The organism is uncultured Psychroserpens sp., assembly GCF_947501425.1.
Taxonomy (GTDB): Bacteria; Bacteroidota; Bacteroidia; order Flavobacteriales; family Flavobacteriaceae; genus Psychroserpens.
The window spans coordinates 57,672-115,342 of sequence record NZ_CANMVN010000005.1 but is presented as its reverse complement, the minus strand read 5'-3'; the positions used below and the strand labels follow the sequence as shown (position 1 = coordinate 115,342).

The window sequence follows — 57,671 nt, the reverse complement described above, 5'->3', positions numbered from 1 at the left end:
GTAGCTCTTTATCATCAAAAGGTTTTGTCATAAAAGCATCGGCTCCTTGTGTAAGGCCTTCAATTCTATTCGATTGACCAGCTTTAGCAGTGAGCATAATAATTGGAATGTGACTTGTTTTTGTGTTTGTTTTTAAAATATGACAGAGTTCATATCCATCTTTTTTGGGCATCATGACATCACTAATTATAATATCAGGAACATGTTCAAATGCCATACGTTCACCTTGAAGGCCGTCTTTTGCTATGATAACAGTATAGGATTTAGAGATAATTTCAGAAATGTAGTGTTGTAAATCATTATTATCTTCAACAATAAGAGCAATAGGTAATTCTCGAATAGTTTTAGTGATTACTTCAGATTGCTCATCTAATTCATTTACAGTGACATCCAGTTCTTTTGTATCAATCAATTCTGATTTTGAAATTACTGAAATGGCTTCAGGTAAATTACTTAAGGTGATAGGTAATCTAATTTTAAAAGTAGTTCCTTTGCCTTTAGTACTGTCTACACTGATAGAGCCATTATGCAAGTCCACTAATTCTTTTGTTAAAGCCAGTCCGATTCCAGAACCTTTCTTTTCACTACCTTCAACTCTATAAAACCTGTCAAATATTCTAGGTAATTCTTCTTTGGCAATACCTTTCCCTGTATCTGAGACTTTGATAGTTATATGAGTATCATTATATGCTACAGTTACTGTTACAGATCCATTTTCAGATGTATATTTGATAGCATTAGATAGTATATTAGTGACTATTTTTTCTAGCTTGTCTTTATCGTAAAATGCACGCTCAAATTCTTCTGGGAAACTGGTGTTTAAGCTTATGTTTTCTCGTTCTGACATGCTCTCAAATGAAAAAACAATAGATCTCAAAAATTGTATAATCTCTCCTTGTTTTAAAGACAAATGTACTTGTCCACTTTCAATTTTTGACAAATCCAGTAGTTGATCAACCAAATTATGCAATCGAGAGGTGTTATTCTTTATAATCTCATAATTTTTCTTGCTCAGAATAATGTCATCGTCATCGTTGTTCTTATTTTGTGCACGATTAATCGGTCCTGAAATTAGCGACAATGGAGTTCTAAATTCATGACTAATATTAGCAAAAAACCGTGTTTTAATATCATCAAGATCTTTTATACGTTGCATTTCTGCATAAGTTTTTTGAGCTTTCAATTTTTCCTCTTGATTTTTCAATGATAATTGTTGCTGCCTGTAAGCGATTCCGAAAGAGTAAATTACAATTTGTAGAAACATTCCAGTAACATAAGGATCAATGACGATTTTACTAAGTCCAAAAACACCCATTGACCATAATGAACCAATGATCATGCATCCTGATGCTATTATAGATCCAAATCCAAAATACTTGGTTAATGTATCTTTTTTGAACAAAATTATAACTGACAATATGAAACTACAAAACGAAAAGACAGCTATAACAATAGAATGAATTCCAATACTTAGAAATAGTGGTTTTGCATCATATGATAAAACATAAATTGTAGTTATTAAAATTTCAACAATTAGTAAAACAGAAAGTCCTAGAATGAATTTGTCTAGAGTTGGATATTTATTTTTGGAATCAATAAATGAACGTCCGAAAAACCAGAACATATAGAACATGCCATTGGCAATTAAATACCATAGAATAAATCTAAAATTGGTAATTGAACCAATTATTATACCAATTGTCATGGCTTGGGTAAGCGTACAAAACATTAACCAAATTGAAAACCATAAAAAGACACGTTCTTTTAAATAAAAATATTGCAGTAGGTGGTATAAAAGAATAATAAAAGTCACACCAAACATAAAAATATTAAAGCTGTTGTTGAATTGGAATATATGATGGTAATAGGGTTGTTTAGGACTTCTTAGTGTCGCATTAAAATAAGCAGGATAACCCAATTGATTCCCTTTAACTCTAATAATTAGAGTAACTGGCTTTTGTACAGGAAGATCATCAAGACCCACTTGATTTAAGACCCAATTGGCTTTGGTGTCGCGATCTTTTTTGGGGTACTCAACACCAGATTTCTTATGAAAAATCAATTTCTCATTGACATAGCCATAGATATCAACTGTGCCGTTACTCTTAATCCACGCTGGAGGTCCAATGAAGCGATCCTCAAGATGAAGTTTCCATCCATTTAAATGCTTATTAGTGATAAGCTCCAATTTGCCCCAGTAAGCTGTATTCGATTTAAGAATTTTTTCAAACTGGGCTCGGTTTTTAAAAGATAAAGTCGAATCCTTCAATATGTCATTTGCTGTAATTGCATCAGTGTTATCCTCTATAATTTTTAAATCACTCATTAAATCATTAACAGGAAAAGTTGTGTCTACCTCATAGTAGTTCTGACCATAACTACAGCATGATATGAGAACAGCAAATAAAAAGATGTTTTTGATCATTAGATACAATTTACAAGTATAATCTTTGAAAAGATACAAAAATGTATACGCTCTATAAATGAGTAACAAATATCTAAATAGTCACGATGAGAAGTTAGCAATAGTATTGCATCTCTTAACACTCATGTTGCATATCTGATATTATGAAACAAAAATGTTAATAATCAGTAAGTCTGTATTAACCAGATTTGGAACCTTACTGTAGATTTACGCTATCAATAATTTAGTGAAGAATTAAAAATTTCTCTTATGAAGCGAACAGAATTTATTAAATCATCGATAGCAGGATTAAGTATGTTTTCAATTTCTAAACTTGGAGCTTACAGTCGGTTGTCCTCAGATAAGAGTATATCTCAAGAACCTAAACTTATTAGAAACAAGGATGGTATAAAGCAAATTGTATTAGGAGATCATCAAACAATTAAACTTGAAAGCACAGATACAAATGGACTATATACCCTAATTGAACAACATAATAATCCAGGAATGAGTATACCAAAACATGTTCATGAAGATGAAGATGAAGTGTTTCATGTATTAGAAGGACGCTTGGAAATAAGTATTGGAGAAAAAGTAAAAGTATTGTCTGCTGGAGATGTTGTTTTTTGTCCGAGAAAGGTGCCTCATTCATGGAAAGTAGTAGGTGATAAAAAAACCAAAGTTATGCTGAGTATATTTCCAGCGGGATTAGAAAATATGTTTTATGAAATGGCACAATTGCCTGAAGGTCCACCCGATCTTAAAGTTGTATCACAGATATGTGAAAAATATAATATTCGATTTGTTTAATACTAAAAATTTAAAAATTATGAATTACAGAAAAGAGTGTTTAAAAGTCTTATTACTAGGTATTGGGTTAAGTGTTTTAGTTGCTTGTAGTAGTGACGACGATAATAATACGCCACAATTAGAAGCATGGGAAATTGAAGTAAATCAGATGAAAGCCATGACGTCTCAGTATGTAGATTTTAATCAAGCTGTAGATGAAGGTCGTATTGATGTGTCAGGTTATGTACCCAATATGGGACATCACTATCTAAATCCTGCACTTTCAGATGGTGTTTTTGAAATCAACAAACCTGAAATCATCTTGTATGTGCCAGATAGTAATGGTGATATGCAAATGGTTGCTGTAGAGTATTCAATTATACCTGATGATCCTGATAATCCAGGAAATCCACCAGAAGGATTTACAGGAGATCAAGATGTTTGGCATTTTAATGAAATGATAGGGCAATGGCAATTGCATGTTTGGACTGTTTTGGATAATCCAGATGGTATTTTTGCACCACATAATCCTGTAATTGGAGATTAAAATTAAGTTAGTCAACGTATAGCCATATACAATTGTTGTTATGTTTAATTTGAGAGCTGTTGATTTACAACGGCTTTCTTTTAAATAAATTAGGAATGAATCATAAAAGTAAAATGACTATAATTATCATAGTTATTGGTTGGCTGATGTTCAGCGTCAGTTTATATGCTCAAGTCGGCATTGGAAACACAGATCCTAAAGCATCTCTTGATATTTCTGCATCAGATATTTCTGTTCCAACGCAAACAGATGGTATTTTAATCCCTCGGGTATCAAATTTAGCCAATAGCTCTTTAATGACATCAGATCAAGATGGTATATTGGTTTTTTATACAGGTAATGCGAACTCTGGAAAAGGATTTTACTATTGGGATCATAATTCAACCTCATGGATTATTCTCAAAGGTGGTAATACGCTAGATGAAGCCTATAATCAAGGCGGAAATGGTAATGGAAAGGAGATTTTTGCAGACAATGGAGCCTTAAGTGTTAGGAGTTCTGGTGGCCTTATGGTCTCTGGTAGCCTAGGTTCAGGTTCTGTTATAGAGGACGCTTCAATTGGAAATCATTCAAGAATGTTTTTTAATCCTAGAAAAGGAGCTTTTAGGGCAGGAAACACTTATTCTATAAGTTGGAATGATGCTAATGTTGGCAATAATTCATCTGCCTTTGGAAATAATACATTAGCTATAGGTGAAAACTCGTCTTCCTTTGGTTTGAATTCATCAGCATTAGCATGGAACGCTTCAGCATTTGGTAGAAACACAGAGGCTTCAGGTGCACAATCGACATCATTTGGTAGAAACACAACTGCTCCTTCTTACGCCGAATTTGTTGTTGGTTCCTATAACACGACATATACGCCTCAAAGTGCAAGTTCCTTTTGGCAATCAGATAGAGTTTTTGTGGTAGGAAATGGTACAGGTACAGGATCTAATGCTAGTAATGCCTTAACAGTATATAAAAGTGGACGGATAGAAATTAACGATGCCTATAGTTTACCTGTGAATGATGGACTAGCTGGTCAGGTATTAACAACTGATGGAATGGGAACATTGAGTTTTGAGAGTAAAAATGAATTGGCAAAAGTTTTTGTTGGTCCTAATATTACGCAACCACCTGGATACGATAAAATTAATTTCTCAAATGAATATTTTGATTTAGGCAATAATTTTAATTTAACTTCAGATCGATTTACTGTTAGTCAAGTTGGTTACTATAGAATCAATAGTGTTATGAAAGTTACTATGAGTAGTAGTACTGCTTTAAGTACTTTTGGTCTTGCAGTTTATGTAAACGGCACTTTGCGATATGAGAGATTACTTAGAGCAAATGGTGTGTCAGGTAGTGATTTTAGTATCACTTTAGATACAATTCTTCAACTAAATCTTGGTGATTATATAGAGTTGTATTCCTATAAATCTGGAGGTGTATTTTCTTCTGACTTTTTTATCAATGGCTCAGGAAACACCTTTTTAGAAATTGAGCGTATTAGATAGAATTATAAAAACACTAAATGAGCTTATTATTTATCTTTTAAGCACATTTACCAGTTTTCTAACACCTTTGTAGATAAACGCATTGGTTTTTACATAATGAAATGAGATCACACACACTACAAACATAAATACGATGGCTCCAATAATGGCCTGAATTGGATTGAGATCATGATACAAGAAATGCTTTAGTCCTATACCTGTAAAACTCCCAAAAATGATGATAAAATGAATAACGTAGATCGATAAAGTTTTTTGTCCAACCTTTCCAATGAGTGATCCTTTTAAAAACGGTTCAGCAGCATAGAAGACGCCAAAGAGCAGTAGCACATTTCCGAAGCGTGTAAATAAATAATTATAGTAAGCTGAGGATTTAAATAATTCTATATCTGTCCAGAAATATAATTTCATTAAAAACCATGATGAATATTCAACAAGTAAGCCTCCAAAAATAAAAAACGCAATAACGGTCAACAATCTAAACCTGTTTCTATGTACATGAGAAAAGAATATTGTAGCTAGAAATCCGCCAAATGCAGTAAAGCCAAACCACGGTAAAATAGTAAAAATAGAGCCATTAGTTTTGGTCATATAATTTGCTACAACCAATGGAATATGACTTAAGTCTAAATGTCGATATAAGGGTTCAGTCAAAAAACATAAACAGCCAACACTAAATAGTACAAGAGATAGCATTCTTAAATGCTGTCTTAATAGTACGTAGAAAATGATGAGTAGAATAATTGAAAGTCCGATACATTGCAGAACATCTACCACAAAAACATAATTACTAAATTCACCCCTAAACCATCCCCAAATATCAATTCTTAAAGCGTAACCAATTGCTAATAACAATAAGCCGCGATACAATCCTTTCTTTATTCTTGGGTTGTCTTCGCATTTAGCTTTAGCTCTTAAGAGTAGGTATAAAAACACCAGACCGGAAATAGTGAAAAAAGTTGGTGCAGTGATACCTCTAAAATAAGACCATACATTAAAAATAATATTTGATTCGTCTCTGTAGATCGGATTTAGAAGTGTGTCTATAAAATGGCCTTGGAGCATCATTAGTATAGCAAATGCTCGCACAGCATCAATAAAAAAGATACGATTGGTTTTCAATAGTTGCTAATTTCTGGAGATAAATATACTTTTAATTTTTATGCTTCACTAAGTTTAATATCTTAGTTACATCAATCAATACCCTTATATGGAGCAACTCGAATCGATTTCTGGAAAATTTTCTGACTTGGCTTGGGGAATTCCTCTGTTAGTATTACTTATTGGAGGCGGACTCTATTTACTTATCCTCTCCAGGTTTTTGCCATTTCGATTTTTTGGTCATGCTATCCAGGTTCTGAGAGGTAAATATGATGATCCTGATGATCCTGGAGAAATTAGTCATTTTAAAGCCTTAACCACAGCGTTGTCTTCAACCATTGGTATGGGAAATATTGCTGGTGTCGCTTTAGCGATTTCAATTGGAGGGCCAGGAGCTATGTTTTGGATGTGGATTAGTGCTATTGTTGGAATGTCAACAAAATTTTTCACCTCGACATTAGCTATCATGTACAGAGGAAAAGACAGCAATGGCGAATTACAAGGTGGTCCGATGTATTTTATAAGAGAAGGGCTAGGAAAAAACTGGAAGTTCTTGGCTATTATGTTTTCTGTCTTTGGTATGTTAGGAGCACTTCCGGTAGTTAATGTTAATCAGTTAAAGCAAGCCATAAATGATATTATTTTAATTCCAAATGGCGTTGAGGTAAGTCTGTCTTCAAATCTTGTAATTGCAGCGGTATTAGTTGTTGTTACTACTTTGGTGATTCTTGGAGGATTAAAACGAATTAGTAACATTGCTTCTAAAATGGTACCATCTATGGTGATTCTATATTTTGTTTTGGTATTGATTATTCTGGTTATAAACTACTCAGAAGTCCCTAAATATTTTGTGATGATCTTCACAGATGCTTTTGAAGGAAACTATCTCAGTGAAGAGAAATATAAAGATGTAGTTGGAGGTGTTTTGGGAGCTCTTGTTCTCTTAGGAATAAAACGTGGAGCTTTTTCTAACGAGGCTGGAATTGGAACAGCACCAATGGCTCACGGCGCAGCTAAAACAGATGAACCAGTACGTGAGGGACTTGTGGCAATGCTCGGACCAGTAATTGATACCTTGATTGTATGTACATTGACCGCTTTAGCTATTTTAGTTACAGGTGTTTGGCAAACTACAAGCGACAATGGTGTGAGCTTAACAGCATCTGCATTTCAAAATGCAATGCCAGGTTTTGGGCAATACTTATTAATGATTTGTGTATTTATATTCAGCATTTCGTCGTTGTTTTCCTATGCTTACTACGGAAAAAAATGCATGTCTTTTCTCGCTGGTGCACATAATAAGAAGTATTACAATTACCTCTATATTTTAAGTATTGTATTAGCTGCAACTACTGAATTTGAAGTCATGATCAATTTCATTGATGGAATCTTTGCGTTTATGGCGATTCCAACAATGTTGGCTACTATTGTTTTAGCGCCTAAAGTGGTTAAAGAAACCAAATCATATCTTAAACGGTTTCAGGAAAATCGTTGACAAGAATCGTTTCTTGTAATCCATTACTTACCTAAATATACTCGTTTTGTATATATCGTGCTAATTTGATATATTTATGCTAAATTAATATATATGACAGTAGATTTATGTCCAAATTGTGGTTCTGATCATTACATTAAGAGCGGAATAGTTAATGGTAGACAGCGTTATAAATGCAAAAAATGTAATTATTTTTTTTCGGTAAATAAGATCGGAAAAAAAATTGACGATTATTATGTAAACAAGTCGCTTCAACTGTACTTAGAAGGATTAACCTATCGTGAAATTGAACGTATTTTAGGGATTTCTCATGTGAGTATCATGAATTGGGTTAAGAAGTATAATATCAAGAGACCATACAATTCAAATTACCATCCAACATATAAAATATTGAATGCTACAGAGCTAGGTATATATTTTCAAAATTCTGAAAACATAAAGGGAGCTGGCGTCGTTGTGACAGAGTTAGGAGATAAGTTTATGCTTATAAAATGGGAGCGTTTTAAAGATTAGTATAATAAATTAACAAATAGATATAGTCATTTTTTCTTCAAGAATAGTTTTTTAGAGCTTAGTACTGCACACAAAATCAATTAACTACTAACTAACATTTTCAAAACTATGAAGAAACAATCACTCATATTGATCGGCCTATTAATGGCCTTTCAATGTATTAATGCTCAAGGTTCACCTGATTACACAGGCGGATTAAAAGTAAAATTAAATGAAGATGGTTCTAAATATTTTAGAGTCATTTCCTGGGCTCAAGTTCAGGCTAACTACAATACAGATGAGACTTTCGATACTAATGGCAACGAAAACAGTAAATTGAATTTCAATCTACGTCGCGCCAGAGTCTTGATGTTTGCTCAAATCAACAAAGATTTCTTAATTCTTACACATTTTGGATTGAACAGTTTAACAAGTACCACCTTAAGTCCGACAGGTAAAGGTGATGGTTCACAATTGTTCTTTCATGATGTATGGGCACAATACAATGTAGGTAAAGATCACACTATTGGTGGTGGATTACACTATTTTAATGGTATTTCCAGACTCAATAACCAAAGCACCCTCAATATGATGACCTTAGATAATCACCGTCAGTCATGGGCTACTATTGGTTTATCTGATCAGTTTGCGAGACATTTAGGTGTTTTTGCTAAAGGTAAATTTGGCAAATTACAGTATAGAGTTGCAATTAACGATGCAGCTGTGTCAAGCTTAGATTCTAGAACTGCAGTAGCTAATGGTGCAGCGGTTTACAATGGACGATCATCATTAGGTTCAAAAGATGCTGGTAAAACATTTGCTGGGTATTTCGACTATAACTTTTTTGATCAGGAATCTAATTTTTTACCATATAAGGTTGGAAGCTATTTAGGAGGAAAGAGAGTCTTTAATGTTGGTGCAGGTTTCTTTTTGCATCCTAAAGGATCTGTGATTGATACTGGTACTGACACTGCACCAAATCTCGAAGGAGAAGATGTATCCATTTTTGCTGTCGATGCCTTTTATGATGCACCAATTGGAGAGGATGGTAGTGCCTTAACAGCATATGCTGTATTTCAATCTAATGACTACGGAAAAGATTATTTGTTTAGTGCCTATGGTACAGGTAGTATGCTCTATGCACATGTTGGATATGTGTTTGCTGGAGATAAGGAGAAAACCAGATATCAACCTTATGTAAGTTATGGTACTCATAGCTATGATGCTGTTAACGACGATAGAAATACATTAGGTATTGGTGTGAATGCTTATATGAGTGGTCACAATTCAAAATTAACCCTAGAATATAAGAATCAGAAATTTGGTGCTTTAGATGCGAATACCATTTCGCTTCAAGCTATGATATATCTATAAAAACTAACTATTATGAGTGAAAAACAAAAACACGCAACAGCGTATTGGAAAGAAAATTTAAAGTACCTAGTAATCCTGTTATCCATATGGTTTATTGTGTCTTATGGCTGCGGAATACTATTTAGAGAAGAACTAAATGAAATTAGACTTGGAGGTTTCAAACTAGGCTTTTGGTTTGCACAACAAGGATCAATTTATGTATTCGTAATTCTAATCTTCGTCTATGTAAGATTAATGAATAAACTAGATAAAAAATACGGTTTCGACGAGTAACCTTAACTAAAAAATAAATATTATGAGCGTACAAACGTGGACTTGGATATTAGTAGGGGTTACATTTGCCCTGTATTTCGGAATAGCAATTTGGGCCAGAGCTGGTTCAACTAAAGAATTTTACGTTGCTGGTGGTGGTGTTTCACCATTAGCTAACGGTATGGCAACAGCAGCAGACTGGATGAGTGCTGCATCATTTATCAGTATGGCAGGATTGATCTCTTTTATGGGATATGACGGTTCTGTATTCCTCATGGGATGGACAGGTGGTTATGTGCTTCTCGCATTACTGTTAGCGCCTTATCTTCGGAAATTTGGAAAATTTACAGTACCAGATTTTATTGGAGATAGGTACTACTCAAACACCGCTAGAACAGTAGCCGTTATTTGCGCATTAATTGTGTCGTTTACTTACGTCGCTGGACAAATGCGTGGTGTTGGGATTGTATTCTCGCAATTCTTACAGGTAGATATTAATATAGGGGTAATTATTGGTATGACTGTAGTATTGATCTTTGCCTTTTTAGGCGGAATGAAAGGAATTACATACACTCAGGTGGCACAATATTGTGTGCTAATCTTTGCCTTTATGGTTCCGGCATTCTTTATTTCAATGCAAATGACAGGTAATATTATTCCTCAGATTGGAATGGGAGGTACTGTTGAAGATGGCTCATTTCTGCTGGATAAATTAGATACATTACATACCCAACTTGGATTTAATGAATACACCAGTGGAACAAAATCAACTTGGGATGTTTTTGCAATCACACTAGCCTTAATGGTTGGAACAGCAGGATTACCTCACGTTATTGTGCGTTTCTTCACAGTTCCTAAAGTTAAAGACGCTCGTAAATCGGCTGGATATGCGTTATTGCTTATTGCAATTTTATATACAACAGCTCCTGCAATCGCAGTGTTTTCAAGAACAAATCTGATAGAAACCGTTAGTGATACGGAATACAAAGAAATTCCAGAATGGTTTCAGAATTGGGAAAATACAGGATTAATTGCATGGTCTGATAAAAATGGCGATGGTAAAATTCAATATGTAGCTGGAAGCGCATTAGAAGGAAAAAAACCAGTTTATACAGACGCTAGAGGTGTTAATGGTGAACGATTAATATCAAATGCTGATGCTAATACAGCTAACGAATTATACGTAGATAGAGATATCATGGTATTAGCTAATCCTGAAATTGCAAACTTACCAAATTGGGTAATCGCTTTAGTAGCTGCTGGTGGATTAGCAGCAGCATTATCTACAGCTGCTGGATTATTGTTAGTGATCTCGACATCAATATCTCATGATTTAATTAAAAAACAGATCAAACCAAATATTTCTGAAAAAGGAGAATTGATGGCAGCACGTATTGCCATATTAGTAGCGATAATTATTGCTGGATTATTTGGAATTTATCCGCCTGGATTTGTCGCCGCAGTGGTCGCACTTGCCTTTGGGTTAGCGGCAGCATCATTCTTTCCAGCGATAATTTTAGGAATTTTTGATAAACGAATGAATAAACAAGGAGCTATTGCAGGTATGATTGTTGGTATTGTACTCATGTTATTCTACATGATCAGATACAAAACCGGTTTAATTGGTGTTATGGATCCAAGACCTGCTAGCGAGTGGTGGTTTGGAACATCCCCTGAAGGATTTGGTACTATAGCCATGTTGGTTAATGTTGTTGTTTCTGTGATTGTATCTAGAGCAACTGCAGCACCTCCTAAAGATGTTCAGGAATTGGTTGAAAGTATAAGAATACCTTCTGGAGCAGGTGAAGCTTCTAGTCATTAATTTTCTTGTTCTGGTCTGACAATCATTTCAGTCTCACTGAAATAAAGAACAACATGTAAATTAATTAGTTAGTTAGAAACAGTACTGCAGTATTGCAGTACTGTTTTTTTTCTTAGATTTAGATTTTATAATAGATATCCTAAAGTTAATCTTGTGAAAAAACGTCACGAACAGAAACTCATTGTATTATCAATCGCATTATTTCTGATATTTAATATCCCTTTTGTGTTGATTTTTAATTTGGAAGGTGCCATACTTGGTATTCCTACTTTTTATTTTTCAGTGTTTTCTATTTGGTTGTTGTCCATAATCATTTCATATATCGTCTTAAAACGCCATTATGAATAATTACACATTGGTCATTATTATCATCTTCTATTTAGCAGTGTTATTTTACATTGCTTTTCTTGCTGAAAAAAAACGACAAAGTAAATGGGTTAATAACCCATATGTGTATACCTTGTCTCTTGCTGTTTACTGTTCAGCATGGACTTACTATGGAAGTATTGGTATTGCAGCAAATTCTGGAATTGATTTCTTACCTATATACTTAGGTCCAATCATAGCAGCACCTTTATGGATCCTACTACTTAGAAAGATAATTAGAATTTCAAAACAGCATAAAATATCATCGATTGCAGATTTTATCTCTCTACGCTACGGAAATCATCGGTTTTTGGGAGCATTGGTCACACTAATTTGTTTGTTTGGCACATTGCCTTACATTTCACTACAGCTAAAAGCAGTGTCTGAAACTTTTGAAATTATGGCTGATGAAACAAGCTATATTTCAACAACTATACTTGACGATTCTACTTTTTATGTCGCTTTGCTCTTAGCTATATTTGCCACCTTCTTTGGAACGCAAAATACAGACGCTTCAGAGAAACATAAGGGTATTATAGCATCTGTAGCATTTGAATCCATATTAAAACTCGTCTTCTTTTTGGTTATCGGAGTGTATATTACATTTTATTTATTTGATGGAACCACTGATATTTACGAGCAGATTTCTTCAGCAGAAAATTTTGAAGCGTTAACTAGTTTGGAAGGTGTAGAGGATGGATTCAACTGGTTTTTCATGATAGCTTTATCATTCATGGCTATATTTTTATTACCCAGACAATTTCAAGTTTCGGTATTAGAGAATAACAGAGAAAAACATCTAAAGAAAGCCATATGGTTATTTCCACTTTATCTATTGTTATTTAATGTGTTCGTTATTTTTATAGCTTGGGCAGGAAAGCTCACATTTGGAACTTCTGCAAATCCCGAATACTATACGTTATTGTTACCATTATCACAAGGGAATTCATTCTTAGCCACTTTAGTATTTTTGGGAGGTTTTTCAGCAGTAATCTCAATGGTGATCGTATCTACTCTGGCATTGTCAACTATGGTAAGTAACAATCTTATTATTCCTTATGGTTTTTTAGATAAGTTTATTAAAAACCAACCAGAACGTAATTTTAAGTACATAAAGAATATTCGTCGTATTTCAATCTTTACAATTATAATTGTAGCGTATTTCTTTTACGTATCCTTTTCAAAAGAATTGTCCCTGTACGCTATTGGTTTAATTTCATTTGTGATCATCTCTCAATTAGCGCCATCCTTTTTTATAGGCTTATTCTGGAATCGAGGATCTTCCAAGGCAGCAATCATAGGAATGATATCTGGTTTTGCAGTAGCTTTTTATACTTTGGTATTGCCATTTACATTGCAAGCTTACACAGGAACTGATGATTTTGTGCAATACGGTCTCAATGGCATTACTGCTTTAAAGCCCTATGCCTTATTTGGTATAGATTTCCTGAGTCCGCCAGCACACGCATTCTTCTGGAGTATAACTGTTAATGTATTATGTTATTTGGTATTTTCTTTGACTTCAAAAGGGCATTACAGAGAACGTAATTATGCCGAAATGTTTGTTGATAGTAGAAATTTCACAACACTTCAAGATAGTGCTTTGGTATGGAAAGGAGAGGCTTACGTAGCCGATATCAAAAATGTTTTGGTAAAGTTTTTAGGTGAAAAAAGAGCTAACCGAGCATTACATATTTTCTTTACCAAGTACAAATTATCTCCCGATACTCAAATGGCTGATGCGAGATTAATTAATTTTTCTGAAAAATTACTCACAGGTAGTATTGGTAGTGCTTCAGCAAAAATATTGATTGCAAGTGTAGTAAAGGAGGAACAGATTAGCTTAGTTGAAGTATTGAAAATTTTAGAAGAGTCAAAAGAAAATATAGTTAATAATAAAGTGCTGCTCGAAAAATCTAACGAATTGTCGCAATTGTCCTCTAAATTAAAAGATGCTAACGAAGAATTAATCTCTAAAGACAGACAAAAAGACGAGTTTTTAGATACAGTTGCACATGAATTAAAAACACCAATTACTGGTATTCGTGCTGCTACAGAACTACTCATGGATGACGATGATGACATGCCAAAAGAAATGAAGACACAGTTTTTAAAAAATATTCTTCAGGATTCGGATCGATTGGGTCGATTAATCAATAATATTTTAGATTTTGAAAAGTTAGAAACTGGGAGACTTAATTTAGATATCCAACGCCACGATCTCCAAAAAACAATTAAAAAGGCCTTATCAAGCATTACTCAAATTGCAGTTAATAAAGGTATTAAACTTAAAAATAAGAATCCGCATGCTTTTAAACTTAACTATGATGAAGATCGTATCCTCCAGGTGCTAACTAATTTGTTATCCAATGCAATTAAGTTTTGTGAGATTCAAAAGGGCAAAATTATTGTAGATTATAAATTAGGAAATGGATATGTTGAAGTTTCTGTATCCGACAATGGTAAAGGGATACCAGATGAAGATCACGATTATATTTTTGATAAATTTTACCAATCTAAGCATCAAAATACAATCAAACCTCAAGGTAGTGGACTCGGTTTGGCAATTACAAAACAAATCATTGAAAAACACAAAGGTAAAATTTGGGCAAAAAAAGATGTAAAAAAGGGCGCAACACTTGTTTTTACGCTACCTTTTAAGTAAATTGTAAACGTTTTATATGAGCAGAAAGATTTTAATTGTTGACGATGAACCTAATATTGTAATGTCACTTGAATATGCTTTCAAAAAACAAGATTTTGAAGTGTTTATTGCTAGAGACGGAAGTGAGGCTTTGCAGATATTAGAACATGAGGTGCCAGATGCAGTTTTATTAGATATTATGATGCCTAATGTTGATGGTTATCAGACGTTAACTCAAATAAAAAATACAGACGGATTAGAACATACCAAAGTAGTGTTTCTTACCGCAAAAAATAAAGCTTCAGACATAGAAAAAGGTTTAAAACTTGGAGCTGATAAATATTTAACTAAGCCTTTTTCAGTAAAAAAAATAGTTTCAGAAATACTGGAATTATTGACTTAGAAATTGTCTTTTAAGTCTTTTTAAATATTGATTTTGTGTGCAAACAAACAATGTTTAATTAAAGTTTAAAGACATGAAATTTCATATCAATCCTTTAGCGTCAGATATTATTATTAGTATCTATGTCATTGCTACGCTATATCTTAGATTTAAATTCGAAAATGAAACAAATGTTAATCCTGGACTCTCTATAGTCATGGGGATTTGCTTTGTTGTAATCATTTGGGCACTTATCAAATTGAAAGTCCTAAATCCTAATTGGTTTGGTTTACTCAACTCAAAAAAACTCAAGCCATGAATTATCAAGAATTGTATAGGAAAAGTATTGATCATCCTGATTCATTTTGGCAGGAACAAGCCAACCAGTTAGATTGGTTTAAATCACCAAAAACTATCTTATCTAAAGATCAATACGATTACTATCAGTGGTTTAGTGATGGAGAGCTTAATTTAAGTTATCTGTGCATAGATAAGCATATCAATGAAGGCTATGGCAATCAAAATGCGATTATTTATGACTCACCAGTCACTGATAATAAAGAACATATTACATTTAACACGTTACATAAAGAGGTGTCTAAATTGGCTGGTGGATTACGAGAGCTCGGACTTCAAAAGGGTGATACCTGTATTATTTATATGCCTATGATTCCTCAGGCATTGTATGCTATGTTAGCTTGTGCGAGGATTGGAGTTATCCACTCCGTTGTTTTTGGTGGATTTGCGCCTCATGAACTTGCTATACGTATTGATGATTGCAAGCCTAAGGCCGTTATCACAGCCTCTAATGGTATTGAGATTCAACGTATTATTCCGTATAAACCTTTTGTAGACGAGGCTATTCTTCTAGCTAAGTACAAGCCAGAGCATGTGATTGTTTTTGATAGAGAATTAGGTGTCGATATTCCTCATAAACCATATGATATAGACTACAGTAAATTAGTAAATGATTCACCTTCTGTAGAAGCTGTAGCCTTACAATCTACGCATCCATCCTATATTTTGTACACTTCGGGAACAACAGGAACACCTAAAGGAATTATAAGAGATACCGGTGGTTATGCCACTGCTTTAAAATTTTCAATGAAATATGTCTATGGTGTTGATGAAGGTGATACATTTTGGGCAGCCAGTGACGTTGGTTGGGTTGTAGGACATAGTTACATTGTTTACGGACCACTATTAAACCGAAATACGACAGTTTTATTTGAAGGTAAACCGATTAAAACTCCAGATGCTTCTACATTCTGGAGAATCATTAGTGAGCATCAGGTTAAAGTGATGTTTACAGCACCAACCGCTATTAGAGCAATTAAAAAGGAAGATCCTGATGGTCAATTACTACAACAATTTGATTTGTCTTGTTTAAAATATCAATTTTTAGCAGGAGAGCGCTGTGATGTTGCAACATTGAAATGGACAGAGCAACAACTTAAAGTTCCAGTAATAGATCACTGGTGGCAAACCGAAAGTGGTTGGCCTATGTTGGCTAACATGGTAGGAGTAGAGTTGCAACCTGTAAAGCCAGGATCAGCAAGTTTTCCTGTATGTGGATATGATATCCAGATATTAAATGATGATGGAGATATAGTTGCCGACGGTACTGAAGGTTATGTTGCTGTAAAATTACCGTTACCACCAGGAACTCTAAGTAACCTTTGGGGAAATCCGGAGCGTTTCAAGTCTGGCTATCTCAATCGTTTTTCAGGATATTATTTTTCTGGAGATGGTGGTTATAAAGATGAAGATGGCTATGTGTTTATAACTGGTCGTGTTGACGATATTATCAATGTGGCTGGTCATCGTTTATCTACTGCTGAAATGGAAGAAATTGTTGCCTCTCACAAATCGGTTGCAGAGTGCGCTGTATTTGGTGTGCATTGCGATTTAAAAGGACAAAAGCCACTCGGACTTGTCGTATTGAAATCTGGCGATGTTTCCGAAGAAGAACATATTCAAAAAGAAATCATTCAGGACGTGAGGCATGAAATAGGAGCTGTAGCCTCTTTTCGAGATGTACTTGTTGTTAATCGTTTACCTAAAACTCGAAGTGGAAAAATTCTTCGTAAATTATTACGCAATATTGCAGATGAACAACAATATAATATCCCATCAACAATAGATGATGTAGCAATAATAAATGAAATAAAATCAGTATATCAAACCCATAATATTGGGATTCATAATTTAAAATAAAATCAATCATGAGTAATTATCATATCAAACATTTAGAAGAATACTATCAAGTGTATCGAAAATCGGTTAGAAACCCGGAAGTATTTTGGGAAGAAATTGCCGAAGAGCATTTTATGTGGCGAAAAAAATGGAACAAGGTATTGAGTTGGGATTTTACAAAGCCTGAAATCAAATGGTTTGAAGGTGCACAACTTAATATTACCGAAAATTGTATCGATAGACATTTGGCTACTAGAGGTGATAAAACAGCAATAATTTTTGAACCTAATAGTCCAGATGAAACCGCACAACATATTACATACTCTCAATTGCATGAAAAGGTGTGCAGATTTGCTAATGTATTAAAGTCTAAAGGCATAGGTAAAGGCGATCGTGTTTGTATCTATTTACCTATGATTCCTGAGTTGGCTGTTTCTGTGCTTGCATGTGCGAGAATTGGAGCAATTCATTCTGTGGTATTTGCCGGATTTTCATCTACAGCTCTAGCCACTAGAATTAACGATTCCGATTGTAAAATGGTCATCACTAGTGATGGTTCATACCGTGGCGCAAAAACAATTGATTTAAAGAGTATTGTGGATGAAGCTCTTGAGGACTGTGATTGTGTTGACTCTGTGTTGGTCGCAAAACGCATCAATACAGAGATCCAAATGAAATCAGGTCGCGACCATTGGTTACAGCCTTTGCTCGATGCTGCTGATACGAGTTGTCCAGCAGAAACTATGAATGCAGAGGATCCTCTATTCATTTTATATACTTCAGGTTCCACAGGAAAGCCAAAAGGAATGGTTCATACAACAGCTGGTTATATGGTCTATACTGCTTATACTTTTAAAAATGTATTTCAGTATAGGGAAGAAGATGTGTATTGGTGTACAGCTGATATAGGATGGATTACAGGGCATAGTTATATTGTTTATGGTCCGTTGTGTAATGGTGCAACAACAATTATGTTTGAAGGCGTACCTAGCTATCCTGATTTTGGTCGTTTTTGGGATATTGTTGAAAAACATAAGGTTAACCAGTTTTACACAGCGCCAACAGCTATTAGAGCTTTGGCAAAAGAAGGTGTGGAGCACCTCGAAAAACATGATCTGTCGTCATTAAAGGTTTTAGGAACTGTTGGTGAACCAATCAATGAAGAAGCCTGGCATTGGTATGATGATAATGTTGGAAAGAAAAAGGCACCAATAGTAGATACGTGGTGGCAAACTGAAACTGGAGGTATTATGATCACACCAATTGCATTTGCAACTCCAACCAAACCAACCTATGCTACATTGCCCTTTATAGGAATTCAGCCGGCTTTGATGGATGAGAACGGACAAGAAATTAAAGGAAATCAAGTTGATGGTCGTTTGTGTATAAAGTTTCCGTGGCCTAGTATGGCTAGAACCATATGGGGAAATCATCAACGATATAAAGACACGTATTTCTCGGCTTATGAACACAAATATTTTACAGGAGATGGAGCTCTACGGGACGAAGTAGGCTATTACAGAATTACAGGTCGAGTAGATGATGTTATTATTGTATCAGGTCATAATTTAGGTACTGCACCAATTGAAGATGCTATTAATGAGCATCCTGCTGTAGCCGAAAGCGCTATTGTAGGATTTCCGCATGACATTAAGGGTAATGCTCTTTATGGTTATGTCACCCTCAAGGAGACAGGTGAAGATCGAAATCAGGATAATTTGAGAAAAGAAATCAACCAGATTATTACAGAGCAAATTGGTCCGATTGCTAAGTTAGACAAGATTCAATTTACAGGCGGATTACCAAAAACTCGTAGTGGTAAAATTATGCGTCGTATCTTACGTAAGATTGCAGGAAAGGACACCAGTAATCTGGGTGATACTAGTACACTGTTAAATCCTGAAGTTGTTAAGGATATTATGGATAATGCCTTGTAAGTTATTTCTATGACAAAGAAGATCACTTTTATAATTTTTGCAGTATTATGTATATCTGTTGGATTATATCCATTGATGTATTTTATTGTTGATCGTACATTCGGACTGCTGGATTCTAAAAGTGATCTCTTATTACAAGATGTATTTTGGAATATCGGGTTCTACACACATATATTGTTAGGAGGTCTTGCTTTGCTTATTGGCTGGATACAGTTCAGTAAAGCAATAAGAATCAAAAATCTGAAGCTACATCGTGCTATTGGTAAAGTCTATACAATTACTGTCTTATTAAGTGGATTGGCAAGTTTATATATTGCCTGTTTTGCTACAGGAGGCTGGATCACTATGCTTGGCTTTATGGTACTAGGAATTGTTTGGTTGTATACGACGTTTATGGGCTATTCCTCAATAAAAGTCGGTAATGTGTCTAAGCATCAAAAGTTTATGATTTATAGTTATGCTGCATGTTTTGCTGCTGTGACATTGCGTATTTGGCTGCCGACTTTAATGGCTGTATTTCAAGACTTCCTATTAGCTTACCGAATAGTAGCCTGGTTGTGTTGGGTACCCAATATTATCATTGCTTATTGGATTGTAAAACACAAAAAATTAAACCGTCCCAATGTCAGTTAATTACTGAATTTACGCTGTAGATGCTCTACAACTTCGGAAATTTTATCATCTTTTAATTGAGCCTCTATAACATTGGGCTGAGCCTGTCTAAGCTCACAATCAACTATGTTACAGCGCTCACATGTTACTCCAACATCTACTGTTTTAAGCTTAGAATTCCCAGTAAATGCAATTTTTCGCTTGGTTAGATTATTTATTTCGATACCTATACTAACACTTCTGAATCTATTCGATTTAAAAGGATCAGCCGTAGCTGAAGACAATACTAAATATTGTTTTTCCTGATCTGGATAGTTTGAAATTTGAATATCAAATTCGTGCTGACTAGTATTGTCGCTAATCATCTTAATTACCTTTAATGAAACCCAACGTCTACAATAATGCTCATTGGTTTCGTTGGCATGTGGTGATTGCTGCTTAGATAAGTGTAATTCTTTATTTAACTCGTATCTATTGGTTCCTTTCTCATGCGAAAAACGTAAAAAGAATAAGCTTTTTAGATTAAAGTCATGAGGCAAAATATTTGTGAACCTTTGAAATATTGATTCTGGTGAAGCATTATACTTATTGAGGATTTTAAAAAAATCTTTGGTGTTAAAAACAGACTTACCAAATAGGTTTTTTATGTCAGAAGTAATACTTGCTCTTGGTATAACTAGTGCTCCTGCAAAATAAGAGGCGTAGAAATTATTTAGAACTTGATCGAAATTATCAAATTTTATCCATGAAAACGTATATAGCCTATCTTTGATATCTAAATAGTTGTAGGCAATTTCTTTAGCATAAATAAAGGTTTTTTGAGCATCATCAATCTTAGATGATAGTAATAATATTTTTGATTTTGGAACAAATACGGATCGTAAATCATTTAATTCTGAATGTAAAGCGAGTTCTTTAGAATTGATGGTATAACCAAACTCTTCAATCAGAATATCTTCTAATTCCTTTGCATCTATTTGTGTTTTAAGATCAACTTGATATGTTTTCGAGAAATCTAAAACAGATTGTTCTAAATGATCAAAATAGTTGTAGTTGGCTTCTTGAAATGATCGCACTGAAGCGAGATAAAAACTTTCTTTGCTGAAGCTGTAATGTTTTGCTATTTCAATGATGGTGCTAATAAATGCTGTGACCTTTGAAGGTGCATTTGCTATGATATCTATTAAGATGCCCTCTTTAATACCGAAGAGTTCTAATGGGATTTCCTTCAAAACTTTTGATTGCAATATCTCACCTATAGGCGCTAAGTTTTTATCCAATTTTAGAGACACCATTTCGTCATATGGAACTTCTAGTTTATCTGAAAGTATTACAATTTTATCTGGTTTCGGATATTTTTTTCCTTTTTCAATTTCATTCAAATAGGATTTTGATAAACCACATAATTTGGATAATCCAAATAGTGACAATCCTTTGTCTGTACGAATTTGCTTGAGTTTTAAACCGAATATTAGTTTGATGTAATCTTGCTCCATAAAGGCAAATATACTATTATTTGCGAACATTAAAAATTAGCGAATAAATAAAAATAGCGAACGTTCGCTTGTTTTTTTGAAAAACTATTTGTAACATTGTTCTATCAAAATATTATTCTATGGAAACTTTACTCACAACGCAACAAAACATCAGATTTTCACCAGATGTGAAAACGTTCTATTCAAACTTACTAACAGAAGAGGCTACTCGATTTTTGGCTGAGCTTCATAAAAAATTCAATCATAGGCGATTAGAGTTATTAGAAAGGCGTAAACAGGAACAGGTTGTATTTGATAATGGTAATTTTCCAAAATTTCCAATTGAAACTAAGGAGATAAGAACTTCAGAATGGACAGCAGCTCCAATTCCTGAGGATTTACTCGATAGACGTGTTGAAATTACTGGTCCTGTGGATAGAAAAATGGTGATTAACGCGTTAAACTCTGGGGCAAAGACTTTTATGGCCGATTTTGAAGATAGTAACGCGCCAACTTGGACCAATACTATGGATGGTCAGCAAAATTTAATTGATGCAAACAATAAAACCATTGAACTTATTGACAAATCCAGAGGTAAGCATTACAAATTGAATACAAAAACCGCTGTGCTTTTAGTGAGGCCTCGTGGTTTGCATCTACAAGAAAAGCATCTTATGATTGATGGACAAACACTTTCTGGGAGTTTAGTAGATTTTGGACTTTATGTGTTTCATAACACAAAGACCTTGCTTGAACACAATACTGCACCATATTTTTACTTACCAAAGTTGGAGCATTATTTAGAAGCACGATGGTGGAATGATGTGTTTGTATTTGCTCAGGATTATCTTGGTGTTCCAAAAGGAACATGTAAGGCGACATTACTTATCGAAACCATAACAGCAAGTTTTCAATTAGATGAATTCATTTACGAATTAAAAGATCATATTGTAGGTTTAAACTGTGGTCGTTGGGATTACATTTTTTCTTATATCAAGAAATTTAGAAATCATAAAGGTTTTATTGTTCCAGATAGAGATCAGGTGACTATGACCACACCATTCATGGCAGCCTACTCAAACTTAGTGATCCAGAGATGTCATAAACGTGGTATCCACGCAATGGGAGGTATGGCGGCTCAGATACCTATTAAAAATGATCCAAAAGCTAACTTAGAAGCTCTAGAAAAAGTAAGAGTAGATAAAGAACGAGAAGCAAAAAATGGCCATGATGGTACTTGGGTAGCTCACCCTGCATTAGTCGAAGTAGCCATGACTGAGTTTGATAAATACATGTCTACGCCAAACCAAATAAACAATAAACGTGAAGATGTAAATGTTTCCGAAACTGATTTGGTAGAACAACCAATAGGGACTGTCACAGAAGCAGGAATTCGAAAAAATATAAATGTTGGTATTCTGTATTTAGAAGCTTGGCTTAGAGGGTATGGCGCAGTAGCACTTTACAATCTGATGGAAGATGCAGCAACAGCTGAAATATCCAGAACACAACTATGGCAATGGTTACAAAATAAGGTTGAAATAGCAGACGGACGCATCTTGGACACTGTTTTGTTTGAGAACTTATTTGATGAAGAAGTAGAAAAAATTATTGTAGAAGTAGGTGAATCAAAAATCATGAATACAAAATTTCCTGATGCTATCTCTTTATTCAAGAGATTAGTTACTCAAGAGGAATTTGAGGAGTTTTTAACACTATCAGCATATCAGCAACTATAAAAAAATCCTGCGAATGCGGCAACATTCAACAGGATCTATATTAAATCAATAATACACACAAATTTATGGAAACTACAGACAAAATTCAAAAATTACTTACAGATTGGTTAACTAATCCGAGATGGAAAGGTGTTGAAAGACCTTATACAGCAAAGGAGGTTATAGCACTTCAAGGCTCTTACACAATCGAGCATAGTATTGCTCGTTATGGTGCAGAAAAATTATGGAAAAAACTGCATAATCAGGATGTTGTGGCAGCATTAGGTGCACTTACTGGGAATCAGGCTATACAGGAAGTAGAGGCTGGACTTGAGGCTATTTATCTTAGTGGCTGGCAAGTTGCTGCAGATGCAAATCTAGCTGGAGAAATGTATCCAGATCAATCTTTATATCCGGCTAATAGTGTGCCTCAGGTTGTCAAACGTATCAATAATGCCTTATTACGACGGGATCAAATTCAAAGTGTAAATAATCCGGAAAAAAAATTGGATTATCTCGTTCCAATTATTGCTGATGCCGAAGCTGGATTTGGCGGAAATTTGAATGCCTTTGAGCTTATGAAAAATATGATTGAAGCTGGTGCATCTGCGGTTCATTTTGAAGATCAATTAAGTTCAGCAAAAAAATGTGGACACCTAGGAGGAAAAGTTTTGGTGCCAACCCAGGAAGCAATAAACAAATTAGTAGCAGCTCGTCTGGCTGCAGATGTTCAAGGTGTACCTAGCTTAATTATTGCACGAACTGATGCTGATGCCGCTAATTTAATTACTAGTGATATAGATCCTCGAGATCATGAGTTTATAACAGGAGAACGCACTAGTGAAGGTTTCTTTTATGTGAAAAATGGAATTGAGCAAGGTATTGCTCGAGGGTTGAGCTATGCGCCTTACGCAGATTTGATTTGGATGGAAACCTCAAATCCAGACTTGGATTACGCTCGTCAGTTTGCTGAAGCTATTCATAAAGAATTTCCTGGTAAATTGTTAGCTTATAATTGTTCACCTTCATTTAATTGGGCAGCTAAATTGAGTGTTAATGAAATGGAAAGTTTCAGAGAAGAGTTAGCTGCAATGGGATATAAATTTCAATTCATAACCTTAGCAGGATTTCACGCACTTAACACAAGCATGTTCGAACTCTCTAAAGCTTATAGAGAAAGGGGTATGGCAGGATACTCTGAATTACAAGAACGAGAATTTGCATTGCAAAAAGATGGTTTCAATGCTGTAAAACATCAAGGTTTTGTTGGAACTACTTATTTTGATGCTGTACAGAATACCGTAACAACGGGAAAGTCTAGTACAGTGGCAATGAAAGATAGTACTGAGACTGCACAGTTTTAGTAATGCATTCTTATATTTTTTATTAGTTAGTTGAAAACACACTCATTTTGGGTGTGTTTTTATTTGCATACTTAACATCAACTTAATAGGCTTTAGCTTTCGATCTTCGTATCTTTGAGATTCACAAAATAACCATTAATCTATTAACATTATGAAAGTCAACGCATACGCTGCACATGAAGCAGGAGCTCAGTTAGAAGCATTTGAATACGATTTGCCAGAGATTGGTCAGGAACACGTAGATATCAAAGTACATTATTGCGGACTCTGTCATAGTGATATGAGTATGATTAATAATGAATGGGGAATGACAGCATTTCCAATTGTTCCGGGACATGAAATTGTTGGTGAGATCGTTGCTGTAGGTGATCAGGTTAAAGGATTAGAAATTGGTGACCATGTTGGAATGGGATGGAATTCGGCATCTTGTATGCATTGCAATCAGTGTATGGACGGGAAACAACATCTTTGTGGAGAAGTTGAGGGTACCATTGTAGGTCGTCATGGCGGATTTGCTGATTATGTTCGCGGACATTGGTCTTGGGTGACTAAACTACCAGAAGGCATCGATATGTCAAAAGCTGGTCCGTTGTTTTGTGGTGGTATTACCGTTTTTAATCCAATAGTTTTGTCTGGAGTTCAACCTACAGATAAAGTAGGTGTGATTGGGATTGGAGGATTAGGACATATGGCACTTAAGTTTCTTAAAGCTTGGGGTTGTGAAGTGACTGCATTTACGTCAAACAAGTCTAAAACAGATGCATTAAAAGCTATGGGAGCTCATAATGTTGTAGATTCTACCAATGCTGAGGAGTTGGAAAATATCGCTGGGTCTTTGAACTTTATTTTGAATACTACGAATGTGAAATTAGATTGGAATGCCTATCTAACTACCTTAGCTCCACAAGGAAAACTGCATACTGTTGGAGCTGTTTTAGAACCAATGGAAATACCAGCGTTTAGTATGATCTCTGGTGAAAAATCTGTTGGAGGTAGCCCTTTAGGAAGTGTGGCACTCACCAGAAAAATGCTGGAATTTTGTGTGCGACATGATATTTATCCAACGGTTGAAGAATTTGATATGTCGAATGTCAATAAAGCGATTCAGCATTTACATGATGGTAAAGCTAGATTTAGAGTGGTACTAAAGGCTTAAACTTAAAACCAGCCAGTGAGATCCCGTAGACTTAGTCTGCTTTTCTTTTGTCGCAACAATGCAGTGAGCTTGAGAAATAATACAGCAGTTAGGTAAGCGTCGCCTGATGCTGTATGTCGATCATGCATAGTAATATTAAAGGTAGCGCATAATTCGTCCAGACTATAATGTGTCTCATCCTTTAGATATTTAGTCTTTTTATACAATGTACCAGTATCTACAACTTTATTTTTGAGTTTGGGTAAATTCATTCGTTTCAGAGCTTCATTAATCATAGCGACATCAAAAGCGATATGATGAGCTACTAAAACAGCATTTTCAATATGAGCTAGAAATTGTTGTATGGCTTGGGTCTCTTCCGTTTTTGTAATCAATCCTTCTTTAAGCAACCCGTGGATTTCAACGGTTTTAGCATTAAATTGCTCTTGCTTAACATACAATTCTAGGCTATCTGCGACATCAATTTGAAAGTTAGTAACAGCTACTGTACCAATGGAAAGTATGCGATCTGATTTCGGATTTAAGCCAGTTGTTTCGGTGTCAAAAACAACAAAACGAATAGTCTCTAAGGTATTAGATTTCCCTTTGAAACTTTCTAAATAGTTTGTGTAGAACTCAGGATATGTTTGTCGTTTAAACCAACTCATGACTAAAGCATTTGTGATAGTTTGAATCGTACTTTTATAAGTTCCTGTATGTCTTTTACAGGTTTAAAACAGCCTTTAAGTTTTAGTCGGTTGGCTTTACTTAAACTATCTACATCCACAAAACGTCCAGAATCATGATGTTTCAAACCTTGCTGTGTTCTAAATCGCAATAAGATTCTGAAAGCGTTAATACAAGAGTCGTAAAGGTCTTTGTTTTGAGGTTCAAGCTCTGCTAATCTCTGATATCGTGCAATTGTACTGTTGACATCTTTTATGTTTTCAGAGAGAATAAGTAAACGTGCTGCATCTACCAAAGGCATAATGGCTCGTGCTTTAATATCAAACTGATCTTTGTGCTCACCAGAATCTTCAACGAGAAAATTTCTGAAAAAACTCAAAGGAGGAGGGTTTTTTAAGGCATTTCGCCCCATGAAGTTTAAGAAGATTTCGTAGCTATCAATCGCTTTAAAGATACTATCAGACATATTGTTTACAAGCTCTTGATTGCCATAGACCATATCATAATCAAAGAAGATATTACAAAGCATAATTTTGTCTTCATCAGGCTTAGTGATCCAGTTTTCAAATTGTATTTTCCATTGTGATACTGATAAGCACCACTTAGGATTACTTGCCATCATATTTGCAGGACACAACTCAAAACCAACTATATGCAATTTGTTATTGATCGCCTTTGCCAATTCTAAAAAATAAGATTTGACTTCTTCATCATTACTTACATCTTCATAAACCAGAGCATTATCCTGATCAGTAAATAGCAATTGTTCTTTTCTTCCTTGGCTACCAATGGCTAGCCAGGCAAAAGTAGTAGGTGGTTCAGCTCCAATTTCAGAAATACTCAAATTGATGATGCGTTTGGTGATTGTCTCATTAATAGCCGAAATAATGTTAGATATAAACGAAATAGGAATATGTTGCTCGATATAATTCTTTAAGAGCACTTGTGCCTTTTCACGAATATGTTGTAATTGTTCGGCTGAAGAAGCCCGCTTTATTTCTTTAATCAGTACCGAAGGGTTATTACCATGAATGACAATAATATCATGTTCAGATAGGATTCCAATCAGTTCAGAATTTACAGTGCCATCTTTAGTAATACACAAATGTGAAATACTGTGTCTAAGCATTGCAATTTGTGCTTCAGCCACAGTGATACTTGGTGGAAAGGTAATTACTGGAGTTGACATGATGGCTTCTACATCTTCTGAAATGTCATGATGACCTGTTGCGATCTTATTCCGAAGATCTTTATCAGTGATAATACCAATGGGTTGTTTACTTTCGGTAATTACAATAGAGCCAACTTTATTACGACTCATGATCAATGATGCATCTTTGATACTGGTATGCGTATCACAAGTAATAGGATTTTTTGAAAATGAAGCCGATTGTACTTCAGTAAAACTTGAAGCGTTAGGCTTTAATATGGTTTCGTTTGCAAATAGAGTTCCTTTATCCTCATCAGAATAGGGATTGCGAGTATTGGTTGCAAAACTAGCAATTAGGAACTGATTGGCTTCAGTGTTATTGATGATAATCTCTTCCAAAAGTTTAGAGGAAATACTATATACAATACTTTCTTCAATAGCCTTTGCGTCGAGTAAATAGTTATCATTTCGAATTAAAGCTCTAAGACCGAAAATATCACCTTCATCACATTCGTCAACAAGCGCAATATCTCGATAAATACCAATAGCTCCATCTTTTACAATGTAAAATGAATCATGCAAAGCGTCACCTTGTTTAAAAATGAAATGGTCTTTTTCTAAGTAAATCACCTTAACCTGAGATGAAATTTTGAAGAGTTGCTCATAACTGAGTACATCAAAAGGAGGGAAGCCTTTAAGGAAATCTAAAACACGTTCAGCAATAGTATTCTTCATATTACTAAAGTATTGAAAAATAATAGGATGGAAGCTGAGATTTGTCAGGTATTTGCTAAAATGATATAGTTAGCACTAAATCAGTAATAGTTATTCAGTAAGGTAAAATATTTTAATACTTATCAGAGCCGATAGTCATCACATCAAAGACTGTTTCGTTCTTAATGAAGTTCGTCGGTGTTTCATATATAAAAAGACAATAAGCGATAGGATTCCAAAACAAGAGAAACCAATAAATAATGGTAGTACTGAAGTTTTCACAAAACTTCCAATATAGTTAGCAATTGGAACTGCCATGACTGTAGAGACAAAACCGTTAATAGCGGCTCCAATTCCAGCAATATGTCCTAATGGCTCCATGGCTAAGGAACGCAGATTTCCGAAGAGAAAACCTACAGAAAAGAATTGAATCAGGAAAAACGTAATGAGAATTCCAATACCCGGATTATGACCTGAGTGGTATAATGCAATGTATAAAATTGATATGACAGCATAGGCTACTGTTGCAGTGTAAGCAATATTAAAAGCACCAAATCGCATGACGAGACGACTGTTAGTAAATGTTGCAAATCCAACAGAAAATGCAGTACTGGCAAAGATATATGGAAACAATTCTCCCAATTGATACTGCTCTTGAAAGATTTGTTGTGATGTGCTTAGATACACCATAAAAGAGCCAGTAATGAAACCAGAAACTAATGTAAATGCAACAGCTTCTTTGTGTCTTAAAAATTCTCGGGTTCCAGTAATAAATATTGCAGGAGTAAACTTAATTCGATCTTTTGTATCTAAGGTTTCAGGTTGACGTTTCCAAAACCATAATACAATTAGTAAACCAATAATAAGATTAGCATTGAAAATAGCTTTCCAGTTAAAAATATCTAATAGTAATTGTCCGAATGTAGGCGCAATGATTGGAACAAGAATGAAGAACATGACAATAATGGACAATATCTTTGCCATAAAATCACCGCTATAGGTATCACGAGTCATCGCAATAGCAATGGTTCTTGGTGATGAGAGTCCAACACCTTGAAGAATTCTACCAATAATCATGACTTCAAAATTACGTGTTGTGACACATACTATGCTGGCAATTACAAAGACAGTAAATCCAAAATAGACCATAGGTTTTCTTCCGAAGCTATCTGAAAGAGGCCCAAATATCAATTGACCAAATCCTAAGCCTAAAAAGATCATAGTTATTAATAATTGATTGTCACTTGGATTGGTAACTCCAAGTGCATCTCCAATTTCAGGTAGTGCAGGTAATAATGCATCAATTGATAATGCCACAATCGACATTAGTGATGCCATTAGTGCAATAAATTCAAACTTAAAGGCTGGTTTATTTTGCATGGCGCAAAGGTACTATGATTCATTTTATGAAAAAGGGCTGATGTCTTAAAGTCTTCTTAAATATCGACTACAAAAAAACTCCCAAAAAAGGGAGTTCAATAATTGATGTATCAACATGTATATTTTAATTTCTGTAGTAGGTGATTTCCATAGTTTTCATTTCGTCGCCTCCAACAATCATAAACATTTCGAAGTGGTGTTTGTCTTTTGAGATAAACTTAAGAGTTTGCTTAACTTTTATAGATTGACCAGTAATTGGATCAGTCATTGTTCCTTTTGAGATCATTACCTCTCCTGTGTCATCCATAACACCTTCCATGGTCATTATTCCACTGCCCATATTGTCTATCCAAGTGGTTACAAATTTCTTTTTTGAATTATCATAACCTGCCATACCTTCACCTTTAAAAGGCATACCCATCATGTCTCCACTATGTGTAGATCTTTGGTATAGTCCATTCATGATCATTTCATTTTTTGTAGATAGTTTTGAAATTACAGGTTCTTGAGAAGGATCTGTCCACATTTTCATCTCTCCAGTCCATTCACCATCAAAAGAAGCTAACCATTTATGATATTTTCCTGGAGTCATGTTTGCTTGCCAAGCTTTCATTTCTTCTTCTGTTTGCGAAAATCCGTTTATACAGAAGGCTAGCAAGAGGGTTAAAAAGAGTAATTTTTTCATGAGAGTTAGATTAAAAATTAATATTCCTAAAGATATTAATTTATAAGTAATTGTTAAGACAGCTGTATTTTAACGACTATTTCAATCTTATTACATATTTTTATAAAGCTTAATAAACCATAACCGATATGCTTACAGACACCTTAATTAAATTATTTACCAGAGACCTCAATGCTTTAAAAAAGGAGATCAATTCTTATAAATACGAGTCAAAGTTATGGTTAGTAGCAGAAGATATTTCTAATTCTGGAGGGAATTTATGTCTTCATCTCGTTGGAAATCTTAACCATTTTATTGGTGCTACTATGGGAGATACAGGTTATGTTAGACAGCGAGATCTAGAGTTTTCGCTAAAAGATGTACCAAGAACAGAATTAATTAAGCAAGTTGATGATACTATAGCAATGGTTGAAAAGATTTTAAAGACGTTAACAGAAACCGATCTACAAAATGAGTACAAGAGACGAGTGTTCGAGGATGCTATGACAACTGAGTATTTTTTGGTGCACTTGAGTATGCATCTTGCGTATCATCTCGGACAGATTAATTATCATAGACGATTGCTGGATGCTTAAATCTCTATAGCCTAATTATTAATAAAGGAATTTATAATCATCTGGATGTTAAACACATGCCAAATCCATTTGTCTGTCATTTTTGATATGTAACTTCATTTAATAAAACCATTTCCTTATGAAAATTAAATTTTACATCTTATTTACTTTAGTATTGAGCACAGTGCTCATGTCATTTGCTCAGGAAATTTCATTTGAAGATTATAATCCGAAATCAACATTAGTCGTTCCAGGTAAAATTATCAACAGAGCAAAGTTTCCTTTTATTGATGTACATGGACACCAATATCAAATGCCAACTCAAGATTTAACGCCTGTAGTAGCTGCAATGGATACACTAAATATGGGAATTATGGTTAATTTAAGTGGTAGAACAGGAAATGATTTAAAACAATCTGTTGCCAATATTGACAAAAATTTTCCTAGTCGCTTTGTGGTATTTTGTAATATCAACTTTGAAAGAGCGGGAGCAGAAGGTTGGATAGAGGAGACGGTTGCTCAATTAAAACAGGATGTAGCTAATGGTGCTCGCGGACTTAAAGTTTATAAAAGTTTAGGCTTAAGAAATCGTGATGTAGATGGAAAACGACTAGCTATTGATGATCCGCGTTTGAGTCCTATATGGACAACTTGTGGAGAATTGGGTATTCCTGTTTTAATACACTCAGCTGATCCTAAATCGTTTTGGGATGAATTTGATGGTGATAACGAACGATGGTTGGAGTTAAAAACACATCCACGACGAAAGCGAGATGCTAAAAATCCTGCACCTTGGGAACAGATTATTCAAGAACAACACAATATGTTCAAGGCGCATCCTAATACAACATTCATCAATGCACATATGGGCTGGTATGCTAATAATTTAGGTTATCTTGGCCAACTATTAGATGAGATGCCTAATATGAATGTAGGTATTGGTGCAATCATAGCAGAATTAGGTAGACAACCTCGTTTTGCTAGAGCATTTTTTATTAAGTATCAGGATCGTATTCTCTTTGGAAAAGATAGTTGGAAACCCAATGAGTTTCCAACCTATTTCAGAGTTTTAGAAAGTGCTGATGAGTATTTTCCATATCACAAAAAATATCATGCGTTCTGGCCAATGTATGGCTTAGATCTACCTGATGAGGTGCTTAAAAAAGTATACTACAAAAACGCACTTCGTATTGTACCTGGTTTAGATAAAAGTAAGTTTCCCGACTAATTACAATGGAATATTTCCATGTTTACGTTTCGGTCTGCTTACCTCTTTATTTTCTAACATTGAAAATGCTTTTATCAGTTTACGTCTCGTATGTTTTGGAAGTATAACCTCGTCAATATAACCACGTTCTGCAGCACTATATGGGTTAGCAAATAGGTCAGCATATTCAGCTTCTTTTTCTTTCCATTTGGCATCAGGATCATCAGCAGATGAGATCTCTCGTTTAAAGATAATTTCCGCAGCACCTTTAGCTCCCATTACAGCAATCTCTGCATTTGGCCATGCAAAATTCATATCGGCACCAATATGTTTCGAATTCATAACATCATAGGCACCACCATAAGCTTTTCTGGTAATTACAGTTACTCTAGGAACTGTTGCTTCACTAAAAGCATACAACAGTTTAGCACCATGAACAATGATCCCATTCCATTCCTGATCAGTACCAGGTAAGAATCCAGGGACATCTTCAAAGACCAATAACGGAATATTAAAACAATCACAGAATCGAACAAATCGAGCAGCTTTTTTTGAACTATTTACGTCTAATACTCCAGCTAAAAACATAGGTTGGTTAGCGACGACACCAATAGATTTCCCTCCTAAACGAGCAAAACCAACTATGATATTTTCGGCATGATCTTTATGAATTTCATAAAATGAATCGGTATCAATAACACCCTCAATTACCTGATGCATATCATAAGGTTTATTTGGATTCTCTGGAACAATATCAGCTAATCCTTCTCGTATTTCATCATTGAGTTCAACGTCAAGATCTTCAGGAAATTCCCGATTACTTTGTGGTAAATAACTCAGTAGTTTTTTTACATCTTCTAAACACTCAACGTCATTAGCAGATGTTTTATGGGCAACACCAGATTTTGTAGAATGTACACTTGCACCACCGAGTTCTTCACTGGTGACTTCTTCATTGGTAACCGTCTTTACGACATTCGGACCAGTAACAAACATATAACTTGTATCCTGAACCATAATAGTAAAGTCTGTCATTGCCGGAGAATACACTGCACCACCAGCACAAGGTCCCATTATAGCTGAAATCTGAGGAATAACACCTGAAGCTTGCACGTTTCTGTAGAAAATATCAGCATAGCCACCAAGAGATCGCACACCTTCCTGAATACGGGCACCTCCCGAATCATTCAATCCAATTATTGGAGCACCAACATTTACTGCCATATCCATAATCTTACAAATCTTTTCTGCATGCGTTTCAGATAATGAACCACCAAAAACAGTAAAATCCTGAGCAAATACATAAACTAATCTGCCATCTACAGTACCATAGCCAGTAACGACACCATCACCATAAAATTTCTGGTTCTCCATTCCAAAATCTTTGGTTCTGTGAGTTACCAGAGCTCCTATTTCTTCAAAAGAGCCTTCATCTAAAAGGTATAAGACACGCTCTCTTGCGGTAAGCTTTTTCTTTTGATGCTGTTTGTCAATTCGTGCTTGTCCACCACCTAATTTGGCCAGCTCTAATTTTTCGTTTAGTGTTTTTATTTTAGAATCCATAAATATCTTAGTTTGGTAATCTTAATAATTTTTGATCTTCCATATAGCGTTTCAATGCAACTTTTGCTGCAATTTCAGCTTCTTTTTTATGTTGCTCTTCCAATAAGCTAGGCGAGTAGTAATTCTTTACAAAATGGGTGTCAAAATCACCACTTTTAAAAGCTTCATGTTCGCAAACAAAACGCCCAAAGGGTAATGTTGTTTGCACACCTTTTATGTGATAATTATCTATAGCTTTAATCATGAGTTGAATGGCTTCTGCTCTGGTTGCACCATAGGTAATCAATTTTGAAAGCATTGGGTCATAATAAATTGGAATGTCCATACCTTCCTCAAACCCATTATCTACACGAATGTTATCACCTTCGGGTAATTGATAAACTTCTAAGTTACCCACACTAGGTAAGAAATCATTCATTGGATCTTCTGCATAAACACGTAGTTCAAGTGCATGACCATTTATTTTTAGATCTTCTTGTTTGATGTCAAGTTTTTCACCACGAGCAACTTTGATCTGAAGTTCAACAAGGTCAACTTCTGAAATCCATTCTGAAACTGGATGTTCTACCTGTAGTCTAGTATTCATTTCCAGGAAATAGAAATTATGATCAGCGTCCATCAGGAATTCTACGGTTCCAGCACCAAGATAATCACATGAGCGAGCAACATTAATAGCTGCTTGTCCCATTTTTTCTCTAAGTTCTGGAGTTAAGATTGCAGAGGGTGCTTCTTCAACTACTTTTTGATGACGTCGTTGTACTGAGCATTCGCGTTCAAAGAAATGCAGTATGGTGCCATGACTGTCGGCCATGACTTGAATTTCAATATGACGTGGAGAGGTGACATATTTTTCAACAAAAACAGAGCCGTCACCAAAAGCAGAAGTAGCTTCGCTAATAGCACGTTTCATTTGTTCTTCAACATCTTTCTCTTTCTCGACAATACGCATCCCTTTTCCACCACCACCTGCGGCAGCTTTTATTAAAATTGGAAACCCAATATCTTTTGCAATTTGTACTGCTTCCTTCGGATCAGTAATAGCGTGGTCAACACCTGGTACCATTGGGATGTCATAATCTTTAACTGCATCTTTAGCAGCCAATTTATCACCCATCATTTGAATGGCTTTAGATCGCGGACCAATAAAAATGATATTATTTTTTTCAGCAAGTTCAGCAAAATCAGCATTTTCACTCAAAAAACCATAACCAGGATGGATGCCATCTACGTCTAAGGCTTTCGCTACTTCAATGATTTTATCTCCTTTTAAATAAGATTGGTTAGATGGAGCAGGACCAATACAAACAGCTTCGTCTGCATATTTGACGTGTGGTGCATTTCGATCTGCTTCAGAGAAGACAGCAACAGTTTTAATTCCCATTTTCTTTGCAGTTCGCATGACTCGAATTGCAATTTCACCACGGTTAGCAACTAGTATTTTTTTCATATGTTTATTTTATAAATCTCTTTTGGAGTCTATTAGTTTGAGAAAAGTTTTAAAATAACTTATTCAAATTCAATTAAAAGAGAGTTTTTATCTACGGTTTCACCTTGACTTACACTAATAGATTTAATCACACCATCTCTTGGAGAGGTGATTACATTTTCCATTTTCATAGCTTCCAATATCAGTAGTGCGTCATCTTCTTTTACATCTTGGCCTTCATTGACATTAATTTCTAAAATAAGACCAGGCATAGGTGCTTTGATATTGTTGATTTGTTTGGCAGTACCAATTTCAAATCCTAAAGCAGAAATTTGTTGATCTAAGGCATCGTTTATAATAACGTCATAAGTATTGTTATTTACTTTTACCGAATACGATTTTTTGTTAAAATCAGAATTCAATATTGATGCTTTAATCGAGTTGTTTTTTACAAGAATGTGGAAGTTATCAGAAGTGGTTTCAACAGCATCAAGTTCATTTAAATCGTCTTTAGAAATATCAAAACTGTGCGAATTGTTGACTTTTATTTTGTACATAATGTAATGTTTATTGAATACAGTAAAATTAAGAAAAATCAGACTCTTAAAACATGAAAATTGTCATATTAAATCGTTAATGTTTTTAATTTTTGAAATGAGAATTTTCCTGGTGTATTTTTATGGCTTTTCTGGACAGTATAATACCTAGAATTAGAGAGACAAAAGCTCCAATCCAAATACCTGGGATGAAATCAATAAATAAGAAAAAGTCATAGAATCCATGGAATATAACTGCTAATAATAATCCCATGAGATTAAGTTGGATTCTATTTTTAGAAAACTTGGCTTTTCCCATAAAATAGCCCATTAAAATTCCAAAAGTTGCATGAGCTGGAACTGCTGTAAAGGCTCTTAAAAACCCTGTAACATAACCTCCTTCTAATACATAAATTACGTTTTCAGTAGCTGCAAAACCCATAGATACCATAACGGCATACATAATACCATCATAAGGTTCATCAAATGCTTGTTTTGGCTGTGCAAAAAAACGAACGATAATGTATTTACTGAACTCTTCTGTGAGTGCTACAACTATAAAGGCTTTTATAAACTGCTGTGGTACACTAAACTTATCTTTCAATGGTAAGATCATATCAAATCCTAAATATATTACCAAAGTTATGATGATGCTGCCAACAGCTCCTAAAAGGAAACTTGCTAATAAAAGTCGCTTAGGTTCTTTATCATACTTATCCATCAAGTAGATATAGAATATGATTATAAAAATTGGGGCGATGGCCAGAAGTAGAAGTTTCATTGTAGAAAAATAGTAAAAAAAATCAACTCAATTGTGCTTTGATGGCTTTTACCACGAATTCATAATATTTACGATTACTCGCTATAAAATGGTTGTTAGTTTGGCTTGACTCTAATAGCTCATTAAACTCTGAAATAGATACAAATTTAAGCGCTTCTACCTCACCTTTTTGAGGTGTTAAATCTTTAATATTTACATCAACTTTCGCAATGTAGGTATTGTGAAATTCATTATCTGTGATACCATTAGAATACGATTGGAAGCATTCAAAAACACCAATTTTTGATAGTTGTACTTCGGAAATAGTAATACCAATTTCCTCTTTAGCTTCTCTTAATGCAGCAGCTTCAATTGATTCTCCTGCATCGACATGACCAGCAACAGAAACGTCCCAAAGTAAAGGATATATAGTTTTACTTGCAGCGCGTTGTTGGAGTAGAATATTGCCTTCCGAAGTGTAAAGCCACAAATGTGCTGTATGATGAAATAAGCCTTTAGCATGGATTTCAGATTTTGGAGCAGAACTTCCAGTTGGCTTACCATGTTCATCTACTATGTCAATATAGTCTTCCAAAGTATTTAAATTAGAGTACAGATTTTATACACTTCACCAGCTTTTTGAAGTCATCTGTCGTATTGTACAAATGACATGAAATTCTGATGTATTTTCCTCTGAAAGACACATGAATATTCTGATTCTGTAATGCTGTTTTTAAAAAGTCGATATTTACATGTTCAGGAAGCTCAACACCAAATAAATGATGTGATCTATATTCTGGATGTTCGATAATACAACCAAGGTCAGTTAACTCTTTTGCAGCATCTATCGATAAGGATTTGCAATAATCCTGAATAGCTTTAGGTGTCCATTTCGTTACTTGTTTTAATGCTTCAATTTGCATTTTAACATAGATGAAATTTCCGCTTTCACCTACAGCATAACGGTTTGATAACGGTTTGTAAAGTGGTTGATAATTTGTAAGTTCTGATAATTTCTCACTATCAAGGCGATTAGCCCAATTATTTTCAATAGGTTCTCCATGATCAAAATAACTTCCGTAGTAAGCGTAAGCACAACCATAAGGACCGAATAGCCATTTATAACCTGCACAAATGAGCGCATCTGGTTGAATTTCTTTTACAGAAAATGGAAAAGCTCCTATGGTCTGACTTCCATCGATAACCAGTAAGGCATTGTGCTCTTTTGTTTTCTTTCTAATGGCTTTTACATCGAAGAGCGTACCATTAGACCAATGAATTTGCCCCATAGCTACTAATGCAGTATTTACTGTTATTGCATCGAGAATGTCCTGATTCCATTGTTTTCCGTTATAGTCTTTTAGACCAGGATTTTGTATTGTGATGATCTTTGCACCATATGTTTTGGCGAGTTTTTTCCAAGCATATATATTACTTGGAAACTGCTCCTCAATAACTAAGATCTCATCATTTGGATTGAGTTTAATATTGTTGGCAACAGTCGCCATTCCGTAAGATACTGAAGGAATACTCACAACACGTTCGGGTTCATCAGTATCAATCAGTTTTGCGAATAAGCCTTTAAGTTCGGTCACAGGATCAAAAAAATCACTTACAGGAATGGTGTAAGGTTTGCTTTTTTGAAGTACAGCATCAATTCCAGCTTTTTCAACAGCCTTGAAAGAAGGAGAGAGGCTAGCTATATTTAAATAGGTAACCTCTTCTGGAATATCGAACAGCTGTTTTTGGTTTAGCATTGGTTATAGATTACTCAAAATACGAAAACGTATCTCCATCTTTGATTTTTAGTAATGTTTCGTAAATCATTCTGATTACATTTTCTACATCGTCACGATGTACCATTTCCACAGTGGTATGCATATAACGTAAAGGCAATGAGATCAAAGCAGAAGCCACACCACCATTACTGTACGCAAAGGCATCTGTATCTGTTCCTGTAGCTCTTGATAACGCCGAACGCTGGAAAGGAATTTTCTTCGCTTCTGCAGTATCAGTAATCAAATCACGTAATTTTTGTTGTACTGCAGGAGCATAAGCCACAACAGGACCTTTACCAATCTCTAAATGACCTTCCTTTTTCTTATCGATCATTGGCGTAGTTGTATCATGTGTCACATCAGTTACTATAGCAACGTTTGGTTGAATAGTGTCAGTAATCATTTGCGCACCTCTAAGTCCGATTTCCTCTTGAACAGAATTTGTAATGTAGAGTCCGAATGGCAAGGTCTTTTTATTTTCCTTTAGTAATCGAGCAACTTCGGCAATCATAAATCCACCCATTCTGTTGTCTAATGCACGACAGACAAATTTATCTTTGTTGAGTATGTGGAAGGTATCAGGATAGGTGATGACACAGCCTACGTGAATTCCTAATTTTTCAACTTCATCTTTTGTAGCACAGCCACAATCAATAAAAATATTATCTGGCTTTGGCGCTTCTTCCTTGGCTCTGTTTCGTGTGTGAATAGCTGGCCAGCCAAACACACCTTTAACGATGCCCTTTTTGGTATGAATATCTACAATTTTACTTGGCGCAATTTGATGATCACTTCCACCATTTCTGATGACATAGATTAAACCATTATCAGAAATATAGTTAACATACCAAGAGATTTCATCAGCATGACCTTCAATAACAACTTTATACTTTGCTTTCGGATTAATAACTCCAACAGCAGTACCGTAAGTGTCAGTTATAAACTCATCTACATAAGGTTTAAGATAGTCCATCCATACCTTTTGACCATCCCACTCATAACCTGTAGGAGCAGCGTTGTTTAAATATGTTTCGAGGAAATCAAGTGATTTTTTATTCAGTATACTTTTTTTTGCCATTTGTATGTTGTTTGTATTTCCGTAAAAATAAAAGGTTTTATTTTGTTTTTAATAGCTTGCGAAAACTTTTTGTAACAAAATGAACTATTTTTACACTTATCACCTTAATAAATTTAATTTTAAACTGTAAACAATGAAGTTAGTCATTAAAGATCTCACTAAAACATATAAAAATGGTGTAAAGGCCATAGACAATCTTAATCTCGAAATTGGAACAGGGATGTTTGGTTTATTAGGACCAAATGGTGCAGGTAAATCCTCTTTAATGCGAACTATTGCAACCTTGCAAAGTCCTGATTCAGGATCTATAGAGTTTGGAGATATTAATGTTTTGGAGGATAAAATGGCGTTGCGAAAAATTTTAGGTTATTTACCTCAATCTTTTGGAGTCTATCCAAAAATGTCTGCAGAAGCTTTATTGGATTACTTTGCTACTTTAAAAGGCGTTGCTTCAAAAAGTGAACGCGCAGCTTTAGTAAAAGAAGTTTTAGACATTACTAATTTATATGATGTTAGAAAAAAGAATGTTGCTGGTTATTCTGGTGGTATGAAGCAGCGTTTTGGTATTGCTCAATTACTACTAAATAACCCAAAGCTTATCATAGTAGATGAACCCACTGCAGGATTAGATCCAGCTGAAAGACATCGTTTTTTGAATGTGCTTCGTGAGGTTGGTACCAATTGTACTGTTATTTTCTCTACGCATATTGTTGAAGATGTAAAGGAACTTTGCAATGAGATGGCCATATTGAATGGTGGTCGTATTTTAATGCATTCAACACCTTCAAAAGCCAGAGAGGAACTTAAAGGAAAAATTTGGACTAAAATTATTGAGCGTGATGATCTTGAAGTTAATGAAGCTAAATACAATGTATTGTCTTCAAACTATAACGAAGATAATACTTTAAACATACGAGTGTTTTCAGATGATATACCTGATACTGATTTTAAAGTATCAGAGCCACAGTTAGACGATGTGTACTTTATAGCTCTCAGACAGGACGAACCTGCGTTGAGCTAATCTATTTTCATCTTAATTTAAAATACACATTATGTTTTCTACAATATTTTCTCATGAATTGAAATACTGGTTTAAAAAACCAGCATTCTACATATATATGTCAATCTTTTTTGTCTTGGCAATATTCTTGGCTGCTGCCAATGCTGGAATATTTGATAGCCTTACAGTAACAACCGGGTCTTCCAGAATTGTGAACGCACCTTTTGGAATTGCTAATTTATTTATCTCGCTTACCATTTTTATTTTCTTTCTGTTTCCCTCAATAATCGGAGTGTCGATACACAGAGATTTTAAAAGTGAAATGCATACGATATTATATTCCTATCCCTTTACAAAAAGCAGTTATCTGTTTGCTAAATTTTTTAGTGCAGTGTTCATTGTCACTTGTATTGTTTTAACCATAGGACTTGGAATGTTTATTGGTTACAGAATGCCAGGTACTAATGCTGAACTATTAACGTCTTTTGATTTTAAATCATACTTTAATGCTTACCTGTTTTTCATACTACCAAACATATTGCTATTTGGAGCTATCGTTTTTGGTGTGGTAACATTTACGCGTAATATCGCTGCTGGTTTCATCACTGTTATATTGTTGTTGTTTGTTCAAGGTGTTGCTGAAAGCTTTTTATCAGATCCAGAATATAGATATGCAGCAGCTTTAGCAGATCCTTTTGGTGGAGCAGCAATGCAATACTATACCAGATATTGGACAGTTGCTGAACAAAATGAACTTCATATTCCTATTAAAGAGGTCATTATTTATAACCGATTGATTTGGTTAGGGGTGTCTTCTGTAGTATTTGCTTTGGTCTATAGATTTTTTGCTTTTAGTCAAAACCCGATATCACTTTCATTATTCAAAAGAACTAAAGGAGAACGATCAATCAAGAAGAATTTTGGCGGCATTACTCGTATCAACTTACCAAAAGTGAATTTTGATTATTCATTTATTCAGAATTTGAAAACAACCTGGAAGATATCTAATATAGAATTCAAATATATCGTTAAAAGCTGGCCTTTTATTAGTATTGTTTTGGTTGGACTAATTATCGTTTTAATTGCTCTTGCTGATCTTGGTAATCCATTTGGAACACCATCATATCCAAGAACTTGGCGAATGTTACGAGGTGGAGGCGCTTTTGTAATAGCAATCAATATTTGTACGTTCTTATATGCAGGAATGCTAGTTAACCGTAGTAAAATTTCTAGAATGAATGGTATAGAAGATGTGACGCCAATTCCAAATTGGTCGTTGTTCTTCTCTAAATTTCTAGCGATTGTTAAAATGCAGATACTACTGCTGTCTGTGATTATGATATCTGGAATCTTATTTCAGTTGTATAAAGGTTATTATGATATTGAAATTGGTTTATATATCAAGGAATTGTTTGGTTTAAAACTAATTAATTATATCATCTGGGCCTTTTTGGCTCTAACGATTCAAACACTGATCAGAAACCCGTATTTGGGCTTATTCATACTGTTAGTTATCGCAATTGGAATTCCATTTTTAACATTGGCTGGAATCGAAAATGATTTATTTAAATACAACGAAGGTCCTGGCTTTGGATATAATGATATGAATGGCTATGGCGATTCTCTGGGACGTTATATGTTGTATAAGTTCTATTGGGTTCTTGGCGGATTAGTATTGATGGTCATAGCAGGGTTATTTTGGGTGAGAGGTTTACCTCACTCATTTAAAGAACGATTGAGTATTGCTAAGTCGAGATTCAAAACACCTATAGCCATTACGTTTTTAGTGTTATTGGCTGGGTTCTTTTCCTTAGGGTTCAGGATTTTTCATGAAACAAATATCGAGAATGAAAGTTTTTCGGCTAAAGAAAGAGAGCAACAAGCTGTAGAGTGGGAGAAGACCTATAAAAAGTATCAGGATGCTGCACAGCCGAGAATTATTTCTGTGAAATCTGATCTTGATATTTATCCTAAGACGAGAGATTTTAAGTCTTATGGAGAATACGTCATGGTTAATAAAACCGATCAGGTTATTGATAGTATTTTCTTAAATCATAACAGCTATCCAAGTACATTTGAATTTGATAGAGCTAATACATTAGTATCAGAGGATACCTTGTATCATTTTGATATCTATCAGTTGAAACGACCTATGGTTCCTGGTGATACCATGAGATTGAGTTTTACAGTTAAAAATAAGCCTAATACCTTATTAAGGCGAAATTCTCCAGTAGTGGGTAATGGTACATTTATTAATAATTTCCAACTATTTCCAACGTTAGGATACGACGGAAGCAACGAGCTTAGAGATGATAAAACAAGAGAGAAATATGATCTTCCGCCAAATGCCTTACGACCTCACCCTTCAGATTCTTCTGCCTTAGGAAACACCTATATTTCAAAAGATAGTGATTGGATTGATTTTGAGGCTACAGTGAGTACAAGTGAAGATCAAATTGCCATTGCACCTGGCTATCTGCAAAAAGAATGGGTTGAAGATGGTCGTCGTTATTTCCACTACAAGATGGATAGTAAGATCTTACATTTTTATGCCTTTAATTCAGCCGAATATGAAGTAAAACGTGACAAGTGGAAAGATGTTGATCTTGAGATCTACTACCACAAAGGACATGAATACAACCTCGACCGAATGATGAGAGGAATGAAAGCATCACTGGAATATAACAGTGAGAATTTTAGTCCGTATCAGCATAAACAACTTCGTATCATCGAATTTCCTAGCGGAAGTTTTGCACAATCATTTCCAAATACCATTCCATTTGCAGGAGATGCAGGGTTTATTGCAGATGTTGATGATAGTGAAGAAGGTGGCGTAGATTATACGTATGCGATTACTGTACACGAAGTTGCACATCAATGGTGGGCACATCAGGTAATAGGCGCAGATGTTCTTGGAGCAACCATGATGTCTGAGAGTCTTTCTGAGTATGTGTCCTTAAAAGTTTTGGAAAAAGAAATAGGAAAGAATCAAATGCGAAAGTTCTTGAAGAAATCACTTGACGATTATTTGACGTCAAGAACTTTTGAAAGTAAACGTGAAAAACCACTGATGTATAATGACGGACAAGGTTATATTCGTTATCAAAAAGGGTCGCTAGTGTTTTATGCATTGAGTGATTATATTGGAGAAGATGTACTAAATAATGCACTTAAAACCTATGTTGAAAAAGTGAAATTTCAAGCGCCACCATATACCACCTCAATTGATATGGTCAATCATATCAAAGCCGTTACACCAGACAGCTTACAATATGTTATTAAAGATATGTTTGAAACCATTACTTTATATGATAATCGAGTTGTAGATGTTTCTACTACGGAAACGGATAACGGAAAGTATAAAGTAGATATCGAATTTAACGTTAGTAAATATCGCAATAACGAAAAAGGAAAACGCTACTTTTCCGAAGAAGGAAGAGATTCTATTTCGTATGCATCTGAAAAAAGTAAAAGACCATTGCTGTCCTTACCACTGGAAGATTACATCGATATTGGAATTTTTACAGAAGATGATGTTGATGGTAAAAAGAAAGAACGAGTTCTATATTTGAAGAAGCACAAAGTTACTAAGATCAATAATACAATATCAATTATAGTGGATGAAAAACCAACAGAGGTAGGTGTGGATCCTTTTAATAAATTGATAGATACCAGATCTAATGATAACCGACAGAAAATCTAATAATTAAATAATACAATTCATAAAAACCCATAAATCTATTTGTTTATGGGTTTTCTATTAGGCTTATAAATTAGACCTCAATTATAATATTAACACGAATTAGGGGTTTTAAAAGCAACAAATAATTAATTTTGAATATCCTATTTGGAACAATTTTAGCTATCATACAATTAATGAAACAATTTTTATATCTCATATTAATCTTTCCGTTGTGTCTTTTTGCTCAGGTAGAACCTAGACAGCAAGACTCAACTAAGGTGCAGTATATTTATGTAGAAGGTGATTCTATTGTTAAAGAGGCCATTGATCTCAAGGAGGTCTTAGTACTCAATAAGCTCAAGTTTGCTAATAAGGATGAGCGTATAGATTATCTCATTTTAAGAAGAAAAACCTTAAAGGTGTATCCATATGCTAAGTTAGCTGCAGAGCGATTAACCACATTAAATGAGCGTCTATCAACGTTGAGAACAAAAAGAGCAAAGAAGCGATATGCTAAGAAAATCCAAAAATATATAGAGAATGAATTTTCCACAGAATTAAAAAAACTAACAAAGACTGAAGGTCAAATATTAGTTAAACTCATTCATCGTCAAACGGGTAAAACTACATTCCAGTTAATCAAAGAGCTACGAAGTGGTTGGCGGGCTTTTTGGTTTAATAGTACTGCTAGTTTGTTTGATATATCGTTAAAGCGTGAGTTTAATCCAATGGACGTTAAAGAAGATTTTCTAATTGAAGATATCTTAGAACGTGCATTCCAGAACAGACTATTAAAACGACAAGAGCCGGCTATAGATTTTGATTATTACAATCTCTCAGATAAATGGTTAAATAATAAGTCAACTACACAAACTAAAAATTAATGCGTACCCAAAGCCCTTTAGAAGAGCGTCTAAATGCATGGAGTCATGGTATTGGTGCAGCTCTAGGAATTGCAGGACTAGTTCTGCTAATCCTCTTCCTTAAAAAAGAAACACCTTATGCTTTATTTAGTGTTATTGTATATGGTGTCTCTATTATTGTATTGTTTTTAGCGTCTACTTTTTATCATGCTGTAAAAGGCGATAAGCGCAAACACTATTTTAGAATACTAGATCATATTAGTATTTATTTACTCATTGCAGGTACATATACACCTGTACTTCTTATTATGTTGTCTGATAGTTTGGGTTGGACACTCTTTTGGGTGGTTTGGGGAATAGCCGCTTTTGGTGTGATATTAAAACTTTTCTTTACTGGTAAGTTTGAAACGTTCTCTACCTTACTATATCTTGTTATGGGTTGGCTTATTGTTTTTGACTTTTCTAAACTTGCTGACCGAATGGATACTATCGGACTCTATCTATTGTTTGCTGGCGGACTTTTCTATACTTTAGGTATTGTGTTCTATGCTGTTGAAAAAATACCTTACAATCATGTTATTTGGCATTTTTTTGTGCTAGGTGGTGCAATTTGTCACTTTTTTATGGTGTACTTTCATGTAATTTGAGCACAATACAACCTAAGCAGAAAATAAAAATGATACGTTTACAGGAAGCTACAGCGACATGTTTCTAAACATGTTGATCTATTAGTACTGCATTACCATCAGGATCTAATACAACAAAGCTAGCAGGTCCAGAAGTAGTTTCATCTGCTTCAGACTCTAATGCCACTCCCTTAGACTTTAAATGCTTCTGAATGGTTCTCACATCATCAAATTCTTCAATGGTATTAGCGTTTTCATCCCAACCAGGATTGAAGGTTAAAATATTGTTCTCAAACATGCCTTGAAATAATCCAACTAAAGCATTCCCATTTTTCATAATGAGATAATTACGTTCGAGATCTCCAGCAAATACCGAAAACCCTAAATTTTCATAAAATGATTTAGAGACATAAATATCTTTTACAGCTAAACTAATTGAAAAAGCGCCGAGTTTCATAATAATAGTATTAAAGATTGTATTCAATAAAGATAGGAAATAAGTTGTCTAATACATATCTAGTTAAGAACAAATATGTATATAAGATAAGCTAGAATAAGGGATATAGCCAATATAATTAGGAAGTCTTTTCTGTTTTCAAATTGAATTTTAGATCTAATATCTACTTTTAATTGCTTGAGTTCTTTATCAGATAATTCAGGAAAATTATATTCTGGTGTCTCTTTGGAGTAGCTTAAGTTTTGTTCTTTCTTGTAGATACTTCGTTTATGGTTACGATCTGCTTTTCGTTGTAATGTGGCTTTAAATTGACTTAGACTTCCCATGATATATTTTTATAGTATAAGTCTGATAAACCTCAAAAATGTTACGCTATGATTGGGTTTACCGCAATTTTATTTAAGTAGGTAGAGTTGTAGTGAAATCAGAGTCAGTTTCAGGATAAGACTCTAGTCGTCTAATATTTCACGATACTCGTCAAAAAAGGCTTCAAATTTACTCATGGTCTCATTGAAGAAGATCATAACATCCTGCCAAGTATTTTTATTGTGAATAGATACTTTTTGATTTAAAGGTAAGTAGATTCTTGAAATCTCTTTTCCGTTGTCCAAATAGAACTCTTCTTTATATATAACTTCAGAGAGGTAATCATTTCTAAGAATAGATTCAAGAGATTGTAGCTTTTCCCAATATTTGATTCTATTTTCCAAATCATCTTCAAGATCTAAAGCAACTAGTGCTTTTTTAGTGTCAAAATGAAATTTAAATGAAAACCCTTTTATTTTGGTGTTGTATAGGATCCATTTCCGAGGAAAAGATTTCCCAAAACTGATCCAAAATTCTTGTCGTAATAATCTTGATTCTTCCTTTGAAAACATGAATATTAAATAATAAAAGCAATACTAACACCTAAAAGGATAGCAACCAATTTTGAAAGATTAAATTTATGTCCTTCACTACTTTCAAATAATATAGTAGTTGAAATATGAAAGAAGATACCTATCACAATGGCATTGATCATATTAAGATAATCTGTATTAATTGAACTAGCATTAGAAATATAGGTTCCTAAAGGCGTCATCAACGCAAATACAATAAAAAAACTTATAATCTGAAGTTTTGTAAAATTAGATTGCAATAAGAAGGTTGACAATAACAATGCTATTGGAATTTTATGAATTAATACACCATATACCATATCGTTATGTTCGTGTATTGGAAAGCCTTCCAAAAAACTATGAACACATAAGCTAATAAATAGTAACCATGGAAATACAGTTTCATTTTTATGAATATGGACATGTCCATGCTCAGCCCCTTTAGAAAAAAATTCTAGTATGATCTGCAGGAGAATCCCACACATGATATACAACCCTGTAGTTTTTGCTTCAAGATGTTCATATACTTCTGGTAGCAGGTCGAAAAGCGTTAATGCTAACAAAAAGGCTCCACTAAAAGAGAGTAAAAGTTTAGTGTATATATTCTTTTTTTGTTTAGTTAAAAACGCTAAGACAATACCAATACCAACAGCTATTATAGGAAGAATATACGATTTCATTATTTAAAAATAAGGACTAGACGTTCAGAGGTTTTTGCATCGTATTTTTTGAGTTTGTAATCTCCAAATACATCTAATAAATATACACCAGCTTTTTCAAATAGATCTTCAAAATCTTCTAAGGTGAAGGCTCTAACACGCTCTTGAAAATGAAAGTCATCACCTTCAGTAGAAAAATAAATATCTTTCACGATGTAACCATCTTTAAAGCTACGATTTAATTTGAAGTCAATGCCTTCTACAGTTTTGGTATTTTCAGCAACTAAATTATCGATAACATAGTGGCTATTCATAAAGTCAATTACTCCAAATCCGAATTCGTTGATATTTGCTTTAATAGCTTTGATCGTCTTTAAATTATCTTCTTCATTTTCAAAATAACCAAAACTAGTAAATAGATTAAAGACAGCATCAAATTGTTTTTTGTAGGGCTTACACATGTCATGAACTTCAAAGTGAAGTGTGTCATTCTCAAATTGTTTGGCGTATTCAATACTGTTTTCTGAAAGATCTACACCTGTAACATTATATCCTAAACTGTTAAGATATACCGAGTGTCTTCCTTTTCCACAGGCAAGATCTAAGATTTCACCACCTTCAGGAAGGTTGAGATATTCGGTGAGATTATCCATGAACACTTGCGCTTCGTTGTGATCTCTGTCCTTGTATAAGACATGATAAAAAGGGGTGTCAAACCATGATGCGTACCAATGTTGTGTCTCTTTTGTCATATTTACTTCCCGTTTGATCGGGAATCTCATTTTTAATTCTTCTTCTAAGCCACAAAAATACTTTATTTTTGCAATCTATTAGTTGTACAGCATGGAGAATAATTACAAAATGGTTGCAAAAACCTTGTATGGTTTTGAAGATCTATTAGAAAGAGAACTCATACAATTGGGCGCAATGGATGTCAAAAAAGGTGTCAGAAACGTAAGCTTTGTAGGAGATAAAGGCTTCATGTACAAGGCTAATTTGGCATTGCGAACTGCGATAAAGATATTGAAGCCCATTAAAACATTTCGCGTTGTAAACGAGCAAGACCTTTATGATCAGGTGTATAAAATGTCTTGGAGCAAATACTTGAAACCTACAGGGAGTCTTGCTGTTGATGCTACTGTACATTCAAAAGCATTTACGCATTCTAAATATGTTGCACTCAAAACCAAAGATGCCATTGTTGATAAATTTAGAAGTACAGATGGCCAGAGACCAAATGTTGATTTGAGGTTCCCAGATATCAAGATTAATGTTCATATTGACCGACAAGTATGTACGATATCTTTAGATACTTCAGGAGAATCATTACATAAAAGAGGCTATAAAACTGCAACTAATATTGCACCTATAAATGAAGTGTTAGCAGCAGGTTTAGTGATGATGTCTGGATGGGATGGACAATCAGACTTCATGGATCCAATGTGTGGTAGTGGAACAATACTTGCTGAAGCAGCAATGATAGCTTGTAATATTCCCCCAAACTTAATGCGTAAAGAATTTGCCTTTGAGCGTTGGCAGGATTGGGATGTTGATCTATTTGAGAAAATAGAAGAATCTCTACTTGGTAAAACTAGAGATTTTCATCATAAAATGATTGGCTACGATAAATCTCCAAGTGCTGTTGCTAAAGCTAAGGCGAATATAAAAAATGCACATCTCGAAGACTTTATTAGTATTCAACATGAAGACTTCTTTAAGACAGAAAAGATAGGAGATAATAAGCTTCACATACTTTTCAACCCACCATATGGAGAGCGTTTAGATATTAATATGGAAACGTTTTATAAGGAAATAGGAGACACTTTAAAACAAGGCTATCCGGGAACAGAAGCCTGGTTTATTACTTCAAATCTCGAAGCTTTGAAACATGTGGGTTTACGTCCTTCGAGAAAAATTCATTTATTTAATGCAAAGCTAGAATCCCGACTTGTAAAATATGTGATGTATGAAGGTAGTAAGAAGGGAAAATATATGAATTCTAAAGACAGTAATAAATGATAAAACAAGCAATTGCCTTATGTACAATCTTCTTGATCTGTATGACAGTGAATGGACAAGAATTAAAATGTAAAAAATTTAAGACAGGAACGTTTATGATTCCTGGGAATGAAAATGTACCTACAACAACTGTAAAACGGAGTAAGACGTCACAGTTTGAATCGATTTCTGAAGATGACTTTATGGTCTTGGATATTGAGTGGATTGATGATTGTAACTATGTATTAAAAACCAATGTAGAAAAAACGCCAGCTAAGCGAGTTACCGAAATGGATAAAGGTATTGATAAGGCAGGTGGCTTAAGAATACAAATGCTAAAAACAGTTAAGGACACAATGTATTTTCGTGCTGTAGCAACTATAAACGGCAAAGATTTTCCGTTGGAAGGTATTCAGATCAAAGTTAGTAAGCGTTATAAATAGTTAGTTGTCTTCGTTTTCTACAACCACTTTTTTATCCTTTTTATAAATAGGAATCATATAGGATATGGTATACCCAAAACCAATACCAAAGCGACCACTATCATAGGTTCTGTTAAAACCAGGTACGTAGAGGTTTTCAAGACCTTCAGGCTGATCTTGTGATATCATGCTCTTCAGTTGAACATTTAGTCCGCCATAAAGATTGGTGAATAACTCGGCTTTAAGTCCGATAATCAATTCAACCCAAATAGCTGATAAACCATCAAACTCCTGATTTGGATTTTGAATTGAAGGAGCGTTCCAATATTGATTGGTATTGTAAACGGTAAAGCTATTAACTTGCTGACTAAAACTACTGGCACCAACTCTAAACCCTGTATAGATCATGTTTTGCATATCTAACCAGTTGGTATAAGTATTGTAATCAATTCCTCCTTTTAGATAGCTTCCTTTAGAAGTCACGTCGAGAAAATCAGTGATGGTTGAACGCTCTTCGGTTCCTAATTCACCAGCTATGTATAAGTTCTTCGTTAATCTATAATCTCCATTGATTTCAAACCCTGTATAGTCTTTATCTACCAAAGAACGTGCTAGTTTACCTATGTCACCACCAAGTCTGATACCATATTTTTGCTTATAAACAAGTGTGTCAGATGTTGTGTCGTTTCCTTGTGATTGTGATGTCAGAGGAAGCAACATCACAATTATCAAACTAATGATAAATAATGATATGTGCTGCTTGTTCATTTTCTATGCTTTCGTTTAAAATTTCTGTATTGATGATCCAGTTATCGTCGTCATTATCTCTAAAGATACCACCAGTTGGTAGTCCAATGTCAAAAATGCTTTTATAACCACAAGCTCTCGATACATATATGAATTCTGGAGTGTATCTAACTTCAATGATATCTATGTTAGAATCATTGTCAGGATTTTCATTATCGGCAAAGTCGGCATCTTTTTCTAACTGAAATCGGGTGATTGTGAATTCTCCTTCATTCGTAAAACGCAAAGGTAATGCAATAGAATCTGTGTTAGTTCTAACACTAATAGTTTCCTCTAGTGGCATGTCATCATCATTAAGACCTCTTGCTTCCAGTTGTCTAACCTGTTTGGTGTTATCTTGGTTATTGATATCGTAAAATCTGATGATTAATTGTGGTGTGGTTGCAGTAGTTTCTGCACAAATATCATCACGTTCACAACTTAAAGCGATACCTGCTGTTATTGCGATTAAAGCGACTATGATGTGTATTCTTTTCAATTTCAGTGTATTAATTTAGTTTTTCTAAAAGCACAACATTTTCAACATGATGTGTTTGTGGAAACATGTCAACAGCCTGTGTTTTTACAATCTTATAAGATGCTTTCATTAAAGCCAGATCTCTAGCTTGGGTTGCACTGTTACAACTTACATAAACTATTCTTTTTGGCGCAATATTTAATATTTGATTAACAACAGCGACATGCATTCCATCTCTTGGTGGATCTGTTATAATCACATCAGGATGACCATGTTCAGCAATAAAATCATCATTAAATACAGTTTTCATATCACCAACATAAAAATCAACGTTTTCTATGCCATTTAATTGTGCATTTTCTTTTGCTGCCGAAATGGCATCAGGAATGGCTTCAACTCCAATTACCCGATGAGCTTGTTTAGCTACAAACTGAGCAATAGTACCTGTTCCTGTATATAAGTCGTATACAAGTTCATCACCAGTTAAGCCAGCAAAATCACGAGTAATTTTATAGAGCTCATAGGCTTGTAAAGAATTGGTTTGATAGAACGATTTTGCATTGATCTTAAATTTTAAACCTTCCATCTCTTCAAAGATGTGATCCTGTCCTTTATAACAAATCACTTCCTGATCATAGATGGTATCGTTAGCCTTACTATTAATAACATATTGTAAAGAACTAATCTGCGGAAATTGCTCTGCTATGTGGTTGAGTAATAATTCGCGATGTTCTTTATGTTCTTTGAAAAACTGCAGCATGACCATCAGATCTCCTGTGGTAGAAGTACGAACCATCATCGTTCTTAGAAAACCAGTTTGGTTTCTGGTATTAAAAAATTCTAAACCGTTTTCAACAGAAAAACGTTTTACTTCATTTCTAATCGCATTTGAAGGATCTTGCTGTAACCAACATTTATCAATATCCAAAATCTTATCCCACATTCCTGGAATGTGAAATCCAAGCGCATTTCGATCACCAAGATCTCTATCAGATTCAATTTCTTCTTGAGTTAGCCAGCGACTATCGCTAAATGAAAATTCCATTTTATTACGATAGAAGTATTGCTCTTCCGAACCTAGAATAGGTGTCACCTCTGGTAAGTCTAAATGACCAAGACGAATCAAGTTATTGGTCACTTCTTTTTGTTTGTATTCTAACTGATATTTGTATTCCATATCCTGCCATTTACAGCCACCACAAACTCCAAAATGTTCACATTTTGGTTCTGTACGCTTATTGGATAAGCTGTGAAATTTAATGGCTTTACCCTCAAAATAAGCTTTACGCTTTTTAAAGGTTTGCACATCCACAACATCGCCAGGAACAGCATTAGGTAAAAAGATCACACGTCCATCCGGAGCCTTACCAATTGTTTTGCCTTTAGCTCCAGCATCTATGACTTCAACATGCTCAAAGATTTGCCTTTTATTTTTTCGTCTTGCCATACCGCAAAAATAATAATCGTTACAGATAAAATGTATGTAAATAGAATTATCTTTAAAAAACTTCTGAATAATATGAACCTTTTTTATTTTTCTGCGTCTTTAAAGTATGAAAGTTATTAACCAACATACACGTTTGATTGATCAGCCTAAGGCATTCGTATCTCAATTATTTGACACATTAGCTACAAAAAATGATAGGATTTGGCCAAAAGAGAATTGGCCTGCAATGAAATTTAAAGACGGACTCCAAATTGGAAATAATGGAGGTCATGGACGTATAAGATACACCATTATTGAGTTTGAACCTGGTTGTCGTATTAAGTTCAAATTTTTAAAACCTGACGGATTTTACGGAACTCACGAGCTTGTCATCGAAAGTGTTTCTGAGGATTCAACAGAAATTAGACATGAGATACGAATGAAGACATCAATAAAAGGATATATATTGTGGATCACCATGATAAGATGGCTGCACGATGCTTTAATTGAAGATGCTTTTGACAAAGTCGAAAATCAGTTTCTTTCAGAAAATAAAGAAACGTCACACAGTTTTTGGGTTAGATGTTTGCGGTCAATCTACAAACGAAAATTATCCAAAACGAAACAGGTTTAATTGAAAAGAGATCAACATACAGATGCAGCACTGGTAAAAGCTTACTTATTGGGAGATAAAAGTGCTATGGCCAAATTGGTGAAGCGTTGGCATCTTACGTTTTGTCAAAAAGCATTTTGGATTGTTAAAGATCCAGAGTTAGCTAAAGATATTGCTCAAGAGTCCTGGCAGGTGATTATTGATAAGCTTGATAAACTCAAAGATGTGAATAGTTTTGGAGCTTGGGCTTTACGTATCGTATGTTCGAAATCTTTTGATGCTTTACGACAACAAGTTAGAAAACGTCATAAGGATCAAGAGTTGGAATACTCCATAGCTGAAGATGAGAATACTGATTCTGGCAATGATGATGAACAGTTAAAAGCATCACTCCTGCAAGCTGTCAAAGCGTTGTCAGAGCAACAGCAAATGGTGGTCAAGTTGTTTTACACAGAAAGTTATTCATTAAAAGATATTAGTAAAACTCTTGATATTTCCGTAGGAACTGTTAAATCGAGATTGTTTCACGCAAGAGAAAAATTAAAACAGATTTTAAAAGATAAAACCTAAAATAGTAACATCGTTTCTGTAAACACGGAAATACTAAAAAATAAAATTATGAAAACTAACATGGAAGATATTGATAAACTCATAAAAGAAACTCTAACAGAAGAGGAAACCAAATTTTATAATTCCTTAGAAGAACAGAATGTTCTTGGTATGATAGGTGGATTATTCAAAGGAAAAAACAAATGGATTCTTATCCTGATGAATATGATGACCTTAGTGTTTTTCGGACTTTTTATCTATTGTGTGATTAACTTTTTTGATGCTGTGGAAATAAAAGCATTATTGAAATGGGGTTTAGGCAGTTTAGTGTTTTTAATTGGAGTGAGTATGTTAAAAATCTTTGCCTGGATGCAGATGGATAAAAATGCATTGTTAAGAGAGATGAAACGCTTGGAATTACAGGTTTCGTCGCTATCAGGAAAAATGTCACAATAACATTTTAAGAAGCAATTAATATTTATTAATTTGCAGACTCTAGGGATGATTTCTTTCCCACGCTGAATTTTCGAACTCTTCGAAAGGATAAAGGTAGATAAGGAATAGTTATTTTCCTCGCAATGCGAGATTTAATTATTAATGTTTGCATTAATTGTAATGTCAAACGATGCCTTGTTGATTGAGAGGCATAAACCTTAAATTATTTTAAAATGGCTGTTTTAGACCACATTTCATCGCAAGAAGCGATGGCACTAGAAAACAAGTATGGCGCTCAGAATTATCATCCGCTTCCTGTAGTTTTATCGAAAGGAAAAGGAGTGTACGTTTGGGATGTAGAAGGGAAGAAATATTACGACTTCTTATCTGCTTATTCATCTTTAAACCAAGGGCATTGTCACCCCAAGATCGTTAATGCAATGATTGAGCAAGCGCAACGATTAACCTTAACTTCAAGAGCATTTTACAATGACATGCTTGGGAAATATGAAAAGTATGCCACTCAGTACTTCAAATTTGACAAAATGCTTCCTATGAATTCGGGTGCAGAAGCTGTTGAAACTGCTTTGAAACTTTGTAGAAAATGGGCTTATGAGGTTAAAGGAATTGATTTAAATAAAGCTGAAATCGTTGTTTGTAAGAATAATTTCCACGGAAGAACAACCACTATTATTTCATTCTCAAATGATCCGGTTGCAAGAAAAAACTTCGGTCCTTATACGGATGGATTTATAAAAGTAGAGTATGACGATCTCAAGGCTTTGGAAGATGTTTTAAGTACAAATCCTAATGTTGCTGGATTTATGGTAGAGCCAATTCAAGGTGAAGCTGGTGTGTATGTGCCAAGTGAAAACTATCTTAGAGAAGCTAAGGCATTATGTGAGAAATATAATGTACTCTTTATTGCTGATGAAGTACAGACAGGAATTGCAAGAACCGGAAGGTTATTAGCCAGTTGCGGAAACTGTAGTTGTGCAAATAAAGATTGCTCTGGGACACCAGATGTAAAGCCAGATGTATTGGTGTTAGGTAAAGCCTTAAGCGGAGGATTGTATCCAGTATCAGCTGTTATGGCTAATAATGAGATCATGAATGTGATCCAGCCAGGAAACCATGGAAGCACTTTTGGAGGAAATCCAATTGCAGCAGCTGTAGCAATTGCAGCATTAGAAGTTGTAAAAGAAGAGAGACTTGCCGAGAATGCTTATCAATTAGGCGAATTATTCAGAAGTGAAATGAACAAGTACATAGAAACAAGCTCAATTGTAAAATTGGTTCGTGGTAAAGGTCTGTTAAATGCTATTGTCATCAATGACGATGAAGATAGTGACACCGCATGGAATATTTGTTTAGCATTACGTGATAATGGCTTATTAGCCAAACCAACTCATGGAAACATCATTCGTTTTGCACCTCCTTTAGTTATGACTAAGGAGCAATTATTAGATTGCGTATCAATAATTACTAAAACATTGAAAGCTTTCGAAGTGTAAACATGATAAACAAGTATAAAAAAAACCTCAATGAAAATTGAGGTTTTTTTTATTTCTAATTTTGAGCTTTCATTTCTTCCATTCGCTCCATTAATAGTTCAGGATCATTAAGAGCATCCCATCCAATTTGAGAGAGAATATAAATAACGTAACATAAGAACAATACGTTAAGTATTAATCCTATAATTGCTAATATCTTACCAATATTCATGTTTTGATAACCAGTATATAATTCAGGTTCTTCCATGTAAGTCTTCTTCGCTTTAGAAGCAAGGACTAATGCTATAATTGATAAAGGAATACCTATGATTCCATAGCACCAACATAATACAATTGATATTATTCCAAATACAAGTATTAGCGTTGAATTAGGTAATTGTTGTTTTTCCATATTTGAGTTTTAGTTTAATAAAATGTTTTATAAATAAAATTGCCTAGTATTAAAACGGCATTTATAACAGCCAAAATAATAATAATTTTATAGGCATGCTTGAAATTCCTAAAGTAATTTAAGAAGATAATACTCAACATGGCAATTAAGCTATAAATTGCTGGGTACATTTGAAAAGCTGCAACAAAGTCGCCGTCAAGAATTAAAGCTATTGATCTTTGCATACCACAGCCCATGCAATCTAATCCGAACAATTTTTTGTTCAAACAGGGAAGCATGTATTCTTCAGGAGACATCATAATGGGAATTATCGGTCTCACAAAAATAATAAAATTGAAATAATCTCTTTTTAGTTTTGGATAATCACCTTTTTAGAAATAACTTGATTGTTAGCGACAGTAATACTAGCAATGTAAACTCCAGAACTAAGTGATTTGGTAGTAAAACGATAGTCGTTTTGATTTCCTACTTCATTGGTGTTCATTACACGCTTGCCACTAACATCGTAAATAGATACTGTTTTAATATCTATTCTGTTTGGATTCAATATAACTAACTCAGAGCTTTTAGTGTTTTGGAAAACATCAAAATCTTCTTCTGCTATTTCTGGTGTGCTGAGTGTATCTCCACCTTCAAAAGTAATTTCAAAGCGATTTGAGTAATTACCAGCTTGAAGGCTTATGCTATAGTTTTGTTCCTTTAGATTAATATATAAATCATTTTCAATATCGTAAAGGTATATTGGTTGAGAGGTCTCAAAATTTTGTACATCGAAAATGCTAAATTCAATTGATTGCTGCTCAATAAGATTTACTACAAGCGGAATTCTTTTTTCAATTTCAAATTTATGCGCCTGAATAACATATGGTTTATCGTCCAGAACCCAAGATGCATCAGTGGTTGGATTGTCATTAGAAACAGGAGCTTCTAATCCGTAATCAAATCCGTCAGTTGCACTATTATGAAAATTGTGTACTAGTTGTCTTGTATATGAATAGTCAAAACTCACATTGATTCTGAAACGTTTAAAATCTCCAGGAACAATATTCAATCCCATGTCATTATATTCAATCTCATCGTCTAAAACATCATTAGTGTCTGCTTCAGCCATTCTAAAGAAATAACTATTTCCTGCAGATTCCTTTTCAAATACACGATGCGTATTTTTTACAAATACCTGAGAGCCTCCTGGTGTTGTTGGAGCGCCTTCAACCATAAATCCTTGACCAACTGGTATGTATCGTCTTGCAATTTTACTTCCTGTAGCTCCTGGTGGAGGTAGCGGTACAGTATTACCAAAGTCGTCAAACGTAGAAAATACTGCAGGAGCAAATGTCTCAACACCTCCAGCCGAAATGGTATAAGAAGCATAACCACCTATATAATTCGATGTAAAATGATCGGTAGGCTGTTGTTCCCAATAGTATAGAGCACCAGTTGTAGCAGGTAATAAAGCAGCATCTGTATCTACATTTGTGTTATCGGTATCATGAATGAATAACAAGGCATCTAATGCTGAAGGATACGGATTACCAATCAGTGTAAATTGATCTGCAGCAATATTATTTGTAATAGTACCGTTGTTTGGTTTTCCTCGGAAATCGTATAATTGACCACCAGTTGCTCCAATACCTTTCATGGTAAAACCGAGACCTGGTAGGATTGTACTTGTTGGATCTAAGATGACCCAATCACTATATTGGTTACCTGTAACGTAAGAGTATAGCCAACGTTCTGAAATCACTAAAGGCGAAGATGTACCTTCGTAGTTTGTT

The 57,671-nt window shown here is 34.6% G+C and carries 54 protein-coding genes (2 of these 54 cut by a window edge); 29 read left to right on the top strand and 25 right to left on the bottom strand.

What is annotated here, in order from left to right; translation table 11 throughout:
• Nucleotides 1-2,425: the 5' portion of an ATP-binding protein gene (locus tag Q0951_RS09020; protein WP_299336255.1), read on the bottom strand. It extends 410 nt beyond the left edge of the window; the window shows 2,425 of its 2,835 coding nt (coding positions 1-2,425); its start codon is at nt 2,423-2,425; its stop codon lies off the left edge, out of view.
• A 249-nt stretch (nt 2,426-2,674) separates the two neighbouring features.
• On the opposite strand from Q0951_RS09020, the gene Q0951_RS09015 reads away from it, so the two are divergent.
• The 3 genes from Q0951_RS09015 to Q0951_RS09005 all read left to right on the top strand — a co-directional run bounded on the left by Q0951_RS09015 (nt 2,675) and on the right by Q0951_RS09005 (nt 5,239).
• The gene (locus tag Q0951_RS09015) at nt 2,675-3,214 is read left to right on the top strand and encodes a cupin domain-containing protein (protein ID WP_299336254.1); all 540 of its coding nucleotides are present in this window, start codon (nt 2,675-2,677) and stop codon (nt 3,212-3,214) included.
• Nucleotides 3,215-3,233: 19 nt separating this feature from the next.
• Nucleotides 3,234-3,740: a hypothetical protein gene (locus tag Q0951_RS09010; protein WP_299336253.1), complete on the top strand. Its 507-nt coding sequence runs from the start codon at nt 3,234-3,236 to the stop codon at nt 3,738-3,740.
• A gap of 95 nt (nt 3,741-3,835) precedes the next feature.
• Nucleotides 3,836-5,239 (top strand): hypothetical protein, encoded by a 1,404-nt coding sequence (locus Q0951_RS09005; protein ID WP_299336252.1) that lies wholly within the window; start codon nt 3,836-3,838, stop codon nt 5,237-5,239.
• Between the two features lie 30 nt (nt 5,240-5,269).
• Here Q0951_RS09005 and Q0951_RS09000 read toward each other — a convergent pair whose 3' ends face one another.
• On the bottom strand, nt 5,270-6,358 hold the full coding sequence (locus tag Q0951_RS09000) for a heparan-alpha-glucosaminide N-acetyltransferase domain-containing protein (RefSeq protein WP_299336251.1): 1,089 nt from the start codon (nt 6,356-6,358) through the stop codon (nt 5,270-5,272).
• Nucleotides 6,359-6,446: 88 nt separating this feature from the next.
• On the opposite strand from Q0951_RS09000, the gene Q0951_RS08995 reads away from it, so the two are divergent.
• The 11 genes from Q0951_RS08995 to Q0951_RS08940 all read left to right on the top strand — a co-directional run bounded on the left by Q0951_RS08995 (nt 6,447) and on the right by Q0951_RS08940 (nt 19,930).
• Complete coding sequence (locus Q0951_RS08995; RefSeq protein WP_299336250.1) at nt 6,447-7,832, top strand: sodium:alanine symporter family protein; 1,386 nt, start codon at nt 6,447-6,449, stop codon at nt 7,830-7,832.
• Nucleotides 7,833-7,925: 93 nt separating this feature from the next.
• Complete coding sequence (locus Q0951_RS08990; protein WP_299336249.1) at nt 7,926-8,345, top strand: helix-turn-helix domain-containing protein; 420 nt, start codon at nt 7,926-7,928, stop codon at nt 8,343-8,345.
• A 108-nt stretch (nt 8,346-8,453) separates the two neighbouring features.
• Nucleotides 8,454-9,698, top strand: a complete 1,245-nt coding sequence (locus Q0951_RS08985) for a hypothetical protein (protein ID WP_299336248.1) — start codon at nt 8,454-8,456, stop codon at nt 9,696-9,698.
• A gap of 12 nt (nt 9,699-9,710) precedes the next feature.
• A complete protein-coding gene (locus Q0951_RS08980) occupies nt 9,711-9,971 on the top strand; it encodes a DUF4212 domain-containing protein (protein WP_299336247.1) in 261 nt (86 codons plus the stop codon).
• A 22-nt stretch (nt 9,972-9,993) separates the two neighbouring features.
• Nucleotides 9,994-11,772 (top strand): sodium:solute symporter family protein, encoded by a 1,779-nt coding sequence (locus Q0951_RS08975; protein WP_299336246.1) that lies wholly within the window; start codon nt 9,994-9,996, stop codon nt 11,770-11,772.
• A gap of 340 nt (nt 11,773-12,112) precedes the next feature.
• The gene (locus Q0951_RS08965) at nt 12,113-14,803 is read left to right on the top strand and encodes a sensor histidine kinase (RefSeq protein ID WP_299336244.1); all 2,691 of its coding nucleotides are present in this window, start codon (nt 12,113-12,115) and stop codon (nt 14,801-14,803) included.
• A gap of 16 nt (nt 14,804-14,819) precedes the next feature.
• Nucleotides 14,820-15,185 carry a response regulator gene (locus tag Q0951_RS08960; protein WP_299336243.1) on the top strand — a complete coding sequence of 122 codons (366 nt, stop codon included), beginning with the start codon at nt 14,820-14,822 and terminating at the stop codon, nt 15,183-15,185.
• Nucleotides 15,186-15,258: 73 nt separating this feature from the next.
• A complete protein-coding gene (locus Q0951_RS08955; protein ID WP_299336242.1) occupies nt 15,259-15,483 on the top strand; it encodes a hypothetical protein in 225 nt (74 codons plus the stop codon).
• Entirely contained in the window at nt 15,480-17,381 is a 1,902-nt protein-coding gene (locus Q0951_RS08950) for an acetate--CoA ligase (protein ID WP_299336241.1), read from the top strand. The genes Q0951_RS08955 and Q0951_RS08950 overlap by 4 nt, the downstream gene beginning before the upstream one ends.
• 8 nt (nt 17,382-17,389) lie before the next feature.
• On the top strand, nt 17,390-19,297 hold the full coding sequence (gene acs, locus Q0951_RS08945; RefSeq protein ID WP_299336240.1) for an acetate--CoA ligase: 1,908 nt from the start codon (nt 17,390-17,392) through the stop codon (nt 19,295-19,297).
• 9 nt (nt 19,298-19,306) lie between these two features.
• On the top strand, nt 19,307-19,930 hold the full coding sequence (locus tag Q0951_RS08940; RefSeq protein WP_299336239.1) for a DUF2306 domain-containing protein: 624 nt from the start codon (nt 19,307-19,309) through the stop codon (nt 19,928-19,930).
• Here the strand turns inward: Q0951_RS08940 and Q0951_RS08935 are convergent.
• Nucleotides 19,927-21,405, bottom strand: coding sequence for a helix-turn-helix domain-containing protein (locus tag Q0951_RS08935; RefSeq protein WP_299336238.1), 1,479 nt, complete (start codon nt 21,403-21,405; stop codon nt 19,927-19,929). The two genes, Q0951_RS08940 and Q0951_RS08935, sit on opposite strands and share 4 nt — an antisense overlap.
• Nucleotides 21,406-21,524: 119 nt before the next feature.
• Here Q0951_RS08935 and aceB point away from each other — a divergent pair, with 119 nt between their 5' ends.
• The 3 genes from aceB (at nt 21,525) to Q0951_RS08920 (ending at nt 25,622) form a co-directional block, all read left to right on the top strand.
• The gene (gene aceB, locus Q0951_RS08930; protein ID WP_299336237.1) at nt 21,525-23,123 is read left to right on the top strand and encodes a malate synthase A; all 1,599 of its coding nucleotides are present in this window, start codon (nt 21,525-21,527) and stop codon (nt 23,121-23,123) included.
• Between the two features lie 65 nt (nt 23,124-23,188).
• Nucleotides 23,189-24,466 carry an isocitrate lyase gene (aceA, locus tag Q0951_RS08925; RefSeq protein WP_299336236.1) on the top strand — a complete coding sequence of 426 codons (1,278 nt, stop codon included), beginning with the start codon at nt 23,189-23,191 and terminating at the stop codon, nt 24,464-24,466.
• Nucleotides 24,467-24,617: 151 nt separating this feature from the next.
• A complete protein-coding gene (locus tag Q0951_RS08920; protein ID WP_299336235.1) occupies nt 24,618-25,622 on the top strand; it encodes an NAD(P)-dependent alcohol dehydrogenase in 1,005 nt (334 codons plus the stop codon).
• A 2-nt stretch (nt 25,623-25,624) separates the two neighbouring features.
• Here the strand turns inward: Q0951_RS08920 and Q0951_RS08915 are convergent, their stop codons facing one another.
• The 4 genes from Q0951_RS08915 to Q0951_RS08900 form a co-directional block, all read right to left on the bottom strand.
• The gene (locus Q0951_RS08915; RefSeq protein ID WP_299336234.1) at nt 25,625-26,269 is read right to left on the bottom strand and encodes a PolC-type DNA polymerase III; all 645 of its coding nucleotides are present in this window, start codon (nt 26,267-26,269) and stop codon (nt 25,625-25,627) included.
• Between the two features lie 2 nt (nt 26,270-26,271).
• Nucleotides 26,272-28,173, bottom strand: coding sequence for a DUF294 nucleotidyltransferase-like domain-containing protein (locus Q0951_RS08910; protein ID WP_299336233.1), 1,902 nt, complete (start codon nt 28,171-28,173; stop codon nt 26,272-26,274).
• 138 nt (nt 28,174-28,311) lie between these two features.
• Entirely contained in the window at nt 28,312-29,532 is a 1,221-nt protein-coding gene (locus Q0951_RS08905; RefSeq protein ID WP_299336232.1) for a multidrug effflux MFS transporter, read from the bottom strand.
• Between the two features lie 124 nt (nt 29,533-29,656).
• Nucleotides 29,657-30,217 carry a DUF1579 domain-containing protein gene (locus Q0951_RS08900; RefSeq protein ID WP_299336231.1) on the bottom strand — a complete coding sequence of 187 codons (561 nt, stop codon included), beginning with the start codon at nt 30,215-30,217 and terminating at the stop codon, nt 29,657-29,659.
• Between the two features lie 128 nt (nt 30,218-30,345).
• Here Q0951_RS08900 and Q0951_RS08895 point away from each other — a divergent pair, with 128 nt between their 5' ends.
• Nucleotides 30,346-30,792 carry a DinB family protein gene (locus Q0951_RS08895; protein ID WP_299336230.1) on the top strand — a complete coding sequence of 149 codons (447 nt, stop codon included), beginning with the start codon at nt 30,346-30,348 and terminating at the stop codon, nt 30,790-30,792.
• A 118-nt stretch (nt 30,793-30,910) separates the two neighbouring features.
• On the top strand, nt 30,911-31,999 hold the full coding sequence (locus Q0951_RS08890; RefSeq protein WP_299336229.1) for an amidohydrolase family protein: 1,089 nt from the start codon (nt 30,911-30,913) through the stop codon (nt 31,997-31,999).
• On the opposite strand, the gene Q0951_RS08885 is transcribed toward Q0951_RS08890, so the two are convergent.
• The 7 genes from Q0951_RS08885 to Q0951_RS08855 all read right to left on the bottom strand — a co-directional run bounded on the left by Q0951_RS08885 (nt 32,000) and on the right by Q0951_RS08855 (nt 39,119).
• The gene (locus Q0951_RS08885; RefSeq protein WP_299336228.1) at nt 32,000-33,541 is read right to left on the bottom strand and encodes an acyl-CoA carboxylase subunit beta; all 1,542 of its coding nucleotides are present in this window, start codon (nt 33,539-33,541) and stop codon (nt 32,000-32,002) included.
• A gap of 7 nt (nt 33,542-33,548) precedes the next feature.
• The gene (locus Q0951_RS08880; RefSeq protein ID WP_299336227.1) at nt 33,549-34,988 is read right to left on the bottom strand and encodes an acetyl/propionyl/methylcrotonyl-CoA carboxylase subunit alpha; all 1,440 of its coding nucleotides are present in this window, start codon (nt 34,986-34,988) and stop codon (nt 33,549-33,551) included.
• Nucleotides 34,989-35,047: 59 nt separating this feature from the next.
• Nucleotides 35,048-35,524 carry an acetyl-CoA carboxylase biotin carboxyl carrier protein subunit gene (locus tag Q0951_RS08875; RefSeq protein ID WP_299336226.1) on the bottom strand — a complete coding sequence of 159 codons (477 nt, stop codon included), beginning with the start codon at nt 35,522-35,524 and terminating at the stop codon, nt 35,048-35,050.
• Between the two features lie 85 nt (nt 35,525-35,609).
• Nucleotides 35,610-36,284, bottom strand: a complete 675-nt coding sequence (locus Q0951_RS08870; protein WP_299336225.1) for a PrsW family glutamic-type intramembrane protease — start codon at nt 36,282-36,284, stop codon at nt 35,610-35,612.
• A gap of 22 nt (nt 36,285-36,306) precedes the next feature.
• Nucleotides 36,307-36,858 (bottom strand): NUDIX domain-containing protein, encoded by a 552-nt coding sequence (locus tag Q0951_RS08865; RefSeq protein ID WP_299336224.1) that lies wholly within the window; start codon nt 36,856-36,858, stop codon nt 36,307-36,309.
• Between the two features lie 10 nt (nt 36,859-36,868).
• Nucleotides 36,869-38,020 carry an aminotransferase class V-fold PLP-dependent enzyme gene (locus Q0951_RS08860; RefSeq protein ID WP_299336223.1) on the bottom strand — a complete coding sequence of 384 codons (1,152 nt, stop codon included), beginning with the start codon at nt 38,018-38,020 and terminating at the stop codon, nt 36,869-36,871.
• A 10-nt stretch (nt 38,021-38,030) separates the two neighbouring features.
• Complete coding sequence (locus Q0951_RS08855; protein WP_299336222.1) at nt 38,031-39,119, bottom strand: M42 family metallopeptidase; 1,089 nt, start codon at nt 39,117-39,119, stop codon at nt 38,031-38,033.
• Between the two features lie 133 nt (nt 39,120-39,252).
• Between Q0951_RS08855 and Q0951_RS08850 the strand changes: the two genes are divergently transcribed.
• The 4 genes from Q0951_RS08850 (at nt 39,253) to Q0951_RS08835 (ending at nt 45,311) form a co-directional block, all read left to right on the top strand.
• The gene (locus Q0951_RS08850) at nt 39,253-40,140 is read left to right on the top strand and encodes an ABC transporter ATP-binding protein (protein WP_299336221.1); all 888 of its coding nucleotides are present in this window, start codon (nt 39,253-39,255) and stop codon (nt 40,138-40,140) included.
• Nucleotides 40,141-40,171: 31 nt separating this feature from the next.
• Complete coding sequence (locus Q0951_RS08845; protein ID WP_299336220.1) at nt 40,172-43,822, top strand: M1 family aminopeptidase; 3,651 nt, start codon at nt 40,172-40,174, stop codon at nt 43,820-43,822.
• 173 nt (nt 43,823-43,995) lie between these two features.
• Nucleotides 43,996-44,685 (top strand): DUF4294 domain-containing protein, encoded by a 690-nt coding sequence (locus Q0951_RS08840; protein WP_299336219.1) that lies wholly within the window; start codon nt 43,996-43,998, stop codon nt 44,683-44,685.
• Nucleotides 44,685-45,311, top strand: a complete 627-nt coding sequence (locus Q0951_RS08835) for a hemolysin III family protein (RefSeq protein ID WP_299336218.1) — start codon at nt 44,685-44,687, stop codon at nt 45,309-45,311. Before Q0951_RS08840 ends, Q0951_RS08835 begins: the two co-directional genes overlap by 1 nt.
• A gap of 64 nt (nt 45,312-45,375) precedes the next feature.
• Here Q0951_RS08835 and Q0951_RS08830 read toward each other — a convergent pair whose 3' ends face one another.
• The 5 genes from Q0951_RS08830 to Q0951_RS08810 form a co-directional block, all read right to left on the bottom strand.
• On the bottom strand, nt 45,376-45,747 hold the full coding sequence (locus tag Q0951_RS08830) for a VOC family protein (protein WP_299336217.1): 372 nt from the start codon (nt 45,745-45,747) through the stop codon (nt 45,376-45,378).
• A 59-nt stretch (nt 45,748-45,806) separates the two neighbouring features.
• Nucleotides 45,807-46,073 (bottom strand): hypothetical protein, encoded by a 267-nt coding sequence (locus tag Q0951_RS08825; RefSeq protein ID WP_299336216.1) that lies wholly within the window; start codon nt 46,071-46,073, stop codon nt 45,807-45,809.
• 123 nt (nt 46,074-46,196) lie between these two features.
• Entirely contained in the window at nt 46,197-46,625 is a 429-nt protein-coding gene (locus Q0951_RS08820; protein WP_299336215.1) for a DUF4268 domain-containing protein, read from the bottom strand.
• Between the two features lie 5 nt (nt 46,626-46,630).
• The gene (locus Q0951_RS08815; RefSeq protein WP_299336214.1) at nt 46,631-47,305 is read right to left on the bottom strand and encodes a ZIP family metal transporter; all 675 of its coding nucleotides are present in this window, start codon (nt 47,303-47,305) and stop codon (nt 46,631-46,633) included.
• The gene (locus tag Q0951_RS08810; RefSeq protein WP_299336213.1) at nt 47,305-48,036 is read right to left on the bottom strand and encodes a cyclopropane-fatty-acyl-phospholipid synthase family protein; all 732 of its coding nucleotides are present in this window, start codon (nt 48,034-48,036) and stop codon (nt 47,305-47,307) included. Before Q0951_RS08810 ends, Q0951_RS08815 begins: the two co-directional genes overlap by 1 nt.
• A gap of 91 nt (nt 48,037-48,127) precedes the next feature.
• Here Q0951_RS08810 and Q0951_RS08805 point away from each other — a divergent pair, with 91 nt between their 5' ends.
• Both Q0951_RS08805 and Q0951_RS08800 read left to right on the top strand, forming a co-directional pair.
• Nucleotides 48,128-49,303, top strand: coding sequence for a THUMP domain-containing protein (locus tag Q0951_RS08805; RefSeq protein ID WP_299336212.1), 1,176 nt, complete (start codon nt 48,128-48,130; stop codon nt 49,301-49,303).
• Nucleotides 49,300-49,725: a hypothetical protein gene (locus Q0951_RS08800; RefSeq protein WP_299336211.1), complete on the top strand. Its 426-nt coding sequence runs from the start codon at nt 49,300-49,302 to the stop codon at nt 49,723-49,725. Before Q0951_RS08805 ends, Q0951_RS08800 begins: the two co-directional genes overlap by 4 nt.
• On the opposite strand, the gene Q0951_RS08795 is transcribed toward Q0951_RS08800, so the two are convergent.
• The 3 genes from Q0951_RS08795 to rlmD are packed head-to-tail and all read right to left on the bottom strand — an operon-like array spanning nt 49,726 to nt 52,415.
• Nucleotides 49,726-50,472 (bottom strand): DUF6048 family protein, encoded by a 747-nt coding sequence (locus Q0951_RS08795; RefSeq protein WP_299336210.1) that lies wholly within the window; start codon nt 50,470-50,472, stop codon nt 49,726-49,728. It abuts the gene before it with no gap.
• Entirely contained in the window at nt 50,438-50,989 is a 552-nt protein-coding gene (locus Q0951_RS08790) for a DUF6452 family protein (protein WP_299336209.1), read from the bottom strand. The genes Q0951_RS08795 and Q0951_RS08790 overlap by 35 nt, the downstream gene beginning before the upstream one ends.
• Nucleotides 50,990-50,999: 10 nt before the next feature.
• Nucleotides 51,000-52,415 carry a 23S rRNA (uracil(1939)-C(5))-methyltransferase RlmD gene (gene rlmD, locus Q0951_RS08785; RefSeq protein ID WP_299336208.1) on the bottom strand — a complete coding sequence of 472 codons (1,416 nt, stop codon included), beginning with the start codon at nt 52,413-52,415 and terminating at the stop codon, nt 51,000-51,002.
• Nucleotides 52,416-52,521: 106 nt separating this feature from the next.
• Between rlmD and Q0951_RS08780 the strand changes: the two genes are divergently transcribed.
• The 4 genes from Q0951_RS08780 (at nt 52,522) to rocD (ending at nt 55,505) form a co-directional block, all read left to right on the top strand.
• Nucleotides 52,522-53,028 carry a hypothetical protein gene (locus tag Q0951_RS08780; RefSeq protein ID WP_299336207.1) on the top strand — a complete coding sequence of 169 codons (507 nt, stop codon included), beginning with the start codon at nt 52,522-52,524 and terminating at the stop codon, nt 53,026-53,028.
• Complete coding sequence (locus Q0951_RS08775; protein WP_299336206.1) at nt 53,029-53,577, top strand: sigma-70 family RNA polymerase sigma factor; 549 nt, start codon at nt 53,029-53,031, stop codon at nt 53,575-53,577.
• Nucleotides 53,578-53,625: 48 nt separating this feature from the next.
• Complete coding sequence (locus Q0951_RS08770; RefSeq protein WP_299336205.1) at nt 53,626-54,012, top strand: DUF6768 family protein; 387 nt, start codon at nt 53,626-53,628, stop codon at nt 54,010-54,012.
• Nucleotides 54,013-54,224: 212 nt separating this feature from the next.
• Entirely contained in the window at nt 54,225-55,505 is a 1,281-nt protein-coding gene (rocD, locus tag Q0951_RS08765) for an ornithine--oxo-acid transaminase (protein ID WP_299336204.1), read from the top strand.
• Nucleotides 55,506-55,560: 55 nt separating this feature from the next.
• Here the strand turns inward: rocD and Q0951_RS08760 are convergent, their stop codons facing one another.
• The 3 genes from Q0951_RS08760 to Q0951_RS08750 all read right to left on the bottom strand — a co-directional run.
• Complete coding sequence (locus Q0951_RS08760) at nt 55,561-55,896, bottom strand: CCC motif membrane protein (protein ID WP_299336203.1); 336 nt, start codon at nt 55,894-55,896, stop codon at nt 55,561-55,563.
• A gap of 14 nt (nt 55,897-55,910) precedes the next feature.
• Complete coding sequence (locus Q0951_RS08755) at nt 55,911-56,174, bottom strand: DUF2752 domain-containing protein (RefSeq protein ID WP_367179753.1); 264 nt, start codon at nt 56,172-56,174, stop codon at nt 55,911-55,913.
• A gap of 71 nt (nt 56,175-56,245) precedes the next feature.
• Nucleotides 56,246-57,671: the 3' portion of a T9SS type A sorting domain-containing protein gene (locus Q0951_RS08750; RefSeq protein WP_299336201.1), read on the bottom strand. Its footprint extends 404 nt past the window's final position; the window shows 1,426 of its 1,830 coding nt (coding positions 405-1,830); its start codon lies beyond the right edge, outside the window — the gene reads right to left on this strand; it ends in the stop codon at nt 56,246-56,248.

What these genes read in the sequence shown, in the direction of transcription:
- Q0951_RS08890 (WP_299336229.1), top strand. Translation starts at nt 30,911, where the DNA reads ATGAAAATTAAATTTTACATCTTATTTACTTTAGTATTGAGCACAGTG.
- Q0951_RS08800 (WP_299336211.1), top strand. Translation starts at nt 49,300, where the DNA reads ATGATAAAACAAGCAATTGCCTTATGTACAATCTTCTTGATCTGTATG.
- Q0951_RS08795 (WP_299336210.1), bottom strand. Translation starts at nt 50,472, where the DNA reads ATGAACAAGCAGCACATATCATTATTTATCATTAGTTTGATAATTGTG.
- acs (WP_299336240.1), top strand. Translation starts at nt 17,390, where the DNA reads ATGAGTAATTATCATATCAAACATTTAGAAGAATACTATCAAGTGTAT.
- rocD (WP_299336204.1), top strand. Translation starts at nt 54,225, where the DNA reads ATGGCTGTTTTAGACCACATTTCATCGCAAGAAGCGATGGCACTAGAA.
- Q0951_RS08820 (WP_299336215.1), bottom strand. Translation starts at nt 46,625, where the DNA reads ATGTTTTCAAAGGAAGAATCAAGATTATTACGACAAGAATTTTGGATC.
- Q0951_RS08990 (WP_299336249.1), top strand. Translation starts at nt 7,926, where the DNA reads ATGACAGTAGATTTATGTCCAAATTGTGGTTCTGATCATTACATTAAG.
- Q0951_RS08815 (WP_299336214.1), bottom strand. Translation starts at nt 47,305, where the DNA reads ATGAAATCGTATATTCTTCCTATAATAGCTGTTGGTATTGGTATTGTC.
- Q0951_RS08755 (WP_367179753.1), bottom strand. Translation starts at nt 56,174, where the DNA reads ATGCTTCCCTGTTTGAACAAAAAATTGTTCGGATTAGATTGCATGGGC.
- aceA (WP_299336236.1), top strand. Translation starts at nt 23,189, where the DNA reads ATGGAAACTACAGACAAAATTCAAAAATTACTTACAGATTGGTTAACT.
- Q0951_RS08770 (WP_299336205.1), top strand. Translation starts at nt 53,626, where the DNA reads ATGAAAACTAACATGGAAGATATTGATAAACTCATAAAAGAAACTCTA.
- Q0951_RS08960 (WP_299336243.1), top strand. Translation starts at nt 14,820, where the DNA reads ATGAGCAGAAAGATTTTAATTGTTGACGATGAACCTAATATTGTAATG.
- Q0951_RS08910 (WP_299336233.1), bottom strand. Translation starts at nt 28,173, where the DNA reads ATGAAGAATACTATTGCTGAACGTGTTTTAGATTTCCTTAAAGGCTTC.
- Q0951_RS08810 (WP_299336213.1), bottom strand. Translation starts at nt 48,036, where the DNA reads ATGACAAAAGAGACACAACATTGGTACGCATCATGGTTTGACACCCCT.
- Q0951_RS08920 (WP_299336235.1), top strand. Translation starts at nt 24,618, where the DNA reads ATGAAAGTCAACGCATACGCTGCACATGAAGCAGGAGCTCAGTTAGAA.
- aceB (WP_299336237.1), top strand. Translation starts at nt 21,525, where the DNA reads ATGGAAACTTTACTCACAACGCAACAAAACATCAGATTTTCACCAGAT.
- Q0951_RS08855 (WP_299336222.1), bottom strand. Translation starts at nt 39,119, where the DNA reads ATGGCAAAAAAAAGTATACTGAATAAAAAATCACTTGATTTCCTCGAA.
- Q0951_RS08830 (WP_299336217.1), bottom strand. Translation starts at nt 45,747, where the DNA reads ATGAAACTCGGCGCTTTTTCAATTAGTTTAGCTGTAAAAGATATTTAT.
- Q0951_RS08935 (WP_299336238.1), bottom strand. Translation starts at nt 21,405, where the DNA reads ATGGAGCAAGATTACATCAAACTAATATTCGGTTTAAAACTCAAGCAA.
- Q0951_RS08980 (WP_299336247.1), top strand. Translation starts at nt 9,711, where the DNA reads ATGAGTGAAAAACAAAAACACGCAACAGCGTATTGGAAAGAAAATTTA.
- Q0951_RS08835 (WP_299336218.1), top strand. Translation starts at nt 44,685, where the DNA reads ATGCGTACCCAAAGCCCTTTAGAAGAGCGTCTAAATGCATGGAGTCAT.
- rlmD (WP_299336208.1), bottom strand. Translation starts at nt 52,415, where the DNA reads ATGGCAAGACGAAAAAATAAAAGGCAAATCTTTGAGCATGTTGAAGTC.
- Q0951_RS08825 (WP_299336216.1), bottom strand. Translation starts at nt 46,073, where the DNA reads ATGGGAAGTCTAAGTCAATTTAAAGCCACATTACAACGAAAAGCAGAT.
- Q0951_RS08860 (WP_299336223.1), bottom strand. Translation starts at nt 38,020, where the DNA reads ATGCTAAACCAAAAACAGCTGTTCGATATTCCAGAAGAGGTTACCTAT.
- Q0951_RS08840 (WP_299336219.1), top strand. Translation starts at nt 43,996, where the DNA reads ATGAAACAATTTTTATATCTCATATTAATCTTTCCGTTGTGTCTTTTT.
- Q0951_RS08940 (WP_299336239.1), top strand. Translation starts at nt 19,307, where the DNA reads ATGACAAAGAAGATCACTTTTATAATTTTTGCAGTATTATGTATATCT.
- Q0951_RS08870 (WP_299336225.1), bottom strand. Translation starts at nt 36,284, where the DNA reads ATGAAACTTCTACTTCTGGCCATCGCCCCAATTTTTATAATCATATTC.
- Q0951_RS09015 (WP_299336254.1), top strand. Translation starts at nt 2,675, where the DNA reads ATGAAGCGAACAGAATTTATTAAATCATCGATAGCAGGATTAAGTATG.
- Q0951_RS08805 (WP_299336212.1), top strand. Translation starts at nt 48,128, where the DNA reads ATGGAGAATAATTACAAAATGGTTGCAAAAACCTTGTATGGTTTTGAA.
- Q0951_RS08895 (WP_299336230.1), top strand. Translation starts at nt 30,346, where the DNA reads ATGCTTACAGACACCTTAATTAAATTATTTACCAGAGACCTCAATGCT.
- Q0951_RS08850 (WP_299336221.1), top strand. Translation starts at nt 39,253, where the DNA reads ATGAAGTTAGTCATTAAAGATCTCACTAAAACATATAAAAATGGTGTA.
- Q0951_RS08875 (WP_299336226.1), bottom strand. Translation starts at nt 35,524, where the DNA reads ATGTACAAAATAAAAGTCAACAATTCGCACAGTTTTGATATTTCTAAA.
- Q0951_RS08975 (WP_299336246.1), top strand. Translation starts at nt 9,994, where the DNA reads ATGAGCGTACAAACGTGGACTTGGATATTAGTAGGGGTTACATTTGCC.
- Q0951_RS08905 (WP_299336232.1), bottom strand. Translation starts at nt 29,532, where the DNA reads ATGCAAAATAAACCAGCCTTTAAGTTTGAATTTATTGCACTAATGGCA.
- Q0951_RS08985 (WP_299336248.1), top strand. Translation starts at nt 8,454, where the DNA reads ATGAAGAAACAATCACTCATATTGATCGGCCTATTAATGGCCTTTCAA.
- Q0951_RS08950 (WP_299336241.1), top strand. Translation starts at nt 15,480, where the DNA reads ATGAATTATCAAGAATTGTATAGGAAAAGTATTGATCATCCTGATTCA.
- Q0951_RS08995 (WP_299336250.1), top strand. Translation starts at nt 6,447, where the DNA reads ATGGAGCAACTCGAATCGATTTCTGGAAAATTTTCTGACTTGGCTTGG.
- Q0951_RS08780 (WP_299336207.1), top strand. Translation starts at nt 52,522, where the DNA reads ATGAAAGTTATTAACCAACATACACGTTTGATTGATCAGCCTAAGGCA.
- Q0951_RS09005 (WP_299336252.1), top strand. Translation starts at nt 3,836, where the DNA reads ATGAATCATAAAAGTAAAATGACTATAATTATCATAGTTATTGGTTGG.
- Q0951_RS08885 (WP_299336228.1), bottom strand. Translation starts at nt 33,541, where the DNA reads ATGGATTCTAAAATAAAAACACTAAACGAAAAATTAGAGCTGGCCAAA.
- Q0951_RS09010 (WP_299336253.1), top strand. Translation starts at nt 3,234, where the DNA reads ATGAATTACAGAAAAGAGTGTTTAAAAGTCTTATTACTAGGTATTGGG.
- Q0951_RS08965 (WP_299336244.1), top strand. Translation starts at nt 12,113, where the DNA reads ATGAATAATTACACATTGGTCATTATTATCATCTTCTATTTAGCAGTG.
- Q0951_RS08915 (WP_299336234.1), bottom strand. Translation starts at nt 26,269, where the DNA reads ATGAGTTGGTTTAAACGACAAACATATCCTGAGTTCTACACAAACTAT.
- Q0951_RS08760 (WP_299336203.1), bottom strand. Translation starts at nt 55,896, where the DNA reads ATGGAAAAACAACAATTACCTAATTCAACGCTAATACTTGTATTTGGA.
- Q0951_RS08955 (WP_299336242.1), top strand. Translation starts at nt 15,259, where the DNA reads ATGAAATTTCATATCAATCCTTTAGCGTCAGATATTATTATTAGTATC.
- Q0951_RS08900 (WP_299336231.1), bottom strand. Translation starts at nt 30,217, where the DNA reads ATGAAAAAATTACTCTTTTTAACCCTCTTGCTAGCCTTCTGTATAAAC.
- Q0951_RS08880 (WP_299336227.1), bottom strand. Translation starts at nt 34,988, where the DNA reads ATGAAAAAAATACTAGTTGCTAACCGTGGTGAAATTGCAATTCGAGTC.
- Q0951_RS08845 (WP_299336220.1), top strand. Translation starts at nt 40,172, where the DNA reads ATGTTTTCTACAATATTTTCTCATGAATTGAAATACTGGTTTAAAAAA.